The 43,899-nt window shown below is 72.3% G+C and carries 43 protein-coding genes and 2 pseudogenes; 21 read left to right on the plus strand and 24 right to left on the minus strand.

Annotated features, from left to right (window positions below):
• Nucleotides 1–154: 154 nt before the first annotated feature.
• Nucleotides 155–1,054: a YihY/virulence factor BrkB family protein gene (locus tag OTB20_RS28740; protein ID WP_267821847.1), complete on the plus strand. Its 900-nt coding sequence runs from the start codon at nt 155–157 to the stop codon at nt 1,052–1,054.
• Here the strand turns inward: OTB20_RS28740 and OTB20_RS28745 are convergent.
• Complete coding sequence (locus OTB20_RS28745) at nt 996–1,529, minus strand: ATP-binding protein (protein ID WP_267821849.1); 534 nt, start codon at nt 1,527–1,529, stop codon at nt 996–998. The two genes, OTB20_RS28740 and OTB20_RS28745, sit on opposite strands and share 59 nt — an antisense overlap.
• 352 nt (nt 1,530–1,881) lie before the next feature.
• Between OTB20_RS28745 and OTB20_RS28750 the strand changes: the two genes are divergently transcribed.
• Both OTB20_RS28750 and OTB20_RS28755 read left to right on the plus strand, forming a co-directional pair.
• On the plus strand, nt 1,882–2,247 hold the full coding sequence (locus tag OTB20_RS28750; protein ID WP_267821851.1) for a PRC-barrel domain-containing protein: 366 nt from the start codon (nt 1,882–1,884) through the stop codon (nt 2,245–2,247).
• Between the two features lie 253 nt (nt 2,248–2,500).
• On the plus strand, nt 2,501–2,845 hold the full coding sequence (locus OTB20_RS28755) for an SH3 domain-containing protein (protein WP_267821853.1): 345 nt from the start codon (nt 2,501–2,503) through the stop codon (nt 2,843–2,845).
• A 104-nt stretch (nt 2,846–2,949) separates the two neighbouring features.
• Here OTB20_RS28755 and OTB20_RS28760 read toward each other — a convergent pair whose 3' ends face one another.
• The 4 genes from OTB20_RS28760 to OTB20_RS28775 form a co-directional block, all read right to left on the minus strand.
• Nucleotides 2,950–3,255 (minus strand): WhiB family transcriptional regulator, encoded by a 306-nt coding sequence (locus OTB20_RS28760; protein WP_420716510.1) that lies wholly within the window; start codon nt 3,253–3,255, stop codon nt 2,950–2,952.
• Between the two features lie 83 nt (nt 3,256–3,338).
• Nucleotides 3,339–3,722, minus strand: coding sequence for a hypothetical protein (locus OTB20_RS28765; protein ID WP_267821856.1), 384 nt, complete (start codon nt 3,720–3,722; stop codon nt 3,339–3,341).
• Between the two features lie 179 nt (nt 3,723–3,901).
• Nucleotides 3,902–4,057 carry a DUF6131 family protein gene (locus OTB20_RS28770; RefSeq protein ID WP_267821857.1) on the minus strand — a complete coding sequence of 52 codons (156 nt, stop codon included), beginning with the start codon at nt 4,055–4,057 and terminating at the stop codon, nt 3,902–3,904.
• A gap of 242 nt (nt 4,058–4,299) precedes the next feature.
• Nucleotides 4,300–4,797 carry a GNAT family N-acetyltransferase gene (locus OTB20_RS28775; protein WP_267821858.1) on the minus strand — a complete coding sequence of 166 codons (498 nt, stop codon included), beginning with the start codon at nt 4,795–4,797 and terminating at the stop codon, nt 4,300–4,302.
• 65 nt (nt 4,798–4,862) lie between these two features.
• Between OTB20_RS28775 and OTB20_RS28780 the strand changes: the two genes are divergently transcribed.
• Nucleotides 4,863–5,969 (plus strand): SRPBCC domain-containing protein, encoded by a 1,107-nt coding sequence (locus OTB20_RS28780; RefSeq protein ID WP_267821860.1) that lies wholly within the window; start codon nt 4,863–4,865, stop codon nt 5,967–5,969.
• A gap of 9 nt (nt 5,970–5,978) precedes the next feature.
• Here OTB20_RS28780 and OTB20_RS28785 read toward each other — a convergent pair whose 3' ends face one another.
• Together OTB20_RS28785 and OTB20_RS28790 are read right to left on the minus strand one after the other, a co-directional pair.
• Nucleotides 5,979–7,442 (minus strand): MFS transporter, encoded by a 1,464-nt coding sequence (locus OTB20_RS28785; RefSeq protein WP_267821862.1) that lies wholly within the window; start codon nt 7,440–7,442, stop codon nt 5,979–5,981.
• 31 nt (nt 7,443–7,473) lie between these two features.
• Nucleotides 7,474–8,453: pseudogene (locus OTB20_RS28790) on the minus strand (IS5 family transposase).
• Nucleotides 8,454–8,750: 297 nt separating this feature from the next.
• Between OTB20_RS28790 and OTB20_RS28795 the strand changes: the two are divergent.
• Entirely contained in the window at nt 8,751–9,329 is a 579-nt protein-coding gene (locus tag OTB20_RS28795) for a TetR/AcrR family transcriptional regulator (RefSeq protein ID WP_267821863.1), read from the plus strand.
• A 37-nt stretch (nt 9,330–9,366) separates the two neighbouring features.
• Here OTB20_RS28795 and OTB20_RS28800 read toward each other — a convergent pair whose 3' ends face one another.
• Nucleotides 9,367–10,281 (minus strand): class I SAM-dependent methyltransferase, encoded by a 915-nt coding sequence (locus OTB20_RS28800; protein ID WP_267821865.1) that lies wholly within the window; start codon nt 10,279–10,281, stop codon nt 9,367–9,369.
• A 149-nt stretch (nt 10,282–10,430) separates the two neighbouring features.
• On the minus strand, nt 10,431–11,048 hold the full coding sequence (locus tag OTB20_RS28805; protein ID WP_267821867.1) for a helix-turn-helix domain-containing protein: 618 nt from the start codon (nt 11,046–11,048) through the stop codon (nt 10,431–10,433).
• Nucleotides 11,049–11,146: 98 nt separating this feature from the next.
• Between OTB20_RS28805 and OTB20_RS28810 the strand changes: the two genes are divergently transcribed.
• The 4 genes and pseudogenes from OTB20_RS28810 (at nt 11,147) to OTB20_RS28830 (ending at nt 14,636) form a co-directional block, all read left to right on the plus strand.
• Nucleotides 11,147–12,157 (plus strand): NAD(P)/FAD-dependent oxidoreductase, encoded by a 1,011-nt coding sequence (locus OTB20_RS28810; RefSeq protein WP_267821868.1) that lies wholly within the window; start codon nt 11,147–11,149, stop codon nt 12,155–12,157.
• Between the two features lie 95 nt (nt 12,158–12,252).
• Nucleotides 12,253–12,732, plus strand: a pseudogene (locus OTB20_RS42910) (MFS transporter); the annotation flags it as partial.
• 320 nt (nt 12,733–13,052) lie between these two features.
• Nucleotides 13,053–13,616, plus strand: coding sequence for a GNAT family N-acetyltransferase (locus OTB20_RS28825; protein WP_267821871.1), 564 nt, complete (start codon nt 13,053–13,055; stop codon nt 13,614–13,616).
• A gap of 186 nt (nt 13,617–13,802) precedes the next feature.
• Nucleotides 13,803–14,636: an SDR family oxidoreductase gene (locus OTB20_RS28830; protein WP_267821873.1), complete on the plus strand. Its 834-nt coding sequence runs from the start codon at nt 13,803–13,805 to the stop codon at nt 14,634–14,636.
• Nucleotides 14,637–14,711: 75 nt separating this feature from the next.
• Here OTB20_RS28830 and OTB20_RS28835 read toward each other — a convergent pair whose 3' ends face one another.
• Nucleotides 14,712–15,371, minus strand: coding sequence for a hypothetical protein (locus OTB20_RS28835; protein ID WP_267821875.1), 660 nt, complete (start codon nt 15,369–15,371; stop codon nt 14,712–14,714).
• 503 nt (nt 15,372–15,874) lie between these two features.
• On the opposite strand from OTB20_RS28835, the gene OTB20_RS28840 reads away from it, so the two are divergent.
• Together OTB20_RS28840 and OTB20_RS28845 are read left to right on the plus strand one after the other, a co-directional pair.
• Entirely contained in the window at nt 15,875–16,057 is a 183-nt protein-coding gene (locus tag OTB20_RS28840) for a hypothetical protein (RefSeq protein ID WP_267821877.1), read from the plus strand.
• A 220-nt stretch (nt 16,058–16,277) separates the two neighbouring features.
• Nucleotides 16,278–17,396 (plus strand): nucleotide disphospho-sugar-binding domain-containing protein, encoded by a 1,119-nt coding sequence (locus OTB20_RS28845; RefSeq protein WP_267821878.1) that lies wholly within the window; start codon nt 16,278–16,280, stop codon nt 17,394–17,396.
• 129 nt (nt 17,397–17,525) lie between these two features.
• On the opposite strand, the gene OTB20_RS28850 is transcribed toward OTB20_RS28845, so the two are convergent.
• Both OTB20_RS28850 and OTB20_RS28855 read right to left on the minus strand, forming a co-directional pair.
• Nucleotides 17,526–19,250 (minus strand): acyl-CoA dehydrogenase family protein, encoded by a 1,725-nt coding sequence (locus OTB20_RS28850; protein WP_267821879.1) that lies wholly within the window; start codon nt 19,248–19,250, stop codon nt 17,526–17,528.
• A gap of 79 nt (nt 19,251–19,329) precedes the next feature.
• On the minus strand, nt 19,330–19,884 hold the full coding sequence (locus OTB20_RS28855; protein WP_267821880.1) for a PadR family transcriptional regulator: 555 nt from the start codon (nt 19,882–19,884) through the stop codon (nt 19,330–19,332).
• A 139-nt stretch (nt 19,885–20,023) separates the two neighbouring features.
• On the opposite strand from OTB20_RS28855, the gene nadE reads away from it, so the two are divergent.
• The 3 genes from nadE to OTB20_RS28870 all read left to right on the plus strand — a co-directional run bounded on the left by nadE (nt 20,024) and on the right by OTB20_RS28870 (nt 22,822).
• On the plus strand, nt 20,024–20,854 hold the full coding sequence (nadE, locus tag OTB20_RS28860) for an ammonia-dependent NAD(+) synthetase (RefSeq protein ID WP_267821882.1): 831 nt from the start codon (nt 20,024–20,026) through the stop codon (nt 20,852–20,854).
• A gap of 122 nt (nt 20,855–20,976) precedes the next feature.
• Nucleotides 20,977–21,225, plus strand: coding sequence for a hypothetical protein (locus tag OTB20_RS28865; RefSeq protein WP_267821884.1), 249 nt, complete (start codon nt 20,977–20,979; stop codon nt 21,223–21,225).
• A gap of 28 nt (nt 21,226–21,253) precedes the next feature.
• The gene (locus OTB20_RS28870; protein ID WP_420716511.1) at nt 21,254–22,822 is read left to right on the plus strand and encodes an MFS transporter; all 1,569 of its coding nucleotides are present in this window, start codon (nt 21,254–21,256) and stop codon (nt 22,820–22,822) included.
• Between the two features lie 24 nt (nt 22,823–22,846).
• Here the strand turns inward: OTB20_RS28870 and OTB20_RS28875 are convergent, their stop codons facing one another.
• Complete coding sequence (locus tag OTB20_RS28875) at nt 22,847–23,533, minus strand: TetR/AcrR family transcriptional regulator C-terminal domain-containing protein (protein WP_267821886.1); 687 nt, start codon at nt 23,531–23,533, stop codon at nt 22,847–22,849.
• A gap of 38 nt (nt 23,534–23,571) precedes the next feature.
• On the opposite strand from OTB20_RS28875, the gene OTB20_RS28880 reads away from it, so the two are divergent.
• Nucleotides 23,572–25,011: an FAD-dependent monooxygenase gene (locus OTB20_RS28880; RefSeq protein ID WP_267821888.1), complete on the plus strand. Its 1,440-nt coding sequence runs from the start codon at nt 23,572–23,574 to the stop codon at nt 25,009–25,011.
• A gap of 14 nt (nt 25,012–25,025) precedes the next feature.
• On the opposite strand, the gene OTB20_RS28885 is transcribed toward OTB20_RS28880, so the two are convergent.
• Nucleotides 25,026–26,639, minus strand: coding sequence for an alpha/beta hydrolase (locus OTB20_RS28885; protein ID WP_267821890.1), 1,614 nt, complete (start codon nt 26,637–26,639; stop codon nt 25,026–25,028).
• Between the two features lie 681 nt (nt 26,640–27,320).
• Here OTB20_RS28885 and OTB20_RS28890 point away from each other — a divergent pair.
• A complete protein-coding gene (locus OTB20_RS28890) occupies nt 27,321–29,435 on the plus strand; it encodes a PIG-L family deacetylase (protein WP_267821892.1) in 2,115 nt (704 codons plus the stop codon).
• 231 nt (nt 29,436–29,666) lie between these two features.
• Here OTB20_RS28890 and OTB20_RS28895 read toward each other — a convergent pair whose 3' ends face one another.
• Together OTB20_RS28895 and OTB20_RS28900 are read right to left on the minus strand one after the other, a co-directional pair.
• On the minus strand, nt 29,667–30,038 hold the full coding sequence (locus tag OTB20_RS28895) for a hypothetical protein (protein WP_267821894.1): 372 nt from the start codon (nt 30,036–30,038) through the stop codon (nt 29,667–29,669).
• A complete protein-coding gene (locus OTB20_RS28900) occupies nt 29,948–30,829 on the minus strand; it encodes a hypothetical protein (protein ID WP_267821896.1) in 882 nt (293 codons plus the stop codon). Before OTB20_RS28900 ends, OTB20_RS28895 begins: the two co-directional genes overlap by 91 nt.
• A 691-nt stretch (nt 30,830–31,520) precedes the next feature.
• On the opposite strand from OTB20_RS28900, the gene OTB20_RS28905 reads away from it, so the two are divergent.
• The gene (locus OTB20_RS28905; RefSeq protein WP_267821898.1) at nt 31,521–33,215 is read left to right on the plus strand and encodes a DUF6056 family protein; all 1,695 of its coding nucleotides are present in this window, start codon (nt 31,521–31,523) and stop codon (nt 33,213–33,215) included.
• Between the two features lie 52 nt (nt 33,216–33,267).
• Here the strand turns inward: OTB20_RS28905 and OTB20_RS28910 are convergent, their stop codons facing one another.
• The gene (locus OTB20_RS28910; protein ID WP_267821900.1) at nt 33,268–33,660 is read right to left on the minus strand and encodes a hypothetical protein; all 393 of its coding nucleotides are present in this window, start codon (nt 33,658–33,660) and stop codon (nt 33,268–33,270) included.
• A gap of 233 nt (nt 33,661–33,893) precedes the next feature.
• Between OTB20_RS28910 and OTB20_RS28915 the strand changes: the two genes are divergently transcribed.
• Nucleotides 33,894–34,502 carry an SGNH/GDSL hydrolase family protein gene (locus OTB20_RS28915; protein ID WP_267821902.1) on the plus strand — a complete coding sequence of 203 codons (609 nt, stop codon included), beginning with the start codon at nt 33,894–33,896 and terminating at the stop codon, nt 34,500–34,502.
• 36 nt (nt 34,503–34,538) lie between these two features.
• On the opposite strand, the gene OTB20_RS28920 is transcribed toward OTB20_RS28915, so the two are convergent.
• From OTB20_RS28920 to OTB20_RS28935, 4 genes are all read right to left on the minus strand, one after another.
• Complete coding sequence (locus OTB20_RS28920; protein WP_267821903.1) at nt 34,539–35,210, minus strand: response regulator transcription factor; 672 nt, start codon at nt 35,208–35,210, stop codon at nt 34,539–34,541.
• Nucleotides 35,207–36,445 (minus strand): sensor histidine kinase, encoded by a 1,239-nt coding sequence (locus OTB20_RS28925; protein WP_267821905.1) that lies wholly within the window; start codon nt 36,443–36,445, stop codon nt 35,207–35,209. The genes OTB20_RS28920 and OTB20_RS28925 overlap by 4 nt, the downstream gene beginning before the upstream one ends.
• Nucleotides 36,446–36,540: 95 nt before the next feature.
• The gene (locus OTB20_RS28930) at nt 36,541–36,996 is read right to left on the minus strand and encodes a hypothetical protein (protein WP_267821907.1); all 456 of its coding nucleotides are present in this window, start codon (nt 36,994–36,996) and stop codon (nt 36,541–36,543) included.
• A 92-nt stretch (nt 36,997–37,088) separates the two neighbouring features.
• Nucleotides 37,089–39,068: a M64 family metallopeptidase gene (locus tag OTB20_RS28935; protein WP_324290428.1), complete on the minus strand. Its 1,980-nt coding sequence runs from the start codon at nt 39,066–39,068 to the stop codon at nt 37,089–37,091.
• Between the two features lie 139 nt (nt 39,069–39,207).
• On the opposite strand from OTB20_RS28935, the gene OTB20_RS28940 reads away from it, so the two are divergent.
• Nucleotides 39,208–40,560: a helix-turn-helix domain-containing protein gene (locus tag OTB20_RS28940; RefSeq protein WP_267821908.1), complete on the plus strand. Its 1,353-nt coding sequence runs from the start codon at nt 39,208–39,210 to the stop codon at nt 40,558–40,560.
• A gap of 103 nt (nt 40,561–40,663) precedes the next feature.
• Here the strand turns inward: OTB20_RS28940 and OTB20_RS28945 are convergent, their stop codons facing one another.
• Nucleotides 40,664–41,188 carry a GNAT family N-acetyltransferase gene (locus OTB20_RS28945; RefSeq protein ID WP_267821910.1) on the minus strand — a complete coding sequence of 175 codons (525 nt, stop codon included), beginning with the start codon at nt 41,186–41,188 and terminating at the stop codon, nt 40,664–40,666.
• A 226-nt stretch (nt 41,189–41,414) separates the two neighbouring features.
• Here OTB20_RS28945 and OTB20_RS28950 point away from each other — a divergent pair, with 226 nt between their 5' ends.
• Nucleotides 41,415–41,657: a hypothetical protein gene (locus OTB20_RS28950; RefSeq protein WP_267821912.1), complete on the plus strand. Its 243-nt coding sequence runs from the start codon at nt 41,415–41,417 to the stop codon at nt 41,655–41,657.
• 28 nt (nt 41,658–41,685) lie between these two features.
• Here the strand turns inward: OTB20_RS28950 and OTB20_RS28955 are convergent, their stop codons facing one another.
• Both OTB20_RS28955 and OTB20_RS28960 read right to left on the minus strand, forming a co-directional pair.
• Nucleotides 41,686–41,898, minus strand: coding sequence for a tautomerase family protein (locus OTB20_RS28955; protein WP_267821913.1), 213 nt, complete (start codon nt 41,896–41,898; stop codon nt 41,686–41,688).
• 84 nt (nt 41,899–41,982) lie between these two features.
• Nucleotides 41,983–42,753 carry an SDR family NAD(P)-dependent oxidoreductase gene (locus OTB20_RS28960; RefSeq protein WP_267821916.1) on the minus strand — a complete coding sequence of 257 codons (771 nt, stop codon included), beginning with the start codon at nt 42,751–42,753 and terminating at the stop codon, nt 41,983–41,985.
• Nucleotides 42,754–42,878: 125 nt separating this feature from the next.
• On the opposite strand from OTB20_RS28960, the gene OTB20_RS28965 reads away from it, so the two are divergent.
• Nucleotides 42,879–43,775 (plus strand): LysR family transcriptional regulator, encoded by an 897-nt coding sequence (locus tag OTB20_RS28965; protein ID WP_267821917.1) that lies wholly within the window; start codon nt 42,879–42,881, stop codon nt 43,773–43,775.
• Nucleotides 43,776–43,899 lie beyond the last annotated feature (124 nt).

The following is a 43,899-nucleotide window of genomic DNA, read 5'->3' on the forward strand; positions in this document are numbered from 1 at the left end:
GTCTGCCCTGCGAAGGGTCCGGTACGCAACCCACCGCCCGCGGTCCGCCGCGGCGGGGCCGGCCGCCCCGCACGCGGGACCTCGCGGGTGCCTGCACCCCGTACGCGGGACCTCGCGGGCGCATGCACAAGGTCGCGCCGGGCAATCGCGCGGGATGAGCGACATACTCCGCGAAGCGGCAGGCCGAGGCGGGCTGCCGTCCGCCACCCTCACGGCGCGCACCCGCGCCGAGCTGCGGCGTACGGCCATCCGCGTCTGGACCGACAACCTCGCCGACCAGGCCGCCGCCCTCACCTACTACTCCGTGCTGGCCCTCCTGCCGGCGCTCGTCATCCCGGTCTCGCTCGTGGGGCTGGCCGGCGCGGCGACGAGGGACCGGCTGATCGCCCAGCTCACCTCGTACGCGCCGCCCCAGTCGGCGCAGGTGCTGCGCGAGGCGCTCGACGGCCTGGCCGCGGAACAGCCTTCGATGTGGGCCCTGTTGATCAGCGGCGTACTGAGCGCCCTGTGGTCGGCCTGCAGTTACCTCGCGCTGTTCCGGCGCACCCTGCACGCGATGCACCGGGTGCCGGACACGCGGCGTGCGCTGCGCGCCGCCCACATGCTGCTCGTCAATGCCGTGGTGCTGCTGATCCTGCTCGTCGTCGGCGCCGTGGGGCTGGTGGTGTCCGGGCCGACGGCCCGATGGGTGGCACGGACGGCGGGCGGGCCCGGCGCCGAGGGCGTGGCGCTCCTGCGCTGGCCCGTGCTCCTGGCGGTCGTCGTCCTGCTGGTCCTGGTGCTCTTCCGTACCGGCCCGGCGCAGAGCCGGGGCACGCGCCGGGGCCTGCCGGGCGGCGTACTGGCGGCCGTGCTCTGGATGGCCGTCTCAGGGCTCTTCACGCTGTACACGGAGCTGGACACCTACGGCCGGCTCTACGGTTCACTGGCCGGCATCGTGGTCTTCGTGATCTGGCTCTGGTTCGCCAACCTGGCGCTGCTCACCGGAGCCCAGTTCAATGCCGAACGGGCACGGGCGCAGGAGGCAGAGCCCGAGTCGCGGAAGCCGGCCTGAGCACGGGCTCCGGGGCCGGGGCCGTGGCCGTCGGGTCCCGGTGTCCGACGGCTTCGATCTCCGCCCAGACGACCTTTCCGGGGTCACGGGTGTAGGAGCCCCACCGGTCGGTGAGCAGCCGCACGATGCGCAGGCCGTGGCCACCGGGGGCTTCCGGCCGGAGTTCGGTCCGGGGGTGCGGCAGTTCGGCCGAGGCGTCGAACACGTCGATGCGCAAGGTCCGCTCGGCGGCTGTCAGGACGAGCTCCTGACAGCCGTTCGCGTACGCGGCCGCGTTGTTCACCAGCTCGGACACGACGAGCAGGGCGTCGGCGGCGCTCTCGTAGCGGTCCCATCCCCACTCCCGCAGGGTCCGGCGGGTGAAGGCGCGGCCCTCGGCAGCAGGGCCGCGCACACCGCCCAGGGGCAGTCGGCGGCTCTGCCCCGTGACCGGCACTCCCGCACCGCGAGGGTCGACGGTGGATTCTGCGGTCATGTTCACTGTGGCCTCACCCCGGCTGTCGGCTCTGTGGCGGCTGGATCTCCCCCGCACCCTCACCCGTTGGCGCCTCAGGCGCGGGAACGAGCGGTGAGGAGGGATGGGAAGCATGTCGACCTGCATCCCGGTGCCTGCCCGGTGGTCTTCGCTTCCCCTGGCGCGGCTGCCCTGGTGGACACGGCGCAAACTCCTCCCTCCGGCGTCCGCGCCGCGCGGCGGGTGAATGAAGCAACGAAGCCAGGGCAGGCGAGTTTTGGCGGGGCGCGCACAGCGTCGCGTACGACATCGAAAGAGAGGGACGGCAGGCGCTGCCTCGCCGCCCCCTGTCTGGCGAAGGAGTTGTTTTCGCGTGACTGAGCATGTGTGGGGCTACAGGTCCACCTCCGGCCACCTGACCGGTACCGATCTGACCGGGTACGAGGTCGAGGCGACCGACGGCAACATCGGCAAGGTCGACAAGCACTCCGACGAGGCCGGTGATGCCTATCTGGTCGTGGACACCGGGGTCTGGATCTTCGGCAAGGAGGTGCTGCTGCCGGCGAGCACCGTGATCATCATCGACGTCGACCGGAAGAAGATCTACGTCGACGGCACCAAGGAGCAGATCAAGAACGCTCCGGAGTTCCACCGCGAGAAGCACCTCGACGACGTCGGATACCGCGAGGAGATCGGAACCTACTACTCCGTCGGTGGTTTCGGCGGCCGCATCATCTGAACCATCCGACCGGATGTGACCGGGCCCGGGCTCATCGAGCCCGGGCCCGGTTTCGTGTCGTCACCGTGCCGCTCCGCGGCCGCAGGAGCGGGGGGACCGGGGAGTGCGCGCCACGGCGAAGGAGTCTGGGCCATCCGGAGCAACGGGGGCGTGTTCCCTTCGGGTCGCCGTCCGGGCGGTGGATAGTCGGCCGGGTGGGCGGCCGCACGGGCTACCGGCCCCGCGCCCAGGTGACACAGGGAGAGTGGATCCGATGGTGAAGAAGGCATTGCTGACGTACGCCTTGGCGGCCGGAGTACTGATCGGGCCGCTGAGCACGGCCGGTTGGGCGGCCGAGGGCCTCATCGGCGGGCACGCGAAGGACAGGTCCGGCCCCGTGGGCGTGGTCGAGACCCGCGCGCCCCTGAACGTCCGCGAGAAGCCGACCATGTACTCGGACGTGGTGAAGAAGCTGCACCCGCACGAGCGGGTGCTCCTCGTGTGCCAGAAGCGCGGAGGCTGGGTGGACGGCAATCCGGTCTGGTACCGCCTGCACGGCTCGAAGGGCTGGGTCTCGGCCCGCTACGTCCACAACCTCCAGCCGGTCCGCCCCTGCTGAAGCACTCCCTGCCGAGAGCACGAAGCCGGGCACGGCCCCCAAGGACTTGGTGGCCGCGCCCGTTCCTGTTCCCGCCTGGAGCGTTCCTTCACCGGCGGTGTGGTTCAAGCGGTGGAGGGCAGAGCGGCCCTCTTGGCACCCGCGGTATCCAGCCGGCGCCTTTCGTGCTCGGTGAGCCCGCCCCAGATCCCGAACGGCTCCACCACCTCCAGCGCGTGCCGCAGGCAGTCCCGCTGCACCGGGCACAGCGCGCACACCTCTTTCGCCGCCGTGTCCCGCGCCTCACGGTCCGGCCCCTGCTCGCCCGTGGGGTGGAAGAAGAGGCGCGAGCCCAGTTCCCGGCAGGCGGCATCCTCCTGCCACAGCCAGTGGTACTCGGCGCGGCCGGGCAGACGGGACACATTTCCCACCTCGGAACCTCCATCGCAGACGGCCCCCGATCGGGCCGGATTCGAAAGCGTGATCCCTTAGCGTCTGGCCCGGAGTTCTCGGTTCAAACAGTCGGATCCCGTCGTGCACGCCGGCTGCGCCTGGCGAGCAGGGCCGCGGTCAGCACTCCGGAGGCCGTGATCAGCACGGTTCGGTTGCTCCGCGCCATGGTCGCGGCCCGAACGGCCCGGACCCGTGCGGAATCGAGCTTCTTGTCCTTCGTGAGGCGGCCGGCGTGCGATGTGGCCGCCTTCTTCAGCCGCCCGGCGGTCCGCACGACCCGCCCCTTGGCGAAGACGCCCTTCTCATGGACCCGCGCCGACCGGCCGGTCTTGGAGACGAACGCCTCGACCGTCCGTCCGAGTTCCCTTCCGGTCCGGACGGCCTGTCGTCGCAGCGCCCGCGCGCTGGGGACGGACTTGCTTCCCGGTAGTCCGGTCATCGTCATCGGGGTTCCCTCTCCTTCGATTCCTCCGCCTACCCGCGGGCCGGATGTCGTTCGCCCCGCGACGTCTGGTCAACTGGCGTGCCGCGCGGACACCCGGAAACGGGCCGACGGCACGCTGTCTGCAGCTGCCGGGTCATGGGGCCGCCCGCCCCGAACGGGGCGGGCGACGAAAGGCCCGGTCAGTAGTAGTGACGTCGGCCGCCGACCGCGTGCCCGACCGAACCCATGATCCACAGCACGGCCCCCACCACGAGCAGGATGACTCCGATGGTCCACAGGATGGAGATTCCCGTCAGGAACCCGATGACCAGGAGAATGATTCCGGCGAAAAGCATGATGTCCTCACTCACTCGTCGGGAATGCCGCGGAGCCGGGTGGCTCCGCAGCGGTGCCTAGGCTCGCGTCTACCCTCGGGCTCCGCTGTTATCTGTGCCGGGTCGCGTCTTCTGCGCGCGGCCTGCCGGAGCGGTGGGGCGGGGACGGGGGCGAGGCGGGGACGGGGGTGAGGTCGTGGGGCGGTGACGTCGGTCCGACGGTGACGGGGCCCGGCGGTAACGGGGCCCAACGGTGGGGCTGCTCAGCCCGACAGGTCGAGCTCGTAGACCTGCCCGATCAGATCGGCGCCGAAGCTGTGGTGCGGCTCCTCCTCCACGAGCCGGAAGCCGGCGGCCAGGTAGATCCCGCGCGCGGCCACCAGGGTGTCGTTCGTCCACAGCCGGATCCGCTCGTACCCCGCTTCGCGGGCGAAGTCCACGCACCGGTCCACCAGACGGGCACCCAGCCGGTGGCCTCGTGCGGCGGGGTCCACGAGCAGGATCCGGAGTTTGGCGGCGCCCTCCTCACCGGCCACGCAGAACACGCTGCCGACCCGGCGGCCGTCGAGTTCCGCGATCCAGGCCGCTTCGCGGGACGGGTCACTGCCGGCCGCGTAGTCCGCGACGATCCGCGCGACCAGGGCCTCGAAGCCGGTGTCCCAGCCGAACTCCTTCGCGTACTGCTCGCCGTGGGCCATCACCACCCAGCCGAGGTCACCCGGCTCCCCCAGCGACCGGATCACCGCGCGCGCCTCGCTCATGGGGACCCTTCTCTCCTTGATCTACACCAACTGAAACGACTGTTTCAGTAAAGCATAATGTCCGGGTGACCCCTCCTGCCCGAGACGACTCCGCCCGCGCCGACTCCGCCCGTAAGCACCAGCTACTGGAGCTGGCCTACGCCCACGTGCTCGACCACGGGCTGGCCGACATGTCCCTGCGGCCCCTCGCCGAGGCGATCGGCAGCAGCCCACGCGTCCTGCTCTTCCTGTTCGGCAGCAAGGACGCCCTGGTGCAGGCGCTGCTCGCGCGTGCCCGGCAGGACGAGACGGGGATGCTCGAAGCGGTGCACCGGGCCCGGCCGGAGCACGGCCTCGCCCGGACGGGCGAGCTGGTGTGGAGCTGGCTGGCCGACCCGGGGCACCGCAAGGTCCTCATGCTCTGGGTCGAGGGCTACGCCCGCTCGCTCACCGGCGGCGCGGGCCCGTGGGCGGGCTTCGCGGAGCGGACGATCGCCGACTGGCTCGAGCTTTTCGCCACCGCCCAGCCGGCGGCCCGCCGCGACACCCCCGGGGGGCTCGCCGAGCGCACCCTGCTGCTCTCGGTCCTGCGCGGGGCGCTGCTGGACCTCCTGGCGAGCCGCGACGAGCAGCGGACCACCGCGGCCGTGACGGCCCACCTGCGCACCCTCGAGTCCCCCGCCGCCGACGCGCCGGCAGACCGGGGCCGGCCCCGGAAGCGGGCCACGGGCAGGACCGACCGGGTCGGCCGGGTGATCGCGGCACCGCCGGCGGCCGTCTACGCCGCCCTCCTCGACCGCGAGTCGCTCGAAGCCTGGCTCCCGCCGGACGGGATGCACGGGCGGATCGAGCACTGGGATCCCCGGCCCGGCGGCGGGTTCCGGATGGTCCTCACCCACCTCGACCCCACCGACAGCCCCGGCAAGTCCTCGGACGCGACCGATGTCGTCGACGTCCGGTTCACCGGCCTCACGCCGCCGGAACGCGTGGTGCAGGAGGCCGTGTTCGAGTCCGACGACCCGGCGTACGCCGGCACCATGACGATGACCTGGCACCTCGCCGCCTCCGGTGACGGGACCGAGGTGACGGTCGCCGCCACGAACGTACCGGTCGGCATCGACCGAGCGGACCACGAGGCCGGCATCGCCTCCTCGCTGGCCCACCTGGCGTCATACGTGGAGGGGGCCGGATGAGTGCTCGCGCTACGTGCTCACCGAGGTGGGTGCCGTTTCGGTCGCGGGGCCCGACTGGTCCCGCAGTTCGAGCCGCCCCGTCCTGAGGGCGGGGATCAGGGCGGCGACCGCCGCGGACAGCAGGGCGAAGCCTCCGCCCATCAGCAGGCCGGTGCGGAAGCCGGACTCGGATGTCAGCGTGACGCCTCCGACCGTGGTGGTCATCCGGGCCAGGACGACACCGACGACGGCGGCGCCGACAGAGGTGCCCAGGGAGCGCATGAGGGCGTTGAACCCGTTGGCGGCGCCGGTCTCGGCGAGGGGTACCGCGCTCATGACCAGAGCGGGCATGGCCCCGTAGGCGAGGGCGACACCGCTGTTGATGACCATGACGGCGGCCATCAGCCCGACGGCCGATCCGGCGAGCAGCAGCGCGACGCCGTAGCCCGCGGCCAGGACGAGCGCTCCACAGACCAGGGTCACCTTCGGGCCCCGGGCGTTGGTGAGCTTGCCGCCCAGAGGGGATACGACCATCATCATCAGCCCGCCCGGGAGCATCCACAGGCCGGCCGCCAGCATGGACTGGCCCAGGCCGTAGCCGGTGGCCGCGGGGAACTGCAGCAGCTGCGGGACGACCAGCATGCCGGCGTACATGCCGAAGCCGATGGAGACCGAGGCGAGGTTGGTCAGCAGGACGCGCGGGCGGACCGTGGTGCGCAGGTCGACCAACGGGTCGGTGGTGCGCCATTCGAACCACCCCCAGGCAGCCAGTACCACGACGGCGGCCGCGATCAGGCCGAGGGTGGTGGCCGATCCCCAGCCCCAGTCGGCGCCCTTGGACACGAACAGCAGCAGGCACACCAGACCCGCCGCGAGGCCCACCGCACCGACCACGTCGAAGCGTTGACCCTTGGCGGCGGCCGGAACGTCCGGAACGAACGCCACGACCATGACGGCGACGCAGACGGCGAGCGCCGCGGACCCCCAGAACAGGAAGCGCCAACTCGCGTACTGGGCGACGGCCGCGGACAACGGGAGGCCGATGCCGCCGCCGATGCCCATGGAGGCACTCACGAGGGCGATGGAGGAAGTGAGCTTCTCGGCGGGGAGGATGTCGCGGAGCAGGGCGATGCCCAGGGGGATCATGCCCATGCCGACCCCTTGCAGGCCACGCCCGACGATCATCGGGATGACCCCGTCCGACAGGGCGCACACCACCGATCCGAGGATCAGCGGTATGCAGCAGGCCAGCAGCATGCGGCGCTTGCCGAGCATGTCACCCAGGCGCCCGCTGATCGGTACGGACACGCCTGCGACCAGGAGCGTGGCGGTGACGACCCAGGCGGCGTTGGAGTGGGAGGTGTGGAGGATGCTCGGCAGGTCGGCCAGCAGCGGTGTGACCAGCGTCTGCATGACGGCTGCTGCGATGCCCGCGAGTGCGAGTGTCGCGATGACCCTGCCGGTACGGGTGGCGGCCGTGGGCGGCTGTTGCATGAAGAGTCCTAGGGCCTGTGTGATGTCGTGATCAGTCGGGGGTCTTCAGGAGGTCGTCGATCCAGATCATTGCGGCACGGAGATGGACGCCGGCGAGGTAGCTCTCGGGTGATTTGTCGTAGCGAGTGGCGATGCCTCGCCAGGCCTTGAGCTTGTTGATCAGGCGCTCGACGGTGTTCCGCTCTTTGTAGAGGTCTGCGTCGTAGCTGACGGGTCGGCCGCCTCGGGCGCCCTTCTTCCTCCGGTTGGCGGCTTGGTCCCTCTTCTCTGGGATGACCGCCTTGATGTTGCGTTTGCGCAGGTAGGTGCGGTTGCCGCGGGATGAGTAGGCCTTGTCCGCGGCGACCGCGCCGGGCCTGCTGCGAGGACGACCGACAGGCAAGCGGACTCGAACGCGCTTGAGCGCGGGGATGAACTGCGGGCTGTCCCCGGCCTGCCCAACGGTCAGGACCAGTGCGAGTGGGCGGCATCTGCGGTCCGCGGCGAGGTGGAGTTTGCTGGTCAGCCCGCCCCTGGATCTGCCGAGCAGGGCTTCCTTCAGGCGGAGCTTGTGCCTGCGCCGGACGCGCCGGCGCTCGGCCTGTCCGTTCTGTCCCTCCGGTCCGCCCCTTTTTGCCGGGCGGTCTCATGTTCCTGTGCGGCTTCCTCCAGGGCGTCCATGAGGTGCTTGCTGACGCGCATGCCCGCAGCGTCGTGATGGGCGCGAACCGTTGTGGAATCCACGCTGACCAGCGACAAGTCGCTCTGTCCGGCGCGGGCGGCCTCGGCGATCAGGCCTTCCAGGAGGGCGGAGAACACGCCGGCGTTCCGCCAGACCCGGAAACGCCCGTAGACGGTGGCCCATGGGCCGAACTCGGCAGGCATCTCCCGCCACTGACCGCTGGACCGGAACCGCCAGATCACCCCCTCGAACTGCTCCCGCAGCCGCTCGGGGTACGGGCCATACCTACCGATCGGCAGGTATGGATCGATGAACTTCCACTGGGCATGGGTGAGTTGCCTGCGAGTCACGACCGCAGTCCTATCGAATCCACCCCACGAAGAGCACAGAACTCAAAAACTGATCACGACATCACACAGGCCCTAGAGGCGTGGGCCGCAGGCCCGGCCGGCCGGACGGCACGGGGCGCACGAGGTGGGGAGGCGTCTGCCCGACGATGCGTGGGTACCTGGCCGGCGCACACCACAATCAGTAGTCAACTATCACTTCGCGGCGTACGACGTGTCAACTGGATCCGATCGTCGACTATCAGTTGTATTGTCGGCAGCGCGCCGAACGACAACCCCAAACCCCTGCGCGCCGACGCCGTGCGCAACGTAGAGAAGATCGTCGGAGCGGCACGCGACGTGTACGCCGAGGTGGGGCCCGATGTACCGCTCGACGAGATCGCGCGGCGGGCCGGCGTGGGGATCGCCACGCTCTTCCGCCGGTTCCCGGACAAGGCGGCCCTGCTCCGGGCCGTGCTCGACCAGCAGTTCACCCAGGACGTGCTTCCCGCCATCGACCGCGGGCTGGCCGACGAGGATCCCCGCCACGGCCTGACCGCCGTCATCGAGGCCGCCCTGACCTCGGCGGCCGGCGAGCACCACGTACTGACTGCCGCCCGGAACGCCGGCGTCCTCACCGCGGAGACCAGTTCCCGCTTCTTCGACGCGCTCGACCCGCTGGTGACGCGGGGCCAGCAGGCCGGGGTGATCCGGGCGGACCTCGTGCCCGACGACCTGAAGCGGATCATGAGCATGCTCGTCAGCGTGCTGTGGACCATGGATCCGGCCGAGGACGGCTGGCGGCGCTACGTGACCCTGGTCATGGACGGCCTGAACCCGGCTGCGGCCAGCCCTCTGCCCCACCCCTCTCCCCCGCTCTTGCGCAGGTCGCAGGAGTGATCGCCTCCGGGCCGCGGCGCTGCTGAATCCTCGCGGATCAGCCCTTGCGGCGCGCGGCCCAGACGGTGCGCCCGGTACGCACGGCGAGGTCCTCGCGGCGCAGGATGCTCTGGGGGCCGTCGGTGTCGAGCAGCTGGTCGAGCGCCTCGAGGTCCTCGGGCGGGAGCACCTGGACGACGCTGCGGCGAAGGCGGACCAGGCTGCCGAGGGCGTACGCGCCGACGGCCTCGCTGCGGGAGCCCTCGATGTTCACGGTGATCACGCGGTCCCCGTCGAGGGTGAATCCGGCCGCGGTGAGCTTCGGCCCCCAGTCGGCGCCGCGGTGGGGCACGTGCTCGGCGTGGTAGCTCTCGCCGGCGGTGTGGACGCGGTCCTCCAGCCCCGGGCGGCCTTCGGGTGCGTCGGCGGGCAGGAAACGAGGGAAGCCCGCCAGCTCCACGACGGCGAACAGTCCGCCGGGGGCCAGCAGTTCGTGAACACTGCGCAGGGCCCGGTCGGGGTCGGCCATGTGGTGCATCGAGGCCGAGGCCCACACGAGGTCCGGAGTGCCGAGGTCGGGCCAGTCGGTGTGGTCGAGGTCGGCCTGCACGGTGCGGACCCGGTCCTCGACACCCCGCGCGCACGCCTTCTCCCGCAGGCGCTGCAGGTGCCCCGCCGAGAAGTCGACGGCGGTGACGTGCGCGTCCGGGAACTGGTCGAGCAGGGCGAAGGTGCCGGCTCCCGTACCGCAGCCCAGGTCCACGATGTGGCGAGGGGGCTCTTGCAGGGGCAGCCACGAGGTGATGTCGGCGATGTGCTCGGCCAGGACCTCCGCGTCCAGGTCGAGGATCTCCGCCTGGCCGTCGGCCTCGTGCTGGTCAGGACCATGGGCGTGGCCGTGCTGGGCCTCACCGTACTGAGCGTGACCGTGCTGGTCGTGGCCGTGCTGGGGTGTGTGCTGTGCGTGGGTCATGGCTCCACGGTAGGGCGCCCATGCGTTTGCCGCATCGAATCTTGCCGAGTAGGCAAGAAGATGGCCCGGCACACCCCAGGATGCGCAAGACATCCACGCGGGCCCACGCGGGACACCCCGAGCGGGCCCGGAGGGACCGGGGCGCACGGTCAAGGAGCCGAGCCCCGAGAAGCCTCGTCGCCGCCGTCGTCGCCACCGCTGTCCCGCTGGTGGCCGCGCCGGGCGTCCCGGTCGAAGATCCCCAGGATCTCGCACGGTCCCCCCTCGGCGCCGATCGCGTGCGGCATCATCGTGGGAAACTCCGCGGCCTGGTTCGTCTCGATGCGGAAGCGTCGGTGTCCCAGCATGAGGATCGCGGTGCCGGACAGGACCACGAGCCATTCACGCCCGGGGTGCGCGCGCATCCGGGCGGGGTTGTCCGGTGGCGGATCGGTCATCCGCTGACGTACGACGGTCATGCCCGGGTCGCCCTTCACCGGCCAGCGCATCAGCCCGTGGGCGCCGTCGATGATCGGGCTGGTGACCACGTCGTCGGTCGCGGTCTCCACGAGCTGGTCCAAGGTGGTGTCCAGCGCGCGGGCGAGCGTGACGAGGCTGTCCAGCGCCAGGCGGCGCTGGCCGTTCTCGATACGACTGAGCGTGGACTGACTGAGCCGGGCACGCACGGCCAGTTCCTCCAGGGACCAGCCCTGCGCAACCCGCAGAGCACGGATCCGTTTGCGTACCAGGCTGTCCAGATCATCGTCTTCTTGCGTCATGGGCAACATTCTATGCCTTTGCTGCAAGTCGAGGTTAGCGTCGTCGTATGCAGTCCGCCCCGGACCACCGGGCCGGAACTAAGAAGTCACACGGAAGGAGTCCGGCCATGTCCGCGACGAATACCGCCCACGCGACCGACGCGCTGCCGGACGGGACCGTCGACGCCGTGGTGATCGGCGGCGGCGCCGCCGGTCTGAACGGTGCGCTGATGCTCGCCCGCTCCCGCCGCTCGGTCGTCGTGATCGACAGTGGCGCCCCCCGCAACGCTCCCGCCGGGGCCGTGCACGGCCTGCTCGGCCTGGACGGCACCCCGCCGGCCGAACTGTACGCGCGGGGCCGCCAGGAGGTACGCGGCTACGGCGGCCTCGTCGTCTCCGGCGAGGTCACCCGCGCCGAGCCGGCCGCTCCGTCCGCCGACGGCGACCTGCGCTTCACGGTCACCTTGGCCGACGGCCGCGCCCTGACGGCCCGCCGCCTGCTGGTGGCCACCGGCCTGCGCGACGTACTGCCCGAGGTGCCCGGACTGGCCGAGCACTGGGGCGACAGCGTGGTGCACTGCCCGTACTGCCACGGCTGGGAGGTGCGCGACGAGCCGATCGGCGTCCTCGCCACCGGCCCCGCCTCGCTCCACCACGCCCTGTTGTTCCGTCAGCTCACCGACGACCTCGTCTACTTCGCGAACGGCAGCGAGCTGGACGACCAGACCCGCACGCGCTTCGCCGCACGCGGCATCCGCATCGCCGACACCCCGGTCGAGGAGGTCGTGGGGGACCACGAGGGCGGCATCAGCGGCGTGCGCCTGGCCGACGGCAGGATCGTCCCCCGCCGCGTCCTCGCGGTGGCGACCGTGTTGCGGGCCCGCACCGAGGGCCTGGCGGGCCTGGGCCTACCGATGGAGGACCTGCCCGGCGGCGGCCGCCGTTTCGCCTCCGGCCCGGCCGGCGCCACCGACGTGCCGGGAGTGTGGGTGGCCGGCAACGTCACCGACCCGAACGCCCAGGTCGGGGCCTCCGCCGCGGCCGGGGCACTGGCAGGCGCGATGATCAACGCCCTCCTCGCCGTCGCCGACACCGATGCGGCCGTCACCGCGAGCGAAAACGTCACCCTCACCGTCTGACCCGTTCCAGCGCTCGAGCGCCTCTTCCCGCCCTGACCGGCAGCGCCGGACCTGCTCCGGCGCTGCCTTCGGCATGCCCCTTTCGAGAGGAACCCATGGGCACGACCCAGCCCGCACGGGCCGCAGCCGCCGTAGCGAGCGCCGGGGGGCAGTCCCGACGCGCGTCAGCTGCCCACCATCCTGGTCGCCATATGCGTCGCGTTGATGGCCGTCACCGCCTCGGAGTCCGGACTGAACGTCGCACAGCCCGACCCCGTCGTAGAGTTCGGCGCCTCGCAGGGCACCGTCCTGTGGATCATCAACATCTACACCCTCACGCTGGCCGCGCTCCTCCTCCCGCTCGGGGCGCTCGGCGACCGCCTGGGCCGCAACCCACCCTGATCGCCGGCCTGACCGTCTCCGGCGTCGCCAGCGCGCTCGCGGCTCTCGCCCCTTCGGTGGAGGTCATGCTCGCCGCACGCCTGCTCAGCGGTGTGGGCACCGCGATGATCATGCCCGTCACCTCGCCGTGATCGCCTCCACCTTCCCGAAGGAGCAGCGCGGCCGGGCCATCGGCGTGGACCGGCGTCGCGGGCCATCACCAGCTCCCTGCCGCCGGAGCGCCAGGGCGTTGCCTCCGCCCTCAACGACGTCGCCCGCGAGTTCGGCACCGCACTGGGTGTCGCCCCGCTCGGAGCGCTCCTGGCAGCAGGCCATGTGGGTGGGCGTCGCCGTCATGGGCGTCCTGTTCCTCTACGTCCTCGCCCGGGGCCCGAGGAACCGGCCCCGGCGGGCACCCCGGAGCCGGAACCGGCCACCGAGGTCCTCTCCGCGGGCTGACGGCCAAAGGGCCGGCGCACCTTCGGGCCGGTGAGTTCTCCCGGGGCATATGTACCGCTATGCCATCATCGGAATCATGAGTGAAGTCGAGACCCTCCCCCTGCGGCTGACCCACCTCGATGCCGTTCTCGATCTCGGCTACCGGGCGTTCGACGTGAAGGCGATGCCGTACACCTCCTGGTCGCTGTCCTCGGTGGCCGCGCACTGGGACGCTCAGCCGGACGCCTGCTGGATCGCCCGTGACGAGGAGGGGCTGCTCGGTTTCGTCCTTGGATCGCTGTCCTATGACGAGCGCGAGGACTGGGGCTACATGGAGTGGATCGCGCTCGAGGAACGTGCCCGGGGCCGGGGAGTCGCGAGCTCCCTGGTCGAGCACTGCTGCAACGCGCTCTTCGCCGCGGGGGCGTCACGAATCATCACCGACGTGGAGAGCGGCAACGCGGCCTCCGCCGCGATGATGCGGCGCAACGGGTTCACCGAGAAGGTCACCGTCACCCTCTTCGTCCGCCCGAACCCGCGGGAACATGCCGGCACGGCCTCGTACTCCCCCCAGGATCCGGCCCGGTCCCGGCTGCGCCGCGCCGCCCGGGCGGGCGAAACCCGTTCCTCCTCCCCCTCGGGCAGAGGCCCGCTCACGTAGGTGACCGGACCCGCCCGGCCCGGCGTACCGTCGGGCCGCAGGCCCCTAGTACAGCGCGTGCGCGCGCCCGTACGTGCGCCTGCGCGCCTCCGCGCGCCCCCGCAGGAGGGATGACCCCGCCACCGCAGCCCGACGAACATGAAATGCCGCCATTACCCGGGGCAACTCGGCCATCACGGGGGAACCATGGGACGACGCTGGCTGGTCACAGGATGCTCCTCGGGCCTCGGGCACGCACTGGCCACCGCGGCCGCCCGGGCCGGGGACGAACTGGCCGTCACCGCCCGCAAGACCGCGGACCTGGAGGATCTGGCCGCCGCCTGGCCCGGCCGCATCACCACGATCCCGCTCGAACTGCGTGACGCCGCCTCCTGCGAGGAGGCCGTCCGTACCGCGACCGAGCGCCTGGGCGGCATCGACATCCTCGTCAACAACGCCGCCGTCGGACTGTTCGGCGCCGTCGAGGAGGTCTCGGACGCCGAACTCCGCGACCAGTTGGAGACCCTGCTCGTCGGCCCCTGGCGGCTCACCCGGCTCGTCCTGCCGCTGATGCGGGCCCAGGGGCACGGCCACATCCTCAACGTCTCCTCCGTGGTCGGCCGGACGGCCTTCCCGGGTCTGGCGGCCTACACCGCCGGAAAGCACGCCCTCGAAGGCATGAGCCAGACCCTCGCCATCGAGGCCGCGCCGCACAACATCCGCGTCACCGTCATCGAGCCCGGCATGTTCGCCACGCGCTACGGCACCTCCATGGCCGAAGCCGCCCACCGGGTCCCCGCCTACGACGTCACCAACCGCGAGATGCTCGAAGGTGCCCGGGGCCTCGCGGACAGCCCCGAGACCGGGCGCCCGGAGGACTTCGCCGCGCGGGTCCTGGACATCGTGGCCGCCGACGGCCCGACCCCCCTGCGGATCCCCGTCGGCGACGACGCCTACGGCTACCTGGACGCGGAGGAGGAGGCGTACCGCGAGGAATACGCCGCGGCCCGCATCCTCGCGCAGGGCCCGCCCCAGGTCTGACGGCGGGGGAACCCGGCGCGCGCCTTGGGAGTCAGGCCGCCGCGATGGCAGCGGCCTGGCCGCGGGGCAGTCGGATCAGCGGGCGGCGGGGAAGACCTTCAGCCAGGTGCCGCCCGGTCGCGCGGTGGCGTCGGCGTAGCCGCACCCGCCGGCTCGAGCGGCCGCAGCCTCGTAGGAGACCTCGATCCGCACCTTGGGGAAGTCCGCGACGAAGGCGGCCACCGCCGACCGGCCGGCCTGGCTCGGCCCCCGTTCACCGACGAGCTGGACGGCGCCCCGGTCGATGGTGCGGATCCACTGCCGGAAGGACTGCGGGCGCATCTGCTGACCGGGCGCCATCTCGGTCCGGATGTGGTCCGCGACCTGGTCCAGGACGGCGGCCACTTCGTCGATGGGCGCCGCGGTGGCGCTGGGCGCCGGGTACAGGAACGGGGCGCGGGGCTGCTGGTCGACCGCCGTGACCGTGCCCTGGAAGCGGTAGCCGTCCGGGCCGGCGACCTTGACGTCGAAGGTCGCTGTGACCGCGGCCAGGGGGCTGCCGGGATACTTCTTGACCCACAGGCCGCCCTCGCGGCCTCGGAGTCGCCGATGCCGTAACTCCCGTACAGGCCCTCGCCGGCCCCGAGGAGTTGCGCGGTGCCGCCGCTGAACAGGGCGTTGCGGTAGCGGACCTGGAGGGCGAGGGTCGGGAAGTCGCTCCGGAAGTCCTTGAACACCGACCGGCAGGAGTGGCACGGCCCCATGTCGGAGAACAGGTCGACCGTGCCCCTGCGGACGGCGCGGATCCGCGTCTTGTACTGCTCCGTGCTCCGGCAGCCCAGGTGGCGGTAGATCGCGTCGGCGAGCAGGTTCACGACCTGCCGTTCGGCGTCCTTGCGGTGCTGGATACCGCGCAGGGCGCCGGTCCAGTCCGACGGCTCGGGCAGGTCCTGGTAGTAGTTGTCCCCGCGCAGGTCCTGGTGGGAGAAGCTCTCGAACTCCCCTGCGAGATCCGCGTACCCGATGAAGGAAATCGAGTACCGCAGTCTCGCCTTGTTCTTGAACGCCGCCGTGGTCATGGCCCCCCGCTCACTCCCGGCATACGCCGCGACCCGCCCGGACGGCCGGATCCTCCTCGCCGTACCCCGCCTCCCCAGCATGGCGCGGAGCGATGACCGAAGACTGAACGAATGTTCAACGCCCTGCTCTGGTGGAGTGGTCCGGGGTGACGGGGCGGCCGGGGAGGCGTTGTTCCCTCCATGGAAGAGCTGCTGGACGTACTCCTCGACACCGTCACCGAGACGCGGGTGAAGCTGATCAGCCTGGACGAGGCCCGGGCTCTGATGGTTCTCCTAGGCGTCCTCGAGGAACAGGCGTCGTCGGGAGAGGTCCGTGAGGCCGCGGGTGAGATGCGCCTGCGCCTCGGGTCCCGGCTCACCTGAACCGTGAGGCGCACACGGCGGATCCGCGGACGGGGCCGGATTCCTTTCGGGGCCGGGCGGCCGTCACGCCCCACTGGACTCGGATACCAGCCGAGAACGGCTGAAATTCGACCATCTCTACGGAAACCGTGGCGGGGACGGATTCGTTCGACCCTCTGCAAGGGCAGCCAAGGAGCTCTGGCCACACGGCAATTGAAAGTCCCAGTCGAGGAGTAATACCGTGCGCGTTCTCTTCACCGGTCCGGCTTCGGTGGGCCACCTGTTCCCGATGGTGCCGACCGCCCAGGCGCTCCAGGCCGCCGGGCACCAGGTGCTGTTCGCCGGTTCGGCCCCGCTCGACCATCTGCGGCAGACCGGCCTGCCCACCGTCGAGATAGGCGACGGCTCGACGCTGCTGGATGCCTTCAGTCGCGCGTCGAAGGGCTCGGCTCCGCAGTTCGTCACGGACGGCAACAGCTCGCAGGACACCGAGCGGCTGGCCGCGGCCGGCTTCGCCGAACACGGCCGGGTCACCATCGACGACCTCCTCGCGGTCGCCACCGCCTGGCGGCCGGACCTCATCGTCCACGCCGCCTTCCAGGCCGCCGCACCGCTGGTCTCCGCGGCACTCGGCATACCGGCCGTGGTGCACAACTTCGGCGTGATGTCCGGTTTCAGCATGGTCGGCCGCCTCGCCGACCTGCTGGCGGACGAGTACGAGGCCCGCGGCGTCGAAGGCCCGGCCACCCGTACCGTCCTCGATGTCGTACCCGCCTCCCTCGGTGGGGACGGCACCGGCCGGCGGGTCCGCTACGTGCCGTACAACGGCGGCGGCACGGTGCCCCGCGACCTCGTGGCCCGTGGCTCCCGGCCCCGGATCGCCGTCACCCTCGGCACGGTGGTGACCGCGTTCGCGGGCGTCGACCCGGTCGCCCGGGTGATCTCCGAGGCCGCCTCCGTCGATGCCGAGTTCCTGCTCGCGGTCGGCGACACCGACCTGAGCCCGCTCGGCACCCTTCCCGGCAACGTCCGCGCGCTGCCCTGGGTGCCGCTGGCGCAGCTCCTGGACACCGCGGACGCGATCGTGCACCACGGCGGCTCCGGCACCATGCTCACCGCCGCCGCTCTGGGTGTCCCCCAGCTGATCCTCCCGCAGGGCGCCGACCACTTCATCAACGTCGAGGCCGCGACCGGCCTGGGCTTCGCCCTGCGTTCCAGTGGTGACGGCGTGGACGCCGACCTGCTCGGCCGGCTCCTCACCGACGAGGGCCTCCGCAAGGCGGCCGCCGCCACCCAGGCCGAGATCACCGCCCTTCCCTCCCCCACCGACCTCGTCGCCTCCCTCGAGGCCCTGCGCTAGCGCCGGCGGCCTCCCCGCCGACCCCGCCCGGTGGTCCCGCCCCTGACGCCTCGCCAGGGGTGGGACCACCGGGCTGCCCGCATCGCCGGCCCGGCCCCACCGGGTCCGGGCCGGCCGGGGAGCCGAGGGTCAGGGTGCCATCTCGTAGGCGCCCGCCAGGGCTTCCACCCGCTCCCACAGGCGCGCCGAGCGATCGGCGTCGACGGCCGGGCGGCGGACCGCGGCCAGGGCCCAGGCCTGCTGGTCCGCGGTGGCGGAGTCCTTGCCGTGCAGTTCGACCGCGTGCGTGGAGAAGTCCCGTACGAGGACGCCGAACAGTTCGTCGAGCACGTCCTCGTCCAGGCCGGTCAGGCGGGCCTGTTCCAGGACCAGCTGGCCGTGCACGACCAGGGCGAAGAGCTGGCCGACCGCCAGGAGGAGGTCGAGGTCGCGGCTCTGCCGCTCGTCGGGGGCGGAGTTCTCGACGAACGCGCAGAGGGCGTCGGCCTGTTCACGGAACCGTCCGACATTGGGCACGGCGGCGTACGCGTCGTAGGCCGGGCGCCAGTCGTGGAACCGTACGGAGCCCAGGCCTCGGGCCGGGCCCTGACGGAAGAGGAACGCGTCGTCGGCCGGGTCGAGGCGGGTCGGCACGGGAGCGTAGTCGGCCGGTTCCAGCAGGTGGTTGCGCATGAACTTGAGGATGAGCGCGAGGTTGACGTGGACCGTGCCCTCGAGCTTCGGCAGGCCGCGGATCTCGACGGCCGCCTGGGCGAAGTAGGTGTCCTTCTCGAAGCCCTTGGCCGCGATGACGTCCCACATCAGGTCGATGACCTTCTCGCCCTCCGTGGTCACCTTCATCTTGGTCATCGGGTTGAAGAGGAGGTAGCGGCGGTCGTCGGGGCCGGCCGAGCGGAAGTAGTCGACGGCGCGGTCGCTGAACAGCTTCATCCCGACGAGGCGGACGTACGCGTCGGTCAGCTCGCGGCGCACGTGCGGGAAGGCGGTGACGGGGCGGCCGTAGAGGATGCGGTTCTGCGCGTGGGTGACGGCCTCGTACATCGCGTGCTCGCAGATGCCGATCGAGGCGGTGCAGAGGTTGAACTTGCCGACGTTGACCGTGTTGAGGGCGGCGTCGAAGGCAGCGCGGCCGGTGTGCAGGACGTCCGCCCCGCCGACCGGATAGTCCGTGAGGCGGAACTCGCTGACGTACTTGGAGGAGTCGACGACGTTCTTCACCACGTCGTACGCGGGGTGGCGGCTGTCGGCGGCGAAGAAGACGTAGCCGTCCGGGCCCTCGATGTCGGTGCGGCGGCCGAAGACGGAGACGAGTCCGGCGGCGTTGCCGTTGCCGATGTAGTACTTCGAGCCGGTGGCCCGGAAGCCGCCGTCGCCATCGGGCTCCAACAGCATGTCGGTCGAGTAGATGTCCGCGCCGTGGGTCTTCTCGGACAGGCCGAACGCGAACACCTCGCCCGCGTCGAGGAGCTCGGCGGCGCGGTCCCGGGCGGCGGCGTTGCCGCTCTGCCAGACCGGGCCGAGACCGAGGATGGTGACCTGCCACGCGTACCAGTAGTCCAGGCCGTAGAAGCCGAGGATCTCGTTGAGGGCGGCGATGCGCGCGGTGTCCCAGCGCTTGTCGGGCCCGTCCTGGCCGGCGGCCGTCTCCGGGGTCAGGAAGGTCGCGAAGAGTCCCTCCTTCGCGGAGAACGCGAGGAAGTCCGCCAGCCAGGCGCGGGAGCGGTAGTCCTCGAGCAGCCGGCGCTTGCCGCGCTCCTCGAACCAGTCGACGGTCGCGCGCAGCAGCCGGCGGGTCTCGGGGTCGAAGTGTGCGGGGTCGTAGGTGCGCGGGTTGAACAGCAGGGGGTCGCTCATGGGCGTTCGCCTTCCGGTCGGGAGATGAGAGGTGAAGGGGGGCGGGGCAGGAGGGGAGGGGAAAGGTGGCGGCGCCGGGTCAGGGCGCCGTCAGACGGTGGAGCGTGGCGAGTACGTCCTCCAGCCAGGCGAGCTGCATGCGCTCGTAGGCGATGCCGCCGCGGAGCACGACGTGCTGGAGTTCCTGCCCGGCGTCGGGAGGGCCCGGAGCCTGGGGGCCGGTGAAATCGCGCACCTCCCCCGCCAGGTAGTGCGCGAGCCGGTCGGCGTGCGTCCGGTGGTGCCGCTCGACCTCGCGGATCAGTGCGGCCGGATCGTCGAAGGCGGCGCCGCGGATCTTCACGGCGAGCTCGTGCCGGACGCTGTCGGACTGGATCGGCTCGTGGAGCCAGCCCGCGAGGGCGGCGCGGCCGGCCTCGGTGACGGAGTACTCCTTCTTGTCCGGGCGGGCCCGCTGCGGCACTTCGCGGACGTCGAGCCGGCCGTCGGCCTCCATGCGGCTGAGCACGCGGTAGATCTGCTGGTGGGTCGCGGTCCAGAAGTAGCCGATGGACCGTTCGAACCGGCGGGCCAGCTCATATCCGGACCCCGGCTGCTCCAGCAGGGAGACGAGGATCGCGTGCTCAAGTGCCATGCCCCGAATCCTTCTATGCAACTCGTTGCATAGACAAGCGCCCGACCGAGGGTGAGACGCGGCTCACCCGGCGCCTCCGCTAGGGTCGGCGGGACAGCGCATCGCAGCGCGAACCGACGAACCATCATGAGGAGCAGCCGTGAGCCAGCCGGCGTCCACCGCCCTGCAGCAGGAGATCGCCCGGGAGCTCCTGGTGACCGAGAGCTTCGACGCGCTGCGGGAGATCGAGCGCCGGGTGGCGTTCCTGGCCGAGCGGCTCACCTCCACCGGACTGCGCTCCCTCGTGCTCGGGATCAGCGGCGGAGTGGACTCCACCACCGCCGGCAGGCTCTGCCAGCTCGCCGTGGAGCGGGCTCGTGCGGCCGGCCACGAGGCGGCGTTCTACGCCATGCGGCTGCCCTACGGGGTCCAGGCCGACGAGCGGGACGCGCAGCTCGCCCTCGGCTTCATCAACGCCGACCGGGTGCTGACCGTGGACGTGAAGCCCGCGAGCGACGCGGCGCTGGCGGCCGCCCTGGCCGGCGGGACCGTCTTCCGGGACGCCCACCACCAGGACTTCGTGCAGGGCAACATCAAGGCCCGCCAGCGCATGATCGCCCAGTACGCGGTGGCCGGCGCACACGACGGGCTGGTCGTCGGCACCGACCACGCCGCCGAGGCGGTCTCCGGCTTCTTCACCAAATTCGGCGACGGCGCGGCCGACCTGGTGCCGCTGACCGGCCTGACCAAGCGCCGGGTACGGGCCTGCGCGGACGCCCTGGGCGCACCGGCCGAGCTGGTGTGGAAGACGCCGACGGCGGACCTGGAGACCCTCGACCCGGGCAAGGCCGACGAGGACGCGCTGGGTGTCACGTACGACGAGATCGACGACTTCCTGGAGGGAAAGCCGGTCGGGGAGCGGGCCTTCGACACGATCGTCCGCCGCTACCGCCTGACCGAGCACAAGCGGCAGCTGCCGATCGCCCCGTAGCAGCACCTCCGTTGGAGGCGGGCGGCGTGTAAGTCCGCCTCCCCGGGGTACTGGTCGGTGACGGCGAGCACCACCTTGCCCGATTCCTCGAGGTGGTGCCGTTCCACACCCGAGGAGTCCGCGTGGCCGTCCTCAGTACGATCGTCGTGGTCCTGGGCGCCTGGTGCGCCGCCAGCGTGGCCACGGCCGCCCTGTACTTCGCCCTGCGACGCCTCCATGTCCGCCGGCAGTGGGCGGCTGCGGCCGTCCCGGGCGGCGCGGGTGCGGCCCGGAGCCGCGGGCCGGGCGACCGGCCCCTGCGAACCGCTCACCCGTCCGGCCGCTCCGGCTGGGGCCGCAGGGTCCCACCGCCGGATCTCCAGGCGGGCTGAACGTCACGATCCGTGTTTGGCTGACCGCATGACGTCCGCCAGCGGAATCTCATCCGGCCCCATGTCCGCCGCCGCGCCCCGGACCGCTGGCGGCACAGCGGCGGCCCCTCCCGACCCCCGCCGCTGGTGGGCGCTGGCCGTCATCGGCCTGGCCCAGCTGATGGTCGTGCTCGACGCCACGATCGTGAACATCGCGCTCCCCTCCGCCCAGCGCGATCTGGGGATGTCGGACGGCAACCGGCAGTGGGTGATCACCGCCTACTCGCTGGCGTTCGGCGGACTGCTCCTGCTCGGCGGGCGCATCGCGGACCTCATCGGCCGCAGGCGGGCCTTCGTCATCGGCCTGACCGGATTCGCGGCCGCTTCCGCCCTGGGCGGCGCGGCGAGCGGACCGGGCATGCTCTTCGCGGCCCGGGCGCTGCAGGGCGTCTTCGCGGCGCTCCTCGCGCCGTGCGCCCTGTCGCTGCTGGCCACCACGTTCGACACGCCCAGGGAACGTGGCAAGGCCTTCGGCGTGTTCGCCGCGATCGCGAGCGGCGGCGGCGCCCTCGGCCTGATCGCCGGAGGCCTGCTCACCGAGTACCTGAACTGGCGCTGGTCCCTTTACGTCAACGTCGCCATCGCCGTGATCGCGATCCTCGGCGCCTTCGCCGTCCTGCGCGACACGCGCCCGGCGGGGGCCGGGCTCGACGTTCCGGGAGCGGTTCTGGGGTGCGGCGGACTCGTGTCCATCGTGTACGGCTTCAGCGAGGCCGCACCGCGCGGCTGGTCCGACGGCCTGGTCATCGGCCTCCTCGTCGGCGGCGCCGCACTCCTCGCCGCGTTCGCCTGGTGGCAGACGCGGGCGGGCGACCCCATGCTCCCTGCGCACATCATCGGGGACCGGACGCGGGCCGGCTGCCTGATCACCATGGCGCTGGCCACCATCGGCCTGTTCGCCCTCTTCCTGTTCATGACCTACTACTTCCAGCTCATCCTCGGCTACTCGCCCGTCCGGACCGGTCTGGCCTTCCTCCCCATGACCCTGGCGATCATCACCGGTGCGACGCAGGTCTCCGCGCGCTTCCTCGACCGGCTCGCCCCCCGCTCCCTGATCGTTCCCGGGCTGCTCCTGGCCACCGTGGCCCTGGTCCTCCTGACCCGGCTGTCGGTCGATTCCTCGTACGCGACCCACGTGCTGCCCGCCATGCTGATCCTCGGGTTCGGTATGGGCCTGGTCTTCATGCCCGTGATGTCGACGGCCACCCAGGGGGTGGCGCGCAGGGACTCCGGGGTCACCTCGGCCACGGTCAACACGGCCCAGCAGGTGGGCGGGGCGATCGGAACGGCGCTCCTCAACACCATCGCGAGCACGGCCGCGACGGCCTACGTCGCCTCGCACCTCTCGGGAGCGGCCGAGTCGGCCCACCGCGTCCCCGCGTCCGCGGCGCATCGGCTGATCGAGGCCCAGGGCCTGGTGCACGGCTTCGGCATCGCGCTCTGGTGGGCGGCCGGCATCATGCTCGCGGGGGCGGCCGTCGCCGCCGTCATGGTCACCGCCCCGGCGCCCCACCGCGAGGCGCGGCGCGCGCCGGTCACGGCCCCGGTCACGGACTGACGGGGCTCGCGGGTCCTACGGGGCCTACGGGGCCTGCGGTGCGGTCGGCGGGAGCAGGGTCGCCGCGATGCCCGCGAGCACCGCCGCGAGGCCCGCTTCGAAGCCCGCGTCCTGATCGCGGAACATCTCCGGACCCGCCTCGGCCGTCAGCGGGTAGCCCGCGAGGCGTTCGGCGCGGGCCTCCAGGTCGTAGCCCCCGGCGTCCGAGCCGGGCGGCGGGCCCATCGACTGCTCCTCGATCACGTACCCGATGGTGTAGGTGTAGGCCGTGAACCAGGCGCGGGCCGCTCCGGCAGCCGTGAAGCCGCCCGCGACGAGCGTCCGCAGATGGGCCTCCATCGGAGCCGCGTAGCTCATGTCCGTGAAATGCGTACCGCTGTAGACCTTGGCTCCGTCCCGGTAGCGCAGCAGGTGCCCGCGCAGCCCCCGCATCGCCGCCTCCAGTGCCTGGGTCCAGTCACGGGGCGGACGGGCCGCGTCCAGGTCCGCCGTCATCCGGCGGAACATCTCGGTGGCCATCTCGTCGAGCAGTGCGCGCTTGTCCTTGAAGTGCCAGTACAGAGCGGGCGCCTTGACGTCCAGCTCCTTGGCGATGGCCCGCAGGGTCAGCCCCTCCAGGCCCACTTCTCCGAGCAGCCGCAGGGCGGTGGCCGCCACCGTCGCGCGGTCGAGCCGGGCTCGTTCGGGTTTCGCTTCTCGTTCGTTGACCACCTTGACAACTTAACAGCGTTAAGCACATTCTCGTACCCATGACCGAACTTAACAACGTTAAGGAAATCGGGGCTCCCGACGTGCTCGTCGTCGGCGCCGGCCCCACAGGACTGGCCCTGGCCCTGGACCTCACCCGCCGCGGCGTCCGCGCCCTGGTCCTCGAGCGGGCCGACACCCTCTTCCCCGGCTCGCGGGGCAAGGGTCTGCAGCCGAGGACCCTGGAGGTCTTCGACGACCTCGGCGTGGCCGACGCGGTGCGGGAGGCCAGCGCCCACGCACCCATCGGACAGATCTGGCAGGACGGCCGGCCCGTGGGCGAGCACGACATGCTCGGCGACAGCGGTGTCGGCGGCCCCACCGACACCGAGCCGCATCCGCGTGCCCGGCTCCTGCCCCAGTGGCGCACCCAGGAGATCTTGTTCGAGCGCCTCACCGGGCTCGGTGGCCGAGTCCGCTTCGGCGCCACCCTGACCGGCCTCGGCCAGGACTCCGGCGGAGTGGACGCACACCTCTTGGACGGCAGCACACTGCGCGCCGCGTACCTGGTCGCCGCCGACGGCGGCCGCTCCACCGTCCGCAAGACCCTGGGCATCGGTATGACCGGCGAGACCGTGGACCCCGCCCCGATGGCCGTGGCCGACGTCCGGCTGCGCCCCGGGGTACTGGACCGCGACCACTGGCACCTGTTCCCGGGCCCGGACGGCGGCTTCGCCGCACTGTGCCCGCTGCCCGGCACCGATGAATTCCAGTTCGTCGCGCGGACCGACGACCTCGACATCCCTGCCGCGGTCGCCGCCCTCACCCACCTGAGCGCGGACGACGTCACCGAGGTCCGGTGGGCCTCCGACTTCCGCCCGCGCGCCGCCATGGCCGACCGCTTCCGGGCCGGCCGGGTGCTGCTCGCGGGCGACGCGGCCCACGTGCACTCCCCCGCCGGCGGTCAGGGCCTCAACACCAGCGTGCAGGACGCCTACAACCTCGGCTGGAAGCTCGGACAGATACTGCGCCACGGAGCCGACCCCGCAATCCTGGACACCTACGAGCAGGAGCGGCGGCCCGTCGCCGCGCACATCCTGGGTCTGACCACGCGGATCCACCGCGGCCAGGAAGAGCGCGGCCGAACCACCCGCCAGCTCGGCCTGGGCTACCGGGGCGGCCCCCTCTCCGAGGGCGCCGCGGGCGCCCTGGAAGCCGGGGACCGCGCCCCCGACGGCCCGCTGCCGGACGGCCGCCGGCTCTTCGACCTGTTCCGGGGCCCGCACCTCACCCTGCTCGCCGTCGGCACGGATGCCGAACTGCCGCCCCTGGGAGCGGAGTTCCTGCGTGTCCACCGGATCGGACCGTACGAGCCGTACGGCAAGGGGCTCTTCCTGGTCCGGCCCGACGGATACGTGGGCTGGGCGGGCGAGGACGCGTCCGGACTCGCCCGCTACCTCGACCGCCTGGCCCGCCCCGGCGGACCGGTGACGGGGAGCTGAAGGGAGGCCGTCCGTCAGCGCAGCGTGGGGATCACATCGCTCGTCTCGTCGACTTCCACAGGCCCGGTGGCGCGCCGGCCGAGCTCCTCCGCCGGCGTCTCGTCCGCACAGGCGGTGCCCCGCGCGGGCAGGGCCAGGGTGGCGAGGTAGTCGTCGACGAGCGCGCTGACGCACGCGCTGCGGTGGTAGGCGGTGTGGCCTTCGCCCTCGAAGGTCAGCAGCCGCCCGTTGTCCAGGGTCCCGGCCAGGGCCACGGCGTCCCGGTACGGGGTGTCCGGGTCCCCGGTCGTGCCGAGGATCAAGATCGGGGCGGAGCCGGCCGCCCGGTAGGAGCCCTCGAAGCGGCTCGGGCGTTCTGCCGGCCACTGCGCGCAGGTGGGCGCGTGGTTGTGGTCGTAGGTGGGCGGCCCCAGGCCGATGGGGGGCCCGAGCAGCGGCGCCGAGGCCGAGTGCGCGCCGACCAGGGCGCCCAGGAGGAGCCGGCTGCTCGGGTAGACCCGGTCGGCGCATTCGACGGCCGTGTTGACGTTGAGGAAGTCGAAGGACGCGGGTGAGGGCGGTGACAGCAGGAAGGAGGTCCTGCGCTGCTGGGCCGCGGCCAGCGCCTCTCCCAGGTAGGGCCAGATCTCCTGGCCCGAGTTGATGTTGAACATCAGGCGGTAGGCGAGCGTGTAGCCGGTGGCCGGGCGTCCACTGGCGGTGACGACCGGGTCGGCATCGAGGTCCCGCTTGAGCTGCGCGAAGGCCTGCCGGGGTTCTCCTTCGCCGAATCCGCAGGTGGCGGCGTTCTGCGCGCACCAGTCGAGGAACCGGCCGACGGCGGAGTCCAGGGCCGTGAACTGCGCGGCGTCGTAGGCGTAGGGGATGTCGGCGTAGCGGCGGGGATCGTAGGCCCCGTCCAGGACCATGGCGCGCACGCGCCGGGGGAACTGCGCGGCGTAGACGGTGCCGACGTAGCTGCCGAAGGAACGGCCGTAGAAGGTGAGCGTCTCCTCGCCGAGGGCCTGGCGCAGCAGGTCGAGGTCCTTGGCGTTCGACGCGGTGCCGATGAACGGCACGAGGCCGCCGGAGCGCTCCTGGCAGGCGGCGGCGAACTCGCGGCCCTGCCGAATGGCGTCCTGCAGGGCTCCGGGGCCGGGGACGCCGCGCGCGGCGTCGACGGCGGCCGCGTACTCCTTGTCGTTCCAGCACTCCACCTGCCCGCTGCGTGCCACGCCCCGCATGTCGTACCCGACGACGTCGAAGCCGTCACGGAGGGCGGCGGGGAGCGCGTCATGACTGTTGCGGGCGAAGTCCACACCGGAGTTGCCGGGTCCGCCGGGGTGAAGCACGAGGACGCCGGTGCGGTGGGCCGGGTCGGCCGCGAGCCGCCGGGTGACGGCCAGCGGGATCGTGCCCCCGGTGGGCTGCCGGTAGTCCAGCGGGACCTGGGCGGTCGCGCACTCGAAACCGTCCCCCCGGTCGTCCGCGCAGGGGCCCCAGGACAGTGCGGGAACGGGCGGGGCGGGGACGGCGGTCGCCGTGGCGGCCCCGGGCTCGACTCCGAGGAGCGCCGTGACCGCGAGCAGGACGAGGGCCATCCCCCACACCGCTCGTTTGCGCGCATCGTCGGCTGAACGGATCTGCATGCGGTGAGCTCCTTCGGCGGCAGGTCGGCGGCAGGGGCGCGCAGGAGGTCGGGGCGGATGGTGCGGACGCGCCGCCCCGCGCAGGGCCGGGCGGCAGTGTCAGGTTCCCACCCGTGGGCCGCGCCGGGATAGACGGCGGTCCGGACGGGATCCGGAACGCACGCCCCCGGCCTGCGGGTTCGGCCCCCGTTCCGGCTTCACGGACCTGCGGGAAGCCCCGCTCCGAATCGCGCCGGGCGTGCGGGATTTCCGGGCGGGGCTCCTCGCGAGCCCGCCGATGGAGACGCCGACCTGCCGCGCCCGACCGTCAGTTCGGGTACGACGCCCGTGTGGATCCGCTCACACCGGAGACAGCCTCTCGTTGTCGCCCCGGACGCTTTGCGGTCCGGCCGCCGGCTCGCCGTCATGTGCGCGGACTGGGAACGGCCGCCCTGCCGGGGCGCGGTCCGATCGCGTCCAAAGGTCACGACTCGACTGGACCTAAGCCCCTTAAATGGGACAACTACGCATAGATCGCGTTTTTAGCTACATAGACACACATACATCATCCGACGGTGCGTCAGTCACACCCGCACGAGGCATAATCGGGGCCGGTCGTCTCCGGAAGCGGTGGGGCCATCGGGGTACTGACCCGCCCCGCAGCCCCGTTCCGTACCCGACCGATCCCCCAAGGCGTTGCAGATGTCGCTGGCCAGCCGTACCCGCCCCGCGGCCCTCCTCGCCGTACTCACCGTCGGCGGCGTCGCCGTGACGACCTGGGCCTACGGATCCGGGACTCCAGCGGAGTCGGCGACTCCCGGAGCGACGCTTCCCGCGAGTGTGACCGAGGGCACGGTCCTCCAGGTCGTCGCGCATCCCGACGACGACCTCTTCTTCATGAACCCCGACCTGAGCCGCTCCATATCGACGGGCATAAAGGTCTCCACCGTCTATCTGACCGCCGGCGAGTCCGACGGCCGCAACGAGGCCCACAGCCGGAAACTGCAGGATCCCGTGCGTCCCGCCGACCACGCCGCCTACGCGGAAGCCCGGCAGAACGGCGTCCGGGCCGCCTACTCGCAGATGGCCACCGGCGACCGCAGCAGCGCCTGGCAGCGCCGCTCCATACCCACGGCCGGCGGCGGGAGCGCCGAGGTGGACGTCCTCGTCGCGCGACCCGAGGTCAACCTGGTGTGGATGCAGTTGCGGGAGGCCCGCAGCATCTCCGGGAACAACCCGGACAGCCTGCGCGGGCTGTGGGACGGCCGGGTCCCCGCCCTGGGCGCCCAGCTGAGCTCGGCAACGCCGGTCGAGCCCGGCTTCTCGTACGACAGGGACCAGGTCATAGAGGCCATCGCCGGGGTCTTCGCGATGTACCGGCCGACCACCATACGGACGCAGGACCCGACGCCCGGCCTGGGGCGGGCCGGCGGCATCTTCCCGGACCACCAGGACCACATATACGGCGCCCGCTTCGTGCAGGCCGCCGCCGAGCGCTACGCGAAGTCCACGGACCGGCCGCACTTCTCGGTCCAGAACTACGTGAGCTATCCCAACACCTCCCTGCCCCCGGCGCTCGGCCCGCAGGCCGCCGAGGAGAAGCTCGGCTACCTCAAGACCTACGCCTGGATGGACCACCGGGACTGGTGCGGCAGCCCCGCCGGCTGCGGCGACCGCAAGACGGCGACCCGCCCCACCGGTGCCGGCTGGACCCGGACCATCCACTACAGCCGGGGCGACACCACCTCCTGGATGACCGAGGGCATACCCGGCCGGCTGTGGGCCTTCGCCGTGCTGGACGGAAGCATGGCCTACTGGTCGCGCAGCGGCACCGAGGCCTCCTGGCAGGGGCCCCAGTTCCTCACCGGCACCGGAATGGACGCGGGCGTGACGGCGACCCGGCTCCCGGACGGCAGGGTCGCGGTCTTCGGTACGCGGACCACGCTGGGCGCCACACCCCGGGAGTACGGCCGCCAGGTGGTGTTCGCCGTCCAGGCGGCGCCCGACGGCGCCTTCGGCCCGTGGCACTCGCTGGGCACCCCGGACACCGGAGACGTGGCCGGCATCTCGGCGATCAGCGCACCTGCCGTGGCCCTGGACGGTGCCGGCCGGATGACCGTCTACGTACGCGACTCCCGGCGCACCCTGCGCGCCAGCGCGCAGCAGACCCCTGACGGCGCCTTCGGCACGTGGGAGTCGCTGGGCGGCACCGGCCTGCAGGGCGACCCGGTCACCGCGACGGACTCGGCCGGCCGGCGCCACGTGTACGCGGCCACGACCCAGAGCGTGCTGGCCTGGGTCCAGAAGGCCCCGGACGCCCCGTTCGGTGCCCCCGTCCCGACCCGGCTGCCCGCGACCACCGGTCCGCTCTCGGCGAGTGCACAGGGCGACGGAGTCTCCCTGTACTTCCGCCGCCCCGGCACGGGCACGGTCGCAACGAGTCTGGCCACCGCGGGCGAACCCGTACCGCAGTTCTCCCAGGTCACCGAGGCGGGCGGCGAGGGCGGCTACGGCTCCGTGGGCGTCGCGGGCGGCCTGCTCGCGGGTCGCGCGAGCGCGGGCACCATCGGCGTGTCGGGCACGGCCGACAACCCGTCCTGGTACCAGTCGCAAATGCACTACACGGGCGCACCGGCGGCGCTGGCCGCGCAGGACGGCACGGTCGTCGGCGCCGTCCTCGGCCTGGACGCCGATCTGCACGTGACCACCGCTCCCCCGGCCGGCCGCCGGCCGCCCTCCTCCCCCTGGCAGCGGGCCGTCCCGCCCACGACGGGCGCGGCAGCCGGCCGCGCGGGCTCCGGGTCGCAGCAGCGCTGACGTCGGAGCCGCCCACGAGGTGGACCGTACGAGGGAGTCGCGCCGGGCCTTCGCGGTCCGGACGCGCTCGCGCCGTGACCCGTACCACCTCTCGCCCGGCCGGGCGCCGGCCGCGGAAGGGGTCGTCTACCGCCGCACGCCGGCCGCGCCGCCGCCGGGTGACGGGACGCGGCGCTCTGAACCCCCGCGGGACCCCTGAACACCCGGACCGCCCGGCCCGCGGCGTACGTACTACGGGCGCAGGGGCTGGGTCGGTAGCGCCGTGCCGTCGAGCGCCACGAGGGACAGCACCACGATGGAGCCCGTCCACGCGAGGGGGGCGACCGACGAGGGCCGGCCCGCCCCGTCCACCTTCTCCGGCAGCTCACCGAGCGAGTTCCGCTTGGAGAGCGCCCAGTCCAGGACCTGTCCCGCCCTCGCGGGCCGGTCCGTGCCGGTCCAGGCGAGGGCGAAGAAGGCCGTACTGGGCAGGCGTACGCGCCCCGGCGCGCCCCCGGGATCGTTTCCCGGGGTCAGCCCGCCGTTGGGCAGCAGCAGTTCCCGGTACGTGGCGTCCAGCGCCGCGGGCAGGGCGGCGGGGGCTTCGTTGAACGGGGGCGCCATGAAGGCCACCGCGCCGTCGTGGCCGTGGCCTCCGTCGGTGGTGCGCTGGTAGCCCAGGGGGAGGAAGCGCGCGGTGATCCCGGCGGACAGCCGCCGCGCCGCGCGGGACCAGCGGGCCGCGTCCTGTGGCCGCCTCGCCCCCGGGCGAGGCCGGCGGAGGCGTTGAGCCCGGCGAGCAGCGGTACGGCCGTACCGATGTTCGCGGTGGACGTCATCAGCTCCCAGTAGTCGGGCGACGCCGGGGGCAGCCCGTCCGCCCGCAGGGAGCCGGCCGCGTGGTCGGCCGCCTTGCGGATCATCGGGTGGAGGGTGGCCGGCCTGGCCCGGCGGGTGGCCCGGGGGGCCGTCCGGTACCACTGCCAGGCGGCCCAGGGGACCCAGCCGTTGGCGTCGAGCTGCTGGCTCCTGGCGTCGGGCGGCCCGGATCCGTCGAGCTTCGTACGCGCCTCCCGGGTGCCGTCCTCGCGCTGGGTCGCGGCGCTGTAGCGCAGGATCCGGTGCGCCTCGGCGTCATGGCCGGTGTGTGCCAGCGCTGCGGCGGCGAAGCTGGAATCGCGCGGCCAGGAGTACATCCGGCCGGGACTCCAGCCCGCCGCCACCGCGCCGTTGGGCCGGAGCAGGGCGCGCATGGCCAGCGGGGCCCGCACGGCCGTCGCGCACTGCTCGGGCGTCTTGCCGGGGACCCGCCCGGAGGCCAGCCAGGCGCGGCTCCGCCGATCTGCTGCCGCGCCGGCGGATGGTCCGGGGCGACCCGGGCCGACGCCGTCCTGCCGTCGGGAAGGTACAGCCACGGGCCGGAGGCCGGCCGCAGGACGTTGCTCCGATGTAGCGCGCGTCCGCGGCGAGGGACTGCGGCACCCCTTCGGCGGACGTCGCATTGGACAGGAGGCCGATGGTGGGGGCGGCGAAGGCGGTCAGGAGCGCGTGGCCCGGAGCGGCCTCGCCAGGGCCCTGGTGGCTCGCGGGCAGGGCGAGCGGCGCCGGCCGCGCCCGGTCCGCCGGCCGCTCGGCTCGCCGGTCGGCCAGGTGCCCGGAGCGGTACCTCATCTGTTGGGCGGTCTGCTGACCTGCGTGGTGCCGGATTTCGTGCCCGGCGTGGCGTCCCGGCTGCCGTGCGGTGGGGTGGCCCGAGGTGCACACGCGTACCGCTACGCTCGCCCGGGCCGCCGCGCCGACCATCCAACGACCGGGCCGGAAACCGGGCATAGCCGCTCCCTCCACCGGGCCCGCGTGCGCGCGGACCCTGGGTCCCCATCCTGGAGAACCGCGCGGAAGGTGCCACGGAACACCCGCCGCGCGGGTGACCGGGGAGTCCCGAGGCCCTCGGGTATATAACCGTCCTGACGCCGCGCCCGACACCCCCGGCGTGCCGGGGACCGCGGGACATGGGCATCATGGATGTCCGCGCGCCGTGCCGTTTTCCGCGGGCGGCGGGCGCGCCGGCCGTTTCTCCGGCCGGATTTGGCTGCGAAGGACGGGTACATGAGCACAGTTCCGGGCAACGGCAAGGGCATCCCGCCCGGGGGCGTCGAGCACGAAGGCGTCGAGCACGGAGGCGTCGAGCACGGAGGCGTCGAACCACAAGGCGTCCAGCACGAAGGCGTCGAGGAGGACGGCGTCGAACAGGAACGCGCCCGCCGCAAGGGTCTGCAGCGCCCCTCCTCCTCTTCCCCTGCAGACGAGGGCGTCGGCCCCCGGTCCTGGTCGCTCCTGCGCGGGGTCTTCCCGGCAGCCGGGGCGGTGCTCGTCGCGGCGGCCGGGGCGCTCGTCGCCGTGGGCAGCTTCCTCGGTCTCTACGTGCGGCCCACCTCCGACGACTGGTGCGCCGCGTGGAAGGCCCGTGATCTCGGTGTCTTCGGCATCACCTCCGACTTCTACATGACGCAGAACGGCAGGATCACCAACGCCTTCCTCAGCGGGATCGTCTACGGCGACGGCCTGGCCGGGACCAAGGTCCTGCCGGCGGTCATCGTCGTCACCTTCACCGTCGGACTGGTCCTGCTGGGCCGCGACTTCGTCCGCTTCCTCGGCGGCACGCCGCGGGTGCTGATCCTGACCGCCTGCGCCCTGCTCGTCCAGGCGCTGGTCTACTTCGCGGGCCCCCGCAGCTACCAGGTACTGCTGTGGGCCCCCGCCACGATCTCCCACACCGTGCCGAGCGTCATCGGCGTGTGGGCGCTGCTGCTGGCCCTGCGGACCGCCAACCATTCCCGTACGGCCGTACGGGTGGCCGGCCTCGTCTGCGCGTTCGTCATCGCCTTCGCGATAGGCACCCTGAGCGAGCCGTTCGCCCTCGTCAGCGGTCTCCTCGCGGCGCTGGTCGGGTTGGTCTGCCTGCCCCGACTCGGACTGGCCCGGAACCTGCGTCCGTTCACCTGGTGCCTGACGTGGTGCGTCGGACTGGTCAGCGGTCTGGTCGTGCTGTACACCTCCCCGGGCGCCCGCTGGCGCCGGGCGCAGCAGCCGGCCAAGGATTCGATGCTGTCCTCGAGCGAGCTCGGGGCCACCTTCCGGGACTGGCTGCACATGTGGGACTCCGTCACCGGCCGGCCGGCCTACCTCGGAGCCGCGGCCATCGGCGTCCTGCTGGGGCTGTCGGCGGTCCTGGCCATGAGCCGGCGCGGACCCGCGCCGGCGAAGCGGGAGCCGCGCCGGACCGTGCCGCGCGGAACGCTGATCGTCGCCCTGCTGGTCCCGGTGCCCGTGGTGCTGCTCGGTTCGTTCGCGGTGGTCGTCGGCCTGCGCAGCGGCTACGGGCCGACCGGGTGGACGTACGCCCGTACCTGGACGAACTACCTGGTGCCGATGGAGCTGGCCCTCTGCGGCTACGGCGCTCTGCTGGGGGCCTGGGGCGGGCGGCGGCTCTCGCAGCGCCGGACCTCCGGCGCGGCGCTCCTGACCGCGGCCGTGGCGGCGGGCGCTCTGGCGCTGGCCTCTGTGGCCGTGCTGATCCCGGAGGTCCAGCGGCTCACGACCACCACGGTCGCCCGCTCGGTGGCCTGGGACGCGCAGAACGCCCGCATCCAGAGCGAGGCCGAGCGGGGTGCCAAGGACGTGCGCTACCGGCCGCTGTACATCGGCAGTCTCGCCGAGCCCTTCTTCACGCGGACCTACGAGCGGGACTGGGTCGCCGCCTGTACGTCGAAGTGGTACGGCATCGACCGGATCCACCGCTGATCCGCGCCGGAGGGCGGCCGGCGCGGCCTGCGCCGGCACGGCCGCTCTCCGGTCACACGGGGGCGAAGAGGTCCTCGTGCGCTTCGTCGAGGATGAATCCGTTGTCGAAGCGCACCCGGACGGTCACCCGGAGCCGCTCCTCCTCGTAGGCGATCCACGCGGGCTCCAGGCCCGCGACCTTCTCCCGCAGCTGCCTCTTGCTCTCCACGGGCAGCTGCGGGCCGAAGTCGTCGAGGAGCGACTTGAGCCGTTCGTACTCGCGGGAGTCCTGGGTCTGCCGGTCGTGCTCGACCACCCGCACCACGGTGCCCTCGGTGCCCTCCGCCAGGGACAGCGAACCGGCGACGGCCTCCGTCGAGGACGAAGGGTCCTGCGTCATCGCGACCCAGTCGGTCAGTCTGGTGTCCGCGGCCAGCCTCACCCGCTGGCCTTCTTTCAGCGCCATCGCTTCGTCATCCATCCGATCGGTACGTGTCGTGCCATTATCCGTCCCGGTCCTCGCGGGCCCTCGGCCGGCCTCGGCCGCCCTTCGCCACCGCGGATCCGGGCGTCAGCGACGTGGCAGGGCATCGGTGGCAGGGCATTGTACGAATGATCTTGGGCAGGCAGCATGGCCTGTCGACGGGGCACCGCGGTCGTCGGAGACCTGCGGCGACCGGACGTTGAAGGGACACACCGATGATCCGGCTGGCGCAGACCCCCATGACCTGGGTGGCGACCGGGGACAGCATCACCCAGGCCGTGCTGCACACCCACGGCGCCCGCGGCTGGGTCGAGCACCTGCACGAGCGGGTCCGGTGGCAGCTGCACCGGCTGACGGACGTCGTGGTCAACACCGGAGTCTCCGCCTGGGGTGCGGCCGATGTCCTCTCGTTCCACGACCACCTCATCGGCCGGTTCGATCCCGATGTGCTGTCCGTGTCCCTCGGCACCAACGACTGCCTCGCCGGGGAGGAGGGGCTGCCCCGGTTCCACGAGGCGATGCACCGGATCGTCTCCGGAGTGAGCCCGCGGACGCAGGTCGTTCTGCACACACCGGCGCTCGTCGGCCTCGCGGGCCGGGAGCGGCGCGGGGCGATCCCCGCGTACTGCCAGGCCGTACGGGAGATCGCGAAGGACACCGGCGCGGTGCTCGTCGACCACGAGACGCACTGGCTGGAGCACCACGGCACGTCGGACCCGATCTCCTGGCTCGACGACGCGGCCCACCCCAACGCGGTCGGTCACCTGCGGATGGCGAACCACACCCTGCGCACGCTGGGGCTGGGCGAGCTGAACCCCCTGTAGGCCGGGAAGGCTCAGCGGGCCTGTCCCCGCCCCCGGTCAGCCGGGCTCGGGACCGGCGATGCGGTAGCCGACCCCGGGGGTCGTCGTGATGACCTGCGGGCTGCCCAGCTTGCGGCGCAGCCGACCGACGGTGACCGCCACCGTATTGGTGAACGGGTCGGCGTTCTCGTCCCAGACCTGTTCGAGAAGGTCCTCGGCGCTCAGGAAGCCCGGGCCGGCCCGCAGCAGCGCCTCCAGGACGGCGAACTCCTTGACGGAGAGCTCCAGTCGGACGCCCTCCCGAAGGACGGTGCGGTGTACCGGGTCGAGTTCGAGGCCGGCGGCGCGCAGCGTACGGCCCCGGGCCGCGGGCCTGCGGCGGGCCAGGGAGCGGATGCGCAGGATGAGTTCCGGGAAGTGGAAGGGCTTGGCGAGGTAGTCGTCGGCGCCCAGGGTGAGACCGCTGACCCGGTCGCCGGGCGATCCGGCCGCGGTCAGCATCAGGACCATCGCGCGTTCGTCCCGCTCCGTGATCATCCGGCAGAGCACGTCGCCGTGGATGCCGGGCAGGTCCCGGTCGAGGACCACCACGTCGTACGCGTTGACATCGAGTTTGGCGGCGCCGGACAGCCCGTCGTACGCGAGGTCGACGGCCATCCCCTGGTCCCGCAGCCCTTCGGCGATGACCTCCGCGAGGGACCGCGCGTCCTCCACGACCAGGATCCTCACGGTGTCCCCCCGTGCCGGCCGTCCGGGGAGTCCGCCGGGGCCATCGCGGCCGTCACCTTCAGGCCGCCCTCCGGCCGGACGCGGAGGTCGAGGCTGCCGCCGTGCGCGGCAACGATCGCGGCGACGATCGACAGCCCGAGTCCGGAGTGCTCCTGCGATCCGGTCCGGTCGGTCCCGAGCCGCTCGAACGGCTGCGTGAGCCGGTCCACTTGATCCTGGTCGAGGACTCTCCCGCCGGTCTCGACGACGAGTCGGGCGCCGGCGGCGCCGCGCCCGGGGGCGTCTCCACCGGACGCATCGCCGTCGCCGGCGGCGTCGTTCCCCGCATCGCCGTCCCCGGCGTCGTCGTTCCCGGTGGTGATCCGGATCCAGCCGCCTTCGTGGTTGTGCACGATCGCGTTGTCGATCACGTTCTGCACCAGCCGGGACAGCAGCGCCGGACTGCCCAGTGTCCAGGCCTTCGACGTCAGCCCGTCATCGACACTGAGGTTCTTCTCGGCGATGGCGGCGGCCCGGGCGGACAGGGCTTGCGCCGCCAGTTCGGCGAGCGATACGGGAATCCGGTCGGGGAGGACACCGTGCTGTGCCCGGGCGAGCACCAGGAAGCCTTCCAACAGGTGGTCCACCCGGTCGAGTTCTGTACGGAGCCGGTCGGCGAGCGCCACTGTCTGCGCGGCGGGCCGGGGTTTGGCCACGGCCACGTCGAGCGAAGCCCGTATCGTCGCCAGCGGAGTGCGCAGTTCGTGCGAGGCGTTGGCGACGAACCGGCGTTGCGCGGCGAAGGAGGCCTCGAGGCGTGCCAGGAGGCCGTCCACCGTGTCCGCGAGTTCCTTGACCTCGTCGTCGGGCCCGGCCACGGCGAGCCGCTGGTGCAAGTTCTCCGCGGAGATCCGCCGCGTGGCCGTCGTGATCAGGCGCAGTGGGCGCAGGACGTGGCCGGCGAGGATCCGGCCGAGCAGGAACGAGCCGGCGGCCAGCACGGCGATCGCGATCAGCGAGCCGAACAGGAGCTGTCTGGACTGCTGCGCGTGCACCTCGGCCAGCTGTCGCTCCAGGTCGAGGACGTGCCGTTCGATGCCCGTGGCCGGCCCGCCCGGCGGCGGCTGTCCGGGGGCGGCCCTTGTCATGTCGGAGCCGGACAGCAGGTAGACCAGGGTGATCAGCCCGGTCCCGGACAGCAGGAAGACCGTGCCGAACAGCATGGTGAACCGCCGCCCGACAGTTTTGTTCCGCATTCTGCCCACGGTTCCTCCCCTGGTCCCGGTCAAACTGGGGTCCAGCATGCCCGGCGGCACCTAACAGCGTCATGACAGCAGCGGTTCGGATCCCGTTACCGGCGTTTGCGTAGAACCGGAGCATGCTCACAGACAACGAAATCCTCCGGCAGGAGTGGACCCGCTTCCGGCGCCCGGGCCGGCTCGTCGCCATGGCCCTGGCGGCCCTGATCGTCCTCGCCCTCGGTCTGCTCCACGCCTTCGGCAACCACGCGTCCTGCGCCGGTATCTGCCCGGCCGATCCGATCGGGCCGGACGGCTCCGCGGTCAGCGACCAGTTCGCCTTCATGCACCGGGATCTGCCGCGCGAGGGCAGCATCACGGTCCGGATGACGTCCATGACGGGCACCATCACCTATCCGCCGCCCCATCACGACCAGATCGTCCCGGGCCTGGTGCCGTGGGCGAAGGCCGGGATCGTCATCAAGGACGGCGTCCGCCAGGGGTCCTCGTACGCGGCCCTGATGGTCACCGGCGAGCACGGTGTGCGGATGCAGTACGACTACGGCCACGACATCGCCGGGAGCTCCGGCAACGGCGGCACGGTCTCGGCGGGGTCGCCGCGGTGGCTGCGGCTGACCCGGGCGGGCGACACGATCACCGGCTACGAGTCCTCCGACGGCGATCGATGGGTGAAGGTGGCCGCGGTGAGGCTGTCCGGGCTGCCCGACACCGCGCAGGTCGGCCTGTTCGCCACCTCTCCCGGAAATCTGACGCTGCAGCCGGCCGGCCTCGGCGGAGCGACGGAACAGGTCCGCTTCACCCAGGCCGTCGGTTCCTTCGACCACATCAGCCTGGAGGGCGCCGTCGGCGGGGCCTGGCGGGGCGAGGTGGTCGGCGAGATGAACACGACCGACTGGGAGAAGCACCACAAGGCGTCCGGGGCGGTGGAGGAAGGCGGCACGGTCACCGTCGCCGGCGCCGGCGACATAGGGCCCGCGGCGTCCGCGGGCGGCAACCCTCTGGAAGGAATGCTGAACGGCCTGAACCTCGCCCTGCTCATCGTGCTCGTGGTGGCGGTGCGGTTCGCCACCGACGGTACCGGTCGCCGGCAGCCGGGGGGCACGGCGCTCACCCGCGCCGCCTTCGGGGCACGGGCGGTCGTCGTGGGAGCCGTGGCGTTCGTGACCGGGCTGCTGGCCGTGGGCATCGTGGTACCGGTCGGGATCACGGTCCTGAAGGCGAACGGCGTGCCCGTCCCGGGGCTGTCCGCGCTCACGGGAGCGCGGCTGGTCATCGGCATCCCGGCGGTGGCGCGCAGCGTGCGGGCGATCTCCGGGTCGCGGACGGAGGGGGTCCGGTCCTCGACGGTGACGAGGAGCCTGTGCGTGCGCGGGCCGGAGAGGCCCAGATCCGCGACCGGCACGTCGGTCCGGCCCGCCAATCGCTTGATCTCCCGGCCGTCGAGGTACCAGCGGACCACGAGCTGACGGCCGTCGGCGCCGGTGAGCCGGGGCACGGCCGCCTTCGCGGTGTGCCGTGCCCGCAGGGTGCGGTCCGTCGGGGTGATCGGGGTGACTGCCCGTGCGTGCTTGTAGAAGCCGGCGATCATCGACTCGACGCCGGGGAGGTTGAAGGGCTTGCCCAGGACCCGCATCAGCGAGTTGTCGGTGGGCCGGCCCAGCCCGGTGACGAAGTAGCCGCCGCCCTCGTACGCGCCGACCGTGCCGCCGTCAGGGGAGGACTCGCCGAGCCAGCGGTACCACTTGGCCCGTTGCCGGGCCATCCGGCCGGCGGTCAGCGTGGAGATGTTGGACTCAGCGGGCTCGGGCCCCGTGTACTTCTCGTAGTCCGGGACCCCGGGGTAGAAGTATTCGTCGGCGAGCTTCCCGAGCGAGTGGCCGGTCTCGTGAATGGCCACCTGCCCGGACTTGGCGTTGTCCGCCGAAGCCGTGGAAATGCCCTCGTAGCCGAGGGTGGCGCTGGGCTCGTTGTAGCCGGCGCCTCCGTACTTGGAGCTGTTGGCCAGGACGATGACCAGGTCGGCTTCCGGCGCCTTCGACACATAGGCGTCCACCTTGGGCTGGTCTATGCACAGGAGCCGCTCGATCTCCTCGCACCAGAAGTAGGCGCCGAGGGCCGTGTCGCGGACGGCCGCCCGGTCGGGGTCGCCGGAGACGCCCGACTCGTGGGAGACGGCGTCGACCGTCCACACGTTGAAGAGGTTCCGGTAGGTGGCGTACGGCTCCACGGCCGTCACCTCGGCCCATTTGGCCCGGGCGTCGGTGTGGAACTTCGCCAGCTCGCCCGCGGTGTAGCCGTCGCCGATGACGACCACGTCCAGCCGGTCCGCGGTGGGGCCGTTGTCGACGAGCTTGGCGACCTCGCCGTCCGCCGCCCGTTCCGCTTCGGAGAGCCGGGCGCCCGCGCCGGCCGGCTGGTGGGCCCGTGCGGGTACACGGGCGTGGCCCGAGCCGGCGTCACCGCCCTGCTCCGGACCCGGGATCTCCACGACCAACCGGGGCTCGGCCGGGGTGCCGGCCGCGCGGACGGGTCCGGCGGCCAGCAGCGCGGCGCTCGCGCAGACCGCCGCGACGGCTGCCCGCAGTACCGAGCGGGCGGCCCGGCCTCTTACGTGGTGCATGAAGTCCTCCTGCGATGAAGGGAGTTAAGTAGATGCGTAAGCGCATTGAACCGGGTGCTTAAATTAGGCGGCGCACGACAGGTGCGCAATGCCCTGCTCCCCCTGAATACTGGGGAGTTCGAGCAACCAGGGGGATCCCATGGACGAACCGGCCGAGATCGGCCGCAGGGTTCAGCGCATGCGCAGCGAACTCGGCCTGACACAGAAGAAGTTGGCGGAGCCTTCGTACACACCGGCCTATATCTCCACACTGGAGTCGGGCAAGGTGCGACCCTCCGAGGCCGCGCTGCGCTTCCTCGCCGGGCGGCTCGGCACCTCCTACGAGGAACTGTCCACCGGACGCCCCGCCCGGCTGGCCACGGAGCTACGCCTCGCCCTCACCGACGCCCAGCAGATCCTGGCCTCCGGCGCGGCCGACGAGGCCGCCGCCCACTACCGGCGCCTGCTCGCCGAAGCGGAGAGCCTCGGGCTCGCCGACGAGCGGGTCGGGGCACTGCTCGGGCTGGGCGACTGCGCACTGGAGACCGGCGAGCTCCCGGACGCCATCAAGTACTTCGAACACGCGGAACGGCTCCTGGCCGATGAGCCGCTCCCCCGCCGCGCCCGCCCGATCCGCGGCCGCGCCGTGGCGCACCTGCTCGCCGGGGAACTGCGCTACGCCTGCTACCTGCTGGAATCGACCATCGACGAGCTGGGGGCGAGCGGACTGGCCGACCCCGAGGCGCTGGTGCTGCTCTACGCCGCGGTCATCGGGCCGTACATCGACATGGGCGCCCACGCCCGTGCCGCGCACGCCGCCGAGCTCGCCCTGACGCTGGCTCCCCGGGTCGCGGATCCGGCCCTGGTGGCGGGCATGCACCGGCAGGTCGCGCGGACGTTCCTGACGGAGGGGCGCGTGGCCGACGCCGACGCCTCCCTGGCCAAGGCCCAGGCCATCTACGGACAGTTGCAGCTGCGGACCGACCTGGCGCACTGCCACTGGATGCGCGGGTACGTACAGGCCCAGGACGGCGACCTCGCCTCCGCCGAGCGGGAACTGCGCACGGCCCGGGACATGCTCTCCGCGGGGCGTGCGGCCCTGTACACCGCCCAGGTGGAGGTCGAACTCGCCGACGTACTGCGCCGGCTCGGCCGGTACGAGGAGGCCGCCGGGCTGCTCTCGGCGCTACTGGCCCTCGGCGACAGCCACGGCGCCGTACACGCGGGAGGCGCGCACCGGCTCCTGGGCCTCATGGCCGAGGAGCGGGGCGCCTACGAGTCCGCCGAGGAGCACTACGTACAGGCAATGGCGCTGCTGGAGCGCAGCGGGGCGACGGGCGACCTCGCGGACCTGTGCCGGCTCCTGGGTGATCTGCTGCGGCGGGCCGGCCGCACCGAGGCGGCGCTGGACGCCTACCGCACGGGCCTGGGCCATCGGTCGGCCCCCGGCACCACCACCCTGGGCCCGGCACCGGCGGCGCCTGCGTTCCCGCCCCATCCGGCCTCGCGGTAGCCCGCCGGCGGCGTGAGCGCGGCCTTGGCGTGGGCGTGGGCGTTGGCCTTGGCCTTGGCCTTGGCCTTGGCCTTGGCCTTGGCCGGAAGGGTTCAACCAACCCCTAGAGGTCGATCCAGTAGCGCCGCTTGGGGCCGATCAAGGTCTCGCGGACGTCCTCGAGCACGCCGCCGTTGGCCTCGATCGTGCGGATCGAGGCCTGGTTGCCGGGGTCGCAGGTGAGCAGCACCCGGTCCATCCCCAGCAGTCGGGCCTCATGCTTGACCTCGGCCAGGGCCCAGGTGGCCAGGCCGCGGCCGCGGGCCGAGGGGCGCACGCCGTAGCCGATGTGGCCTCCCGCATCGAGCAGAAATCCGTTCAGGTAGTGCCGCAGGTCAATGGCTCCCAGGTATTCGTCGCCCTCGGCCATCCACCAGTACGTGGTGGGGACGCGTCCGTGTTCGAGCGGCGCGGTGCGGTCCCCGTAACTCCGCAGCCGCTCCGTCCAGGCGGCGAACCCCTCCCGGCTGTCCACGTCGTCGTCGGAGGCGAGCCCGGCGCCGTCCATGTGGGCGTCGGGCCCCCACTCCTCCTGCGCGGCGAGCCAGGAGGCGTACAGACGGGGGGTGGGCGGGATCAGATCGGGCATGAGCGGACGATAACAGTCCGCGGGAACCGCCCCGGGGCCCGGGAACGTACGGGCTGCCCCGCACCGGAGACCGACCACTGCGGCAATCCCGGCGGCGCCCGCGCACTCGAAGCGGCCGACGGCCCGGGGCACCCGAGGCAGTGCCCGACACCGGGGCCGCCCCAGGAGGGATTTCCTTCCTCCTTGGGGGCGCCGACTGGCCGGGACCGGACCGGCGGCGGAGCGGGTGTTCGCGGCAGCCGCCCGGATGCGCTTCGCACCCCGGGACGCCCCGGGCCCCGACCCCGCCACCCGGCGGGTACTGCTGCAGGAGTGCCCGTACCGGGAACTGGCCCGGGCCCTGCCCGAGGTCGTGTGCACCGTCCAGCAGGGCGTCCTGGACGGCCTGCTGGAGAACAGTGGGACCACAGTGCGGCTGCTGCCCTTCGTCGGCCCGGACCTGTGCGCGGCGGACCTACGCCCGGCCTGACCTCCCCTTGGGCCGCAGGAAGCCGGGCTCAGCCGCGGGGGCGGTTGCGGCGCCGGAACTCGTCCGTCGGGACGCCGCCCACGCCCCAGTCCTCCAGAGCGACCTCGTCGATGAGGACGAACGTGGTCGCCGGGTCCTTGTCGAGGACCCTGACCAGCAGGTCGGTCACGCCTGCGATGATCTCGGCCTTCTGCGACGCGGTGGCGCCTTCACGGGTGATCTTGACGTTGACGTACGGCACGTGCGGTTCCTCTCCTCATGACGGTGACGGGCGGGCGGCCGGGCGGTGACCGGCGGGGGCTGTGACGGGCGGGGAGCCGGGGCGTCAGATACGACGGCCGGTCACGTGGCCGCCGTCCACCCGCAGGGCATGGCCGGTCACGAACCCGGCGCCCGCGAGGTACAGCACGGCGTCGGAGATCTCGGAGACCTCACCGACCCGGTCCAGCAGGGCGAGACCGCCGAAGGAGTCCACGTCGGAGCCCGCGTGCAGGGGGGTTCGGATGATGCCCGGCGCGACCAGGTTGACGCTGATCCGGTCGACGGCGAGCTCGGCGGCGAGGCACGTCGTCAGCGCGTGCACGCCGGCCTTGCTGACCACGGGCGCGGAGGCCGGGAAGCCCGCCAGCGCGTGGTCGACCAGGACGGTGCCGATGTTGACGATGCTGCCGCCGCGACCCTGGGCGCGCAGGGCCCGTACGACCGCCTGCGTGGTGAGGTAGGTGCCCTTGAGGTTTCCCGTCAGATAGCCGTCGAGCTCCTCCTGCGTCACCTCGGTGAACGGCTTCGACTCGAAGGTGCCCGCGTTGTTGACCAGTACGTCGATCCCTCCGAAGCGCTCGAGTGCCGTACGTACGAGGGCTTCGCCGGTCTCCGGGGCGGCGATGCCGCCCGCGACGCACGCGGTGCGCTCCGGATGCCCGAGACCGGCGGCGGCCTTGGCGAGCCGGTCGGGGTCGCGTCCGTTGAGGACGACGTTCGCGCCGCTCGCCAGGAAGGCGCGGGCGATGTCCAGGCCGATGCCGCTGGAGGAGCCGGTGACGATGACCGTGCTGGAATTGGCGCTGTTGCTGGTGCTGGTGCTGGTGGCGTTCATGGCAGGTGTCCCTTTCGTGGGCGGCGGACCGGGGAGCCCCGGTGGCCGACACCAGAAACCTAGGAGCCCTCAACCCATAACACCACGACGTAAATTGGAGCATGTGATAATCCAGCGTTATGGACATGGACCTGCGCGACCTGGAACTACTGGAGGCCACGGCCGAGGCGGGCTCACTGACCGCCGCCGCCGCACGCCTCTACGTCAGCCAGCCGGCCCTGAGTCAGCGGCTCACCCGGATGGAGGGCCGTCTCGGCATGCCGCTCTTCGACCGCAAGGGCCGCCGCCTGATCCCCAACGCCGCCGGCCGCCGGCTACTGGTCGCGGCCCGCCACGTACTCGGCGAACTCGAATCGGCCTCGCGCGACCTTCGGGAACTCCGCGACGGGCGGGACCGGCGCGTTCGGTTCGCCGCGCAGTGCAGCACCACCTTCCCTTGGCTGCCGCCGGTCCTGCGCGCGTTCCGCGAGCGCGAGCCGGACATCGAGGTGCGGATCGAGACCGTGGCCGACGACGCGCCGATTCCGGCACTGCTCGCCGACCTGGTCGACGTGGCGCTGGTGACCAAGCCGGACCTGCAGATGGACCGGGTGTCCCTGACCAGGCTGTTCGAGGACGAGATGATGGCGGTGGTGCCCGCCGGACACCCGTGGGCCTCCCGCGCGCACCTGACCGCCCGTGACTTCGACGGCGCGGACCTGGTCCTCTACGACTTCTACGACCAAAAGCGCATCCCGTCGATGCCGTTGCCGATCCCCGCCGGGGCGCGGCCCGCCCGCATCACCACGATGCCGGTGGTGACGGACCTGGTGGTCGAGATGGTGGCCGGCGGCCAGGGCGTGACGGTCCTGCCCAACTGGGTCGCCGCCCCGTACGCGGCCTCGCACGGGCTGGCCCTGATCCGCATCGGCGTGAAGCCGCTGACACGCACCTGGTTCTGCGCCACCCGGACCGGCCCTCGCCCGCCCCACGTGGAGGCGTTCGTGGAGGAACTCGTCGCCCGCCTCCAAGCACCGGCTTAGGTCCTGTCTGGAGTCCGGATCACGAGTTCGGTAGATCGCCTGCGCGTGGAGGCCCGGTCTTGATAGGCCATCAGTCATGGCGCGAGGCGATCTCACCGACGAGCAGTGGACTCTGATCGAGCCC

It is taken from the genome of Streptomyces sp. H27-H1 (assembly GCF_026627445.1).
In the GTDB taxonomy this organism is placed as follows: Bacteria; Actinomycetota; Actinomycetes; order Streptomycetales; family Streptomycetaceae; genus Streptomyces.

Bases quoted from the DNA above. Each gene is read 5' to 3' on its own strand.
- OTB20_RS28740 (WP_267821847.1), top strand. From the start codon at position 155: ATGAGCGACATACTCCGCGAAGCGGCAGGCCGAGGCGGGCTGCCGTCC.
- OTB20_RS28745 (WP_267821849.1), bottom strand. From the start codon at position 1,529: ATGACCGCAGAATCCACCGTCGACCCTCGCGGTGCGGGAGTGCCGGTC.
- OTB20_RS28755 (WP_267821853.1), top strand. From the start codon at position 2,501: ATGGTGAAGAAGGCATTGCTGACGTACGCCTTGGCGGCCGGAGTACTG.
- OTB20_RS28765 (WP_267821856.1), bottom strand. From the start codon at position 3,722: ATGACGATGACCGGACTACCGGGAAGCAAGTCCGTCCCCAGCGCGCGG.
- OTB20_RS28770 (WP_267821857.1), bottom strand. From the start codon at position 4,057: ATGCTTTTCGCCGGAATCATTCTCCTGGTCATCGGGTTCCTGACGGGA.
- OTB20_RS28775 (WP_267821858.1), bottom strand. From the start codon at position 4,797: ATGAGCGAGGCGCGCGCGGTGATCCGGTCGCTGGGGGAGCCGGGTGAC.
- OTB20_RS28785 (WP_267821862.1), bottom strand. From the start codon at position 7,442: ATGCAACAGCCGCCCACGGCCGCCACCCGTACCGGCAGGGTCATCGCG.
- OTB20_RS28800 (WP_267821865.1), bottom strand. From the start codon at position 10,281: ATGACCCACGCACAGCACACACCCCAGCACGGCCACGACCAGCACGGT.
- OTB20_RS28805 (WP_267821867.1), bottom strand. From the start codon at position 11,048: ATGTTGCCCATGACGCAAGAAGACGATGATCTGGACAGCCTGGTACGC.
- OTB20_RS28810 (WP_267821868.1), top strand. From the start codon at position 11,147: ATGTCCGCGACGAATACCGCCCACGCGACCGACGCGCTGCCGGACGGG.
- OTB20_RS28825 (WP_267821871.1), top strand. From the start codon at position 13,053: ATGAGTGAAGTCGAGACCCTCCCCCTGCGGCTGACCCACCTCGATGCC.
- OTB20_RS28830 (WP_267821873.1), top strand. From the start codon at position 13,803: ATGGGACGACGCTGGCTGGTCACAGGATGCTCCTCGGGCCTCGGGCAC.
- OTB20_RS28840 (WP_267821877.1), top strand. From the start codon at position 15,875: ATGGAAGAGCTGCTGGACGTACTCCTCGACACCGTCACCGAGACGCGG.
- OTB20_RS28850 (WP_267821879.1), bottom strand. From the start codon at position 19,250: ATGAGCGACCCCCTGCTGTTCAACCCGCGCACCTACGACCCCGCACAC.
- OTB20_RS28855 (WP_267821880.1), bottom strand. From the start codon at position 19,884: ATGGCACTTGAGCACGCGATCCTCGTCTCCCTGCTGGAGCAGCCGGGG.
- OTB20_RS28870 (WP_420716511.1), top strand. From the start codon at position 21,254: ATGACGTCCGCCAGCGGAATCTCATCCGGCCCCATGTCCGCCGCCGCG.
- OTB20_RS28880 (WP_267821888.1), top strand. From the start codon at position 23,572: ATGACCGAACTTAACAACGTTAAGGAAATCGGGGCTCCCGACGTGCTC.
- OTB20_RS28885 (WP_267821890.1), bottom strand. From the start codon at position 26,639: ATGCAGATCCGTTCAGCCGACGATGCGCGCAAACGAGCGGTGTGGGGG.
- OTB20_RS28890 (WP_267821892.1), top strand. From the start codon at position 27,321: ATGTCGCTGGCCAGCCGTACCCGCCCCGCGGCCCTCCTCGCCGTACTC.
- OTB20_RS28895 (WP_267821894.1), bottom strand. From the start codon at position 30,038: ATGGCGCCCCCGTTCAACGAAGCCCCCGCCGCCCTGCCCGCGGCGCTG.
- OTB20_RS28905 (WP_267821898.1), top strand. From the start codon at position 31,521: ATGAGCACAGTTCCGGGCAACGGCAAGGGCATCCCGCCCGGGGGCGTC.
- OTB20_RS28910 (WP_267821900.1), bottom strand. From the start codon at position 33,660: ATGGCGCTGAAAGAAGGCCAGCGGGTGAGGCTGGCCGCGGACACCAGA.
- OTB20_RS28915 (WP_267821902.1), top strand. From the start codon at position 33,894: ATGATCCGGCTGGCGCAGACCCCCATGACCTGGGTGGCGACCGGGGAC.
- OTB20_RS28925 (WP_267821905.1), bottom strand. From the start codon at position 36,445: ATGCGGAACAAAACTGTCGGGCGGCGGTTCACCATGCTGTTCGGCACG.
- OTB20_RS28935 (WP_324290428.1), bottom strand. From the start codon at position 39,068: ATGCACCACGTAAGAGGCCGGGCCGCCCGCTCGGTACTGCGGGCAGCC.
- OTB20_RS28940 (WP_267821908.1), top strand. From the start codon at position 39,208: ATGGACGAACCGGCCGAGATCGGCCGCAGGGTTCAGCGCATGCGCAGC.
- OTB20_RS28945 (WP_267821910.1), bottom strand. From the start codon at position 41,188: ATGCCCGATCTGATCCCGCCCACCCCCCGTCTGTACGCCTCCTGGCTC.
- OTB20_RS28960 (WP_267821916.1), bottom strand. From the start codon at position 42,753: ATGAACGCCACCAGCACCAGCACCAGCAACAGCGCCAATTCCAGCACG.
- OTB20_RS28965 (WP_267821917.1), top strand. From the start codon at position 42,879: ATGGACCTGCGCGACCTGGAACTACTGGAGGCCACGGCCGAGGCGGGC.